52 protein-coding genes, 1 tRNA gene and 1 riboswitch (2 of these 54 running past the window's edge) are annotated in these 56439 nt (G+C 67.0%); of the genes, 27 read left to right on the forward strand and 26 right to left on the reverse strand.

Annotation, left to right across the window (positions count from 1 at the left end; all coding sequences use genetic code 11):
* A protein-coding gene (locus tag E5P2_RS11110) for a class II aldolase/adducin family protein (RefSeq protein WP_162567133.1) crosses the window boundary here: on the reverse strand, positions 1-169 show its 5' portion. The gene continues 599 nt to the left of window position 1, outside the view; the window shows 169 of its 768 coding nt (coding positions 1-169); it begins with the start codon at positions 167-169; its stop codon lies off the left edge, out of view.
* A 74-nt stretch (positions 170-243) separates the two neighbouring features.
* Positions 244-1404 carry an ABC transporter substrate-binding protein gene (locus tag E5P2_RS11115; RefSeq protein WP_162567134.1) on the reverse strand — a complete coding sequence of 387 codons (1161 nt, stop codon included), beginning with the start codon at positions 1402-1404 and terminating at the stop codon, positions 244-246.
* 195 nt (positions 1405-1599) lie between these two features.
* Between E5P2_RS11115 and E5P2_RS11120 the strand changes: the two genes are divergently transcribed.
* Positions 1600-2031 (forward strand): hypothetical protein, encoded by a 432-nt coding sequence (locus E5P2_RS11120; RefSeq protein WP_162567135.1) that lies wholly within the window; start codon positions 1600-1602, stop codon positions 2029-2031.
* A 9-nt stretch (positions 2032-2040) separates the two neighbouring features.
* Here the strand turns inward: E5P2_RS11120 and trmB are convergent, their stop codons facing one another.
* From trmB to E5P2_RS11140, 4 genes are all read right to left on the reverse strand, one after another.
* Entirely contained in the window at positions 2041-2808 is a 768-nt protein-coding gene (trmB, locus tag E5P2_RS11125) for a tRNA (guanosine(46)-N7)-methyltransferase TrmB (RefSeq protein WP_162567136.1), read from the reverse strand.
* Positions 2778-3692, reverse strand: coding sequence for a tRNA glutamyl-Q(34) synthetase GluQRS (gene gluQRS, locus E5P2_RS11130; RefSeq protein WP_162567137.1), 915 nt, complete (start codon positions 3690-3692; stop codon positions 2778-2780). Before gluQRS ends, trmB begins: the two co-directional genes overlap by 31 nt.
* Before the next feature lie 13 nt (positions 3693-3705).
* Positions 3706-4776 (reverse strand): NAD(P)/FAD-dependent oxidoreductase, encoded by a 1071-nt coding sequence (locus E5P2_RS11135; RefSeq protein ID WP_162567138.1) that lies wholly within the window; start codon positions 4774-4776, stop codon positions 3706-3708.
* A gap of 64 nt (positions 4777-4840) precedes the next feature.
* A complete protein-coding gene (locus tag E5P2_RS11140; protein WP_162567139.1) occupies positions 4841-5794 on the reverse strand; it encodes a LysR family transcriptional regulator in 954 nt (317 codons plus the stop codon).
* A gap of 145 nt (positions 5795-5939) precedes the next feature.
* Here E5P2_RS11140 and E5P2_RS11145 point away from each other — a divergent pair, with 145 nt between their 5' ends.
* The 4 genes from E5P2_RS11145 to E5P2_RS11160 are packed head-to-tail and all read left to right on the forward strand — an operon-like array spanning position 5940 to position 8640.
* A complete protein-coding gene (locus E5P2_RS11145) occupies positions 5940-6641 on the forward strand; it encodes a pirin family protein (RefSeq protein WP_162567140.1) in 702 nt (233 codons plus the stop codon).
* A 54-nt stretch (positions 6642-6695) separates the two neighbouring features.
* Complete coding sequence (locus E5P2_RS11150) at positions 6696-7136, forward strand: DoxX family protein (protein WP_162567141.1); 441 nt, start codon at positions 6696-6698, stop codon at positions 7134-7136.
* Between the two features lie 16 nt (positions 7137-7152).
* A complete protein-coding gene (locus E5P2_RS11155; protein ID WP_162567142.1) occupies positions 7153-7695 on the forward strand; it encodes a flavodoxin family protein in 543 nt (180 codons plus the stop codon).
* Positions 7696-7725: 30 nt separating this feature from the next.
* Positions 7726-8640 carry a pirin family protein gene (locus E5P2_RS11160; RefSeq protein WP_162567143.1) on the forward strand — a complete coding sequence of 305 codons (915 nt, stop codon included), beginning with the start codon at positions 7726-7728 and terminating at the stop codon, positions 8638-8640.
* Positions 8641-8655: 15 nt separating this feature from the next.
* Here E5P2_RS11160 and E5P2_RS11165 read toward each other — a convergent pair whose 3' ends face one another.
* Positions 8656-9441: a sulfurtransferase gene (locus tag E5P2_RS11165; RefSeq protein ID WP_162567144.1), complete on the reverse strand. Its 786-nt coding sequence runs from the start codon at positions 9439-9441 to the stop codon at positions 8656-8658.
* Positions 9442-9491: 50 nt separating this feature from the next.
* Here E5P2_RS11165 and dnaE point away from each other — a divergent pair, with 50 nt between their 5' ends.
* Positions 9492-12992 carry a DNA polymerase III subunit alpha gene (gene dnaE, locus E5P2_RS11170; protein ID WP_162567145.1) on the forward strand — a complete coding sequence of 1167 codons (3501 nt, stop codon included), beginning with the start codon at positions 9492-9494 and terminating at the stop codon, positions 12990-12992.
* A gap of 16 nt (positions 12993-13008) precedes the next feature.
* Here dnaE and tolA read toward each other — a convergent pair whose 3' ends face one another.
* The 10 genes from tolA to ribD form a co-directional block, all read right to left on the reverse strand.
* Entirely contained in the window at positions 13009-13992 is a 984-nt protein-coding gene (gene tolA, locus E5P2_RS11175; protein ID WP_162567146.1) for a cell envelope integrity protein TolA, read from the reverse strand.
* Positions 13993-13995: 3 nt separating this feature from the next.
* Positions 13996-14433 (reverse strand): biopolymer transporter ExbD, encoded by a 438-nt coding sequence (locus E5P2_RS11180; RefSeq protein ID WP_162567147.1) that lies wholly within the window; start codon positions 14431-14433, stop codon positions 13996-13998.
* 16 nt (positions 14434-14449) lie between these two features.
* Complete coding sequence (tolQ, locus tag E5P2_RS11185) at positions 14450-15163, reverse strand: protein TolQ (protein WP_162567148.1); 714 nt, start codon at positions 15161-15163, stop codon at positions 14450-14452.
* On the reverse strand, positions 15160-15624 hold the full coding sequence (locus E5P2_RS11190; protein ID WP_162567149.1) for a YbgC/FadM family acyl-CoA thioesterase: 465 nt from the start codon (positions 15622-15624) through the stop codon (positions 15160-15162). Before E5P2_RS11190 ends, tolQ begins: the two co-directional genes overlap by 4 nt.
* 73 nt (positions 15625-15697) lie before the next feature.
* Positions 15698-16897: a pyridoxal phosphate-dependent aminotransferase gene (locus E5P2_RS11195; protein ID WP_162567150.1), complete on the reverse strand. Its 1200-nt coding sequence runs from the start codon at positions 16895-16897 to the stop codon at positions 15698-15700.
* Complete coding sequence (nusB, locus tag E5P2_RS11200) at positions 16894-17430, reverse strand: transcription antitermination factor NusB (protein ID WP_162567151.1); 537 nt, start codon at positions 17428-17430, stop codon at positions 16894-16896. The genes E5P2_RS11195 and nusB overlap by 4 nt, the downstream gene beginning before the upstream one ends.
* Positions 17427-17891, reverse strand: a complete 465-nt coding sequence (gene ribH / locus E5P2_RS11205; RefSeq protein ID WP_162567152.1) for a 6,7-dimethyl-8-ribityllumazine synthase — start codon at positions 17889-17891, stop codon at positions 17427-17429. The genes nusB and ribH overlap by 4 nt, the downstream gene beginning before the upstream one ends.
* Positions 17892-17919: 28 nt before the next feature.
* Complete coding sequence (ribBA, locus tag E5P2_RS11210) at positions 17920-19080, reverse strand: bifunctional 3,4-dihydroxy-2-butanone-4-phosphate synthase/GTP cyclohydrolase II (RefSeq protein WP_162567153.1); 1161 nt, start codon at positions 19078-19080, stop codon at positions 17920-17922.
* Positions 19077-19730, reverse strand: coding sequence for a riboflavin synthase (locus E5P2_RS11215; RefSeq protein ID WP_162567154.1), 654 nt, complete (start codon positions 19728-19730; stop codon positions 19077-19079). Before E5P2_RS11215 ends, ribBA begins: the two co-directional genes overlap by 4 nt.
* Positions 19731-19773: 43 nt before the next feature.
* Entirely contained in the window at positions 19774-20892 is a 1119-nt protein-coding gene (gene ribD, locus E5P2_RS11220; protein WP_162567155.1) for a bifunctional diaminohydroxyphosphoribosylaminopyrimidine deaminase/5-amino-6-(5-phosphoribosylamino)uracil reductase RibD, read from the reverse strand.
* Between the two features lie 209 nt (positions 20893-21101).
* Here ribD and E5P2_RS11225 point away from each other — a divergent pair, with 209 nt between their 5' ends.
* From E5P2_RS11225 to E5P2_RS11250, 6 genes are all read left to right on the forward strand, one after another.
* Positions 21102-21689, forward strand: coding sequence for a GspH/FimT family pseudopilin (locus E5P2_RS11225; protein WP_269475705.1), 588 nt, complete (start codon positions 21102-21104; stop codon positions 21687-21689).
* On the forward strand, positions 21686-22270 hold the full coding sequence (gene pilV / locus E5P2_RS11230) for a type IV pilus modification protein PilV (protein ID WP_162567156.1): 585 nt from the start codon (positions 21686-21688) through the stop codon (positions 22268-22270). Before E5P2_RS11225 ends, pilV begins: the two co-directional genes overlap by 4 nt.
* 83 nt (positions 22271-22353) lie before the next feature.
* Entirely contained in the window at positions 22354-23244 is an 891-nt protein-coding gene (locus E5P2_RS11235; protein WP_162567157.1) for a PilW family protein, read from the forward strand.
* 29 nt (positions 23245-23273) lie between these two features.
* Positions 23274-23804, forward strand: a complete 531-nt coding sequence (locus E5P2_RS11240) for a pilus assembly PilX family protein (RefSeq protein ID WP_269475594.1) — start codon at positions 23274-23276, stop codon at positions 23802-23804.
* Between the two features lie 23 nt (positions 23805-23827).
* Complete coding sequence (locus E5P2_RS11245; protein WP_162567159.1) at positions 23828-27394, forward strand: pilus assembly protein; 3567 nt, start codon at positions 23828-23830, stop codon at positions 27392-27394.
* A 15-nt stretch (positions 27395-27409) separates the two neighbouring features.
* On the forward strand, positions 27410-27871 hold the full coding sequence (locus tag E5P2_RS11250; protein WP_162567160.1) for a type IV pilin protein: 462 nt from the start codon (positions 27410-27412) through the stop codon (positions 27869-27871).
* On the opposite strand, the gene nrdR is transcribed toward E5P2_RS11250, so the two are convergent.
* The 3 genes from nrdR to E5P2_RS11265 form a co-directional block, all read right to left on the reverse strand.
* Positions 27872-28315, reverse strand: a complete 444-nt coding sequence (gene nrdR, locus E5P2_RS11255) for a transcriptional regulator NrdR (protein ID WP_162567161.1) — start codon at positions 28313-28315, stop codon at positions 27872-27874.
* Positions 28316-28330: 15 nt separating this feature from the next.
* Complete coding sequence (gene glyA, locus E5P2_RS11260; protein ID WP_162567162.1) at positions 28331-29575, reverse strand: serine hydroxymethyltransferase; 1245 nt, start codon at positions 29573-29575, stop codon at positions 28331-28333.
* A 41-nt stretch (positions 29576-29616) separates the two neighbouring features.
* A riboswitch (ZMP/ZTP riboswitch) is annotated at positions 29617-29743 on the reverse strand.
* 38 nt (positions 29744-29781) lie between these two features.
* Positions 29782-30621 carry a lytic transglycosylase domain-containing protein gene (locus E5P2_RS11265; RefSeq protein ID WP_162567163.1) on the reverse strand — a complete coding sequence of 280 codons (840 nt, stop codon included), beginning with the start codon at positions 30619-30621 and terminating at the stop codon, positions 29782-29784.
* A 598-nt stretch (positions 30622-31219) separates the two neighbouring features.
* On the opposite strand from E5P2_RS11265, the gene E5P2_RS11270 reads away from it, so the two are divergent.
* Positions 31220-35038 (forward strand): DUF748 domain-containing protein, encoded by a 3819-nt coding sequence (locus tag E5P2_RS11270; protein WP_162567164.1) that lies wholly within the window; start codon positions 31220-31222, stop codon positions 35036-35038.
* Positions 35039-35129: 91 nt separating this feature from the next.
* Positions 35130-37970 (forward strand): DUF349 domain-containing protein, encoded by a 2841-nt coding sequence (locus E5P2_RS11275; protein WP_232080664.1) that lies wholly within the window; start codon positions 35130-35132, stop codon positions 37968-37970.
* A gap of 37 nt (positions 37971-38007) precedes the next feature.
* Here E5P2_RS11275 and E5P2_RS11280 read toward each other — a convergent pair whose 3' ends face one another.
* The 5 genes from E5P2_RS11280 to E5P2_RS11300 are packed head-to-tail and all read right to left on the reverse strand — an operon-like array spanning position 38008 to position 41320.
* On the reverse strand, positions 38008-38799 hold the full coding sequence (locus E5P2_RS11280) for a zinc-dependent peptidase (RefSeq protein ID WP_162567165.1): 792 nt from the start codon (positions 38797-38799) through the stop codon (positions 38008-38010).
* Positions 38799-39560 (reverse strand): UDP-2,3-diacylglucosamine diphosphatase, encoded by a 762-nt coding sequence (locus E5P2_RS11285; RefSeq protein ID WP_162567166.1) that lies wholly within the window; start codon positions 39558-39560, stop codon positions 38799-38801. The genes E5P2_RS11280 and E5P2_RS11285 overlap by 1 nt, the downstream gene beginning before the upstream one ends.
* A gap of 16 nt (positions 39561-39576) precedes the next feature.
* Positions 39577-40089 carry a peptidylprolyl isomerase gene (locus tag E5P2_RS11290; RefSeq protein WP_162567167.1) on the reverse strand — a complete coding sequence of 171 codons (513 nt, stop codon included), beginning with the start codon at positions 40087-40089 and terminating at the stop codon, positions 39577-39579.
* 18 nt (positions 40090-40107) lie between these two features.
* Positions 40108-40680 (reverse strand): peptidylprolyl isomerase, encoded by a 573-nt coding sequence (locus tag E5P2_RS11295; RefSeq protein ID WP_162570449.1) that lies wholly within the window; start codon positions 40678-40680, stop codon positions 40108-40110.
* A 55-nt stretch (positions 40681-40735) separates the two neighbouring features.
* Entirely contained in the window at positions 40736-41320 is a 585-nt protein-coding gene (locus E5P2_RS11300; RefSeq protein ID WP_162567168.1) for a tetratricopeptide repeat protein, read from the reverse strand.
* A 195-nt stretch (positions 41321-41515) separates the two neighbouring features.
* Here E5P2_RS11300 and cysS point away from each other — a divergent pair, with 195 nt between their 5' ends.
* The 7 genes from cysS to E5P2_RS11335 all read left to right on the forward strand — a co-directional run bounded on the left by cysS (position 41516) and on the right by E5P2_RS11335 (position 48317).
* Positions 41516-42892, forward strand: coding sequence for a cysteine--tRNA ligase (gene cysS, locus E5P2_RS11305; RefSeq protein ID WP_162567169.1), 1377 nt, complete (start codon positions 41516-41518; stop codon positions 42890-42892).
* Between the two features lie 14 nt (positions 42893-42906).
* Positions 42907-43557, forward strand: coding sequence for a DNA-3-methyladenine glycosylase family protein (locus tag E5P2_RS11310; protein ID WP_162567170.1), 651 nt, complete (start codon positions 42907-42909; stop codon positions 43555-43557).
* A gap of 15 nt (positions 43558-43572) precedes the next feature.
* A complete protein-coding gene (locus tag E5P2_RS11315) occupies positions 43573-44553 on the forward strand; it encodes an acetyl-CoA carboxylase carboxyltransferase subunit alpha (protein WP_162567171.1) in 981 nt (326 codons plus the stop codon).
* A gap of 46 nt (positions 44554-44599) precedes the next feature.
* On the forward strand, positions 44600-45550 hold the full coding sequence (gene tilS / locus E5P2_RS11320) for a tRNA lysidine(34) synthetase TilS (protein WP_162567172.1): 951 nt from the start codon (positions 44600-44602) through the stop codon (positions 45548-45550).
* A gap of 85 nt (positions 45551-45635) precedes the next feature.
* Positions 45636-46904 (forward strand): aspartate kinase, encoded by a 1269-nt coding sequence (locus E5P2_RS11325; RefSeq protein WP_162567173.1) that lies wholly within the window; start codon positions 45636-45638, stop codon positions 46902-46904.
* 22 nt (positions 46905-46926) lie between these two features.
* Positions 46927-47019 (forward strand) — tRNA-Ser (locus tag E5P2_RS11330).
* A 194-nt stretch (positions 47020-47213) separates the two neighbouring features.
* Entirely contained in the window at positions 47214-48317 is a 1104-nt protein-coding gene (locus E5P2_RS11335) for an acyltransferase family protein (RefSeq protein ID WP_162567174.1), read from the forward strand.
* Positions 48318-48357: 40 nt separating this feature from the next.
* On the opposite strand, the gene E5P2_RS11340 is transcribed toward E5P2_RS11335, so the two are convergent.
* Positions 48358-49368, reverse strand: a complete 1011-nt coding sequence (locus E5P2_RS11340; RefSeq protein ID WP_162567175.1) for a LacI family DNA-binding transcriptional regulator — start codon at positions 49366-49368, stop codon at positions 48358-48360.
* Between the two features lie 110 nt (positions 49369-49478).
* On the opposite strand from E5P2_RS11340, the gene E5P2_RS11345 reads away from it, so the two are divergent.
* From E5P2_RS11345 to E5P2_RS11370, 6 genes are all read left to right on the forward strand, one after another.
* Positions 49479-50597 carry an alcohol dehydrogenase catalytic domain-containing protein gene (locus E5P2_RS11345; protein ID WP_443083514.1) on the forward strand — a complete coding sequence of 373 codons (1119 nt, stop codon included), beginning with the start codon at positions 49479-49481 and terminating at the stop codon, positions 50595-50597.
* The gene (locus E5P2_RS11350) at positions 50594-52129 is read left to right on the forward strand and encodes an FGGY-family carbohydrate kinase (RefSeq protein WP_162567177.1); all 1536 of its coding nucleotides are present in this window, start codon (positions 50594-50596) and stop codon (positions 52127-52129) included. The genes E5P2_RS11345 and E5P2_RS11350 overlap by 4 nt, the downstream gene beginning before the upstream one ends.
* A 34-nt stretch (positions 52130-52163) precedes the next feature.
* Complete coding sequence (locus tag E5P2_RS11355) at positions 52164-54410, forward strand: arylsulfatase (protein WP_197908493.1); 2247 nt, start codon at positions 52164-52166, stop codon at positions 54408-54410.
* A 73-nt stretch (positions 54411-54483) separates the two neighbouring features.
* Positions 54484-55506: an ABC transporter substrate-binding protein gene (locus tag E5P2_RS11360; protein WP_162567178.1), complete on the forward strand. Its 1023-nt coding sequence runs from the start codon at positions 54484-54486 to the stop codon at positions 55504-55506.
* A 9-nt stretch (positions 55507-55515) separates the two neighbouring features.
* A complete protein-coding gene (locus E5P2_RS11365) occupies positions 55516-56310 on the forward strand; it encodes an ABC transporter ATP-binding protein (protein WP_232080665.1) in 795 nt (264 codons plus the stop codon).
* Positions 56310-56439, forward strand: partial view of an ABC transporter permease gene (locus E5P2_RS11370; protein WP_162567180.1) — the beginning only. The gene runs 680 nt beyond the window's last position; 130 of the gene's 810 nt are visible here — the first part of the coding sequence; it begins with the start codon at positions 56310-56312; its stop codon lies beyond the right edge, outside the window. The genes E5P2_RS11365 and E5P2_RS11370 overlap by 1 nt, the downstream gene beginning before the upstream one ends.

Consider the following 56439-nt stretch of genomic DNA (forward strand, 5'->3'; position numbering starts at 1 on the left):
TCAGGAAGTGATGCTCGGGGCCGGGCACGCGTGCGCTGATGTGGGTGAAGACGAGGTCGCTCCAGCCGTACAGCGCGACCAGCCGGTAGCAGGCGGCGAGGTCGGTGCGCAGCTGCCATTCTTCGGCGCTGACGCGTTGGCGGATTTCGCTGTCGGTGCTGGCGTTCATGGCGCTGGTCTCCGGTGGGTGATGCCCTACTGTAGACCCGCGCGCCGCGGCCCGCTGTCAGGAAGTTGACACGCTCAGCGCAGCACGCGGCCGTCGGCGCTGATGCTGATGAGGTCGATGGTGCGCGCCGGATCGTGCAGGCCGGGCCGCAGGTTCATGCGAAAGCCGCCGACGTCGTAGTCGGTCATGCCGGCCATCACGCGCTGCAGGGTCGCGGGCGTGAAGCCGCGGCCGGCTCGCCGCACGGCTTCGCCGACGGCCTTGGCGGCGATGAAGCCTTCGAGGCCTTCGTAGGAAGCCGTCTGGTCGGAGTTGTCGACGGCGCCGAGGTATTCCTTGACGATCGGGATCGCCGACGACCGCGGCGATGGAACCACCTGCGAGATCACGATGCCGCCGATGTCCTTGCCCAGCGCCGCGTAGAGCGGATCGATGCCGACGATCGAGAAGGCCGTGAAGTTGCCCGCGTAGCCGCTCTTGCGCAGCTTGCGGATCACGTTGGCCGTGGTGCCCGAGAGCGACACCAGGACGATGGCCTGGGGCGACTGCCGCTGCACCGCGGCGAGCGCCGTGTCCAGCTTGTCGCCGGCCGCGGGCACCAGCGCGGTGGCCACCAGCGGACCGAGCTTGAGTTCGGTCATGGCCTGTTCGACCGCGGCGAGGCCGGCGCGCCCCATGGCATCGTCGTCGCCGACCAGCGCGATGCGCGTCTGGCCGACGGTCGCGCACTGGCGCACGATCTTGAGGGCTTCGTCGGCCATGCTGGGACGCACGTGGAAGACGTTGGTGTGGGCCGGCCCGCGCAGGCCGTCCGACGCGGCGAAGGGCGCGAACAGCACGGTGCCCTGGTCCTGCGCGATGGCCGCACCGGCATCGCTGCTCGCGGTGCCGACGAAGCCGAACAGCAGGTCCGCCTTCTGGGCGCCGAGCAGGGTGCGCGCGTTGGCGGCGGCACGCGCGGCGTCGTAGCCGTCGTCGAGCTGCACGAGCTTGAGCTGGATGCCGGGCGCCGCGTTGCTTTCGTTGAACTGGGTCGTGCAGAGGCGGCAGCCGGCCGCGAAGGCCAGCCCGATCTCGCTGGCCGCGCCGGTGAGCGGAACCGATTGCCCGAGGACCACGGTGCGCGCTGCGCCCGCCGCGGCACGGGCCGTCTGCGCGTGGCTGGCGCCAAGGCCGCCGCCCCACAGAAGCGCCGCGCCTGCGGCGCCCAGCCAATGCCGGCGTGATTGATCCATGAAATCCCCTCGCTACATCGATCGAAAAATGTAGCGTCTTCGATGCCAAAGAAGAAGGCAGTAAGTCACGTTGAGCGATGGGGTACAGCCTCGGAACCACGAACTTTTGTATCTTGATTGTGCGATTTGCACGCGGCGAAACGATGCGCTGCTGTCAACATCCCAGCGGACTCCGGAGCCCTTTCCGCGAACGACATGAATTCACAGCCATCCGATACTGCGCTGCTCGAAAGCGCGCTGGCCGCCATCGAACGAGTGCTTGCCCGCGCCGACAGCGCGCTGCACGGCGACCCCTATGTCGGACCCACCCACAGCGTGCCGCTGGAGTTCGCCGGCAGCGCGCCGACGACCGAAGAACAGCGCTTTCGCGCCAGCGCCGCGCAGTCGGCAATCAACATCTGCCTCTGTTCGGCCGCGGCGCTGATCGATGCCAGCGAGGCCCTGATGAACCGCCGCACCGACCGCTCGCCGCAGGAGCTCGAGCGCGAATGGAAGACGCTGGTCAACCACACCAAGACGGCCAGCCGCTCGGCCTACCGGGCCGCGCTCATCATGGCCTCGCACCGGCACGTGCTGGCGGCGCAGGGTGCCGCGCCGGCCGAGCATGCGCGGCGCGTCGCGCACTGAGCGCGCCGGTCAGAGGCGCTCGAACACCACGTCCCACACGCCGTGGCCCAGCTTGAGGCCGCGGTTCTCGAACTTGGTCAGCGGCCGGTAGGCGGGTTTCGGCGCGAAGCCTCCGGCGGCCGTGTTGCGCAGCAGCGTTTCCTGTGAGAGCACTTCGAGCATCTGCTCGGCATAGGGCTGCCAGTCGGTCGCGCAGTGCAGGTAGCCGCCCGGCGCGAGCCGCTCGGCCAGCTTGCGAACGAAGGGCGGCTGGATCAGCCGGCGCTTGTTGTGCCGTTTCTTGTGCCACGGGTCCGGGAAGAACACGTGGATGCCGGCCAGCGTGCCGGGCATCAGCATGTGGTCGATGGCGTCGACCGCATCGTGGGCGCAGATGCGGATGTTCTGCAACTGCTGCTCGCCGATGCGCTTGAGCAGCGCGCCGACGCCGGGCTCGTGCACCTCGCAGCACAGAAAATTCCTCTCCGGCATCAGGGCCGCGATGTGCGCCGTGGCCTCGCCCATGCCGAAGCCGATCTCCAGCACGGTCGGCGCCTGACGGCCGAAGGCGGCATCGATGTCGAGCGGCGCAGGCTGATAGGGCAAGAGGAAGCGTGGCCCGAATTCGTCGTAGGCACGCGCCTGGCCGTCGGTGGTGCGGCCGCCGCGCTTGACGAAGCTCTTCAGGCGGCGGTGCAGCGGGTGCGTCTCGCCGCCGGCGGCATCGGCGGGCGGATCGCGGGGGAGGTCGTTGGCGGGGGGGATGATCACGGCCGCGGATTGTAGAGAGTGCGCCATTCGGGCACCCAACCGGCGAGCGCGTCGGCCGGCGATGAAGCGGCCGTGGGACCGAGTCCGAGCACCCGCGCCGCTGCATCGAGCGCAGCCAGCGCCGCGCCCGGCGAAGCAGTATCCACCGGCGATGCGCCGTTCTGCTTGGACAGCTTGTCGCCGTCGGCCCCGAGCACGAGCGGCGCATGCAGGTAGCTCGGCGTCGGCAAGGCGAGCGCGCGCTGAAGCAGGATCTGGCGCGCGGTGTTGTCGGCCAGGTCGGCGCCGCGCACGATGTCGGTCACGCCCTGGTCGGCATCGTCGACCACGACGGCCAACTGATAGGCCCAGGGTCCGTCGGCGCGCCGCAGCACGAAATCGCCGACCTCGTGCGCCACGTCCTGTTGCTGATCGCCGAGGCGGCGGTCGCGCCAGCGCAGTGCACCGGACGGCTGCGTCGCCTGGAACTTCGTGGCCGCGAAGCGCCAGGCCCGCGCCGGCTTGCCGTGCAGGCCATCGCGGCAGGTGCCGGGATAGACGCGCTCGCCATGCCGGCGGTGCGCCATGCCCTGGCGCACCAGGGCTTCGTCGATGTCCTTGCGTGAACAGCCGCAGGGATAGGCGAGCTGCGCGGCCGCGAGCCGTTCCAGGGCCTTGACGTAAAGGCCGATGCGCTGTGTCTGCCAGACCGGCGGCGCGTCCGGCAGCATGGCGCAGGCGGCCAGCTGGGCGAGGATCGCTTCCCCCATGCCGGGCAGGCAGCGTTCGGTGTCGGCGTCCTCGATGCGCACCAGCCAGCGCGCCTGCGGACCGCGGGCCCGAACGTCGAGCCAGCTGGCCAGCGCCGCGACCATCGAACCGGCATGCAGCGGGCCTGTCGGAGAGGGCGCGAAGCGGCCGGTCCGGATCATCGCCTCGCGAGGTTCAGGCCACCTCGAGCGCCAGCGTGAGGCCCGAGAGGAACGCATCCTCCACGCGATGCCCGATGCACCAGTCGCCGGCCACGCCGAGACGGCGCTTCGCATCCCACAGGTGCGGCGTGCCGACCGGCACCTGGGTTTGGGCCTCGGGCCAGCAGCGCGCCTGCACGTGCGAAGGCTCGGCGCGGATGCCGGTGATCTCGGCGAAGGCGCGCAGCAGCTTGGCGGCGACACGCGCCGCGTCGTCGCGCAGATGCTCCTGCGACCATGCCGCGCTGGCCTGCAGGGTCCAGCGCTCGATGCGGTCGCGGCCGGGCTTGGAGGATTCGCGGGCCAGCCACGCGACCCGATGGTGCGTGCTGCGGGCCGCATTCCATTGCGGGCCCAGATGCGACAGCGTCGGCTGGTTGGCCTGGGGGAAGGCGATCATCAGCGTCCAGCAGGGCGCAATGCGCACGGCTTCGATCTTTTCGCTGAGTGCGGCCGACAGCTTGCCGTCGCCGAGCAAGGCCCGCGCGCGGCCCGGCGGCACGGCCAGCAGCACGGCGTCGAAACCGGAGTACACATGCTGCGAATCGCCGGCACCCGAGGTGCGCAGCTGCCAGCGCCGCGCATCGAGCGTGTCGGCCTCGATGTGAGTGACGCGCGTGTCCGTCACGAGGCTGTCGCCCAGCGGCGCGGCCCATGCGGTGACCAGGGCGTCCATCCCCGGCTGCGCGACCCAGTGGGGCTCGAGCGCAGGCAGTGCCGCCTCGGCCACGCGGCCGTGCGGGTCGAGCACGCGCACCAGGTTCGCGCTCCAGGGCTTGCACAGCTGCGGCGCGAGTTCGAGCGCGCGGGCGAAGCGCGGATCGCGCACGGTGAAGTACTGCGCGCCGCTGTCGAACTTGCCGAAGGCCGTGGATTCGCTCGCCATCCGGCCGCCGGCCGTGGCCTCGCGCTCGAACACGGTGACCCGATGGCCCGCCTGCACCAGCGTGCGCGCGCACGCCACGCCCGCGATGCCGGCGCCGACGACGGCGTAGTGGCGCGATGAAGTGGATCGGTGGCGATCGGCAGCGGGGCGAGTGGTCATGGTGGTCTCTGTATGTCGATGTATCGGTAGGGCGGTTCAGGCGACTCTAACCCCGTTGCATGGGTCATCGGCCGCGATGGCGTTCGAGCAGCGCGCGGCGCGTGCCCTCGTGCTCGAACTGGGCGAGCCACCATTGCAGCGCGCGGCCCGGCTTGCCGGCGGTGCGGGCGCGCCAGGCGCAATGCATGGTGGCGATCGGCGGCTTGCGCTCGGTCAGGCGTTCGACCAGATGGCCGGCCTCGATGTAGGGCCGCGCCATCGGCTCGGGCAGGAAGCCGCCGCCGAGGCCATGCAGCTGGGCCGCGAGCTTGGCCTGCATGGTCGGCACCGTGAGCACGTCCTGGCCGCCGACGAGATTGACCGTCATGCTCGGCCCCGAGCGTGAGGAGTCCGCTGCGGCGACGGCGCGGTGCTGGCGCAGCACGGCGTCGCTGAGCGGCGCATCGAGCCGGGCGAGCGGATGGTGCGGCGCCACCGCATAGACGAAAGCCAGCTCGCCGATCGGCCGGCTGCGGATGCCGGTGGCGGTGAAGGCCAGGCTGGCCGCATCGAGCACCGCGCCCACCGCGAGATCGGCCTCGCCGGTGGTCAGCGCCTCGATGGTGCCGAGCAGCGTCTCGTCGCGCAGCTTGAGCCGCGTCGGCGGCTCGAGCGCATAGAACGCGGTGGCCAGGTCGAGCAGCGGATCGCGCGCGATCACGCTGTCGACCGCGATGGTGAGCATCGATTCCCAGCCCGTCGCGATGCGCTTGACACGGTTGGCCACGGCATCGATCTCGCCCAGCAGGCGCGCGGCTTCGCGCAGCAATTCCTGGCCCGCCTCGGTCACGCGCGCCTGGCGCGCGCTGCGGTCGAACAGCAGCACGTCGAGCGCATCCTCGATCTGCCGCACGCGGTAGCTCAGCGCGCTGGGCACGAGATCGAGCGCACGGGCGGCGGCGGCGAAGCTGCCGGTGCTGGCCACGGTCTGCAGCATCGACAAGGCGTCGGGCGTCAGGACGTCGCGGGCGGTGGGCATGGGAGCCTATCGTTCAAAAGATTTGCATGATGCCATCAAAAGTGAAGGCTCCTTCGCACCGGCACGCACCCTAAAGTCACAGACATCCGCTGCGCACAGGGCGCGGCATTCGAAAGCCCTCGACGAAGAGGGCAGGAGAAAGACGATGTTGCAAGTCCGTAAATCCCAGGAACGCGGTTATGCCGATCACGGCTGGCTGCGCTCCTTCCACAGCTTTTCCTTTGCCGGCTACTACGATCCCGCGCACATGGGTTTCGGCAACCTGCGCGTGATCAACGAAGACCGCGTGGCCGCCGGTGCCGGCTTCGGCACCCACGGCCACAAGGACATGGAGATCATCAGCTACGTGCTCTCGGGCGAACTCGCGCACAAGGACAGCATGGGCAATGTCGAATCGATCCCGCCGGGCGATGTGCAGCGCATGAGCGCGGGCCGCGGCGTGATGCACAGCGAGTTCAACCACAAGGCCGACCAGACCACGCATTTCCTGCAGATCTGGATCGAGCCGAACGTGCGCGGCATCGCGCCCGGCTATGAACAGAAGAACTTCACCGAGGCCGAGAAGCGCGGCCGGCTGCGGCTGGTCGCCTCGCCCGACGGCGCCGACGGCTCGGTGCTGCTGCATGCCGATGCGCACCTGTACGCGGGCCTGCTCGACGGCGACGAGAAGGCGCAACTGGCGCTCGATCCGAAGCGCAAGAGCTACGTGCATCTGGTGCGCGGCGAGCTCGAAGTCAATGGCCAGAAGCTCGGCGGCGGCGATGCCGCGATGCTCGAAGGCGAATCGCAACTCACGCTCGGCGGCGGCAAGGACGCCGAGGTGCTGGTGTTCGACCTCGCGGCCTGAGGCCGCATTTTTTTCTTTCCTTCCTCTCTCTCATCAACTCAGGAGTTATTTCTCATGGCAACCACCACCGCATCGAACTATGCTGCCCCCGCGACGGCCACATCGCCGCAGGACACGCTGGCATTGATCGGCCGCATCCTGATCGCCTACCTGTTCATCCCGGCCGGCATCAACAAGCTGCTGGGCTTTGCCGGCACGGTCGGCTACATCGCGTCGGTGGGCCTGCCGCTGCCGCAGCTCGGTGCCGTGATCGCGATCATTGTCGAACTCGGCTTCGGCATCGCCTTGCTGCTGGGCTACAAGACGCGCTGGACGGCCTTCGTCATGGCGCTGTTCGTGCTGGCCACTGCGCTGTTCTTCCACAATTTCTGGGGCATGCCGGAAGCGAAGTACGCGATGATGAAGCTCAACTTCGACAAGAACATGGCGATCGCCGGCGGTCTGCTGGCCTTCTCCGTGCTGGGCGCCGGCCGCTTCAGCATCGACAAGCGCTGAGCGCAGGCAGCACCGCATGAGCGACATCGTCGTCGTCTTTCATTCCGGCTACGGCCACACCCAGCGCGTGGCGCAGGCCGTGGCCGAGGGTGCCGAGGCGCAGCTGCTCGCGATCGATGCCGACGGCAACCTGCCGGCCGAAGGCTGGGACCTCCTGGCCGCGGCCGACGCGATCATCATGGGCTCGCCCACCTACATGGGCGGCGTGAGCTGGCAGTTCAAGAAGTTCGCGGACGCCTCGTCCAAGGTCTGGTACACGCAGGGCTGGCGCAACAAGCTGTTCGCCGGCTTCACCAACAGCGCCACCATGAACGGCGACAAGGTCGCGACCGTGACCTACCTCTGGCACCTGGCCATGCAGCACGGCGGCCTGTGGGCCGGGCTCGGCATCCTGCCGAGCAACGACAAGGCGGCAACGCGCGACGCGATCAACTACGTCGGCGGCTATGGCGGCCTGCTGACCACCTCGCCTTCCGATGCGAGTCCGGCCGAGATGTCGCGCGGCGATCTGGAAACCGCACGCGTATTTGGCAAACGGGTGGCCGAACTGGTCAAATGACTCGCCCAACGCCGACCATGGAGAGACGATATGACGACCGGACCCCTGCTGCTGCAACCCCATGACAAGGACCTCGGCGGGGGCTTCAAGGTCCGGCGTCTGCTGCCGTCGGCGCAGCGACGCTCGGTTGGCCCTTTCGTATTCTTCGACCATTTCGGACCGGCCAGCGAGCAGCCGGGCATGCAGCACGACGTGCGGCCGCATCCGCACATCGGCCTCGCCACCGTGACCTACCTGTTCGAGGGTGCGATGAAGCATCGCGACAGCCTGGGCTCGGTGCAGGAGGTCCTGCCCGGCGCGATCAACTGGATGACCGCGGGCCGCGGCATCGTGCATTCGGAGCGCAAGCCCGAGCGGTTGCGCGATGCGAGCTACGTGAACCACGGCCTGCAGCTCTGGGCCGCGCTGCCGCTGGCGCACGAGGAGGACGAGCCGGCCTTCTCGCACACGGCGGCGACCGACATCCCTGCGCTCGACGTGCAGGGCGTCGCTGTGCGCGTGCTGGTCGGCGAGGCCTTCGGTGCGCGCTCGCCGGTGGCGACCCTGTCGCACACGGTCTACCTCGACCTCGCGCTGCCGGCCGGCGCGCGCTTCGAGCTGCCGGCGCTGGCGAAGGAGCTGGCCATCTATGCCGTCGACGGCGACGTGTCGCTGGACGGCACGCCCGTGGCCCAGCACGCCATGGCGATGCTGCCCGAAGGCGAGGGCGGGGTGCTGACCGCGCAGGCCGCCGTTCGCGTCGTGGTGATCGGCGGCGAGCCGCTCGACGGGCCGCGCTACATCACCTGGAATTTCGTTTCGAGCCGGCGCGAACGCATCCTCGAGGCCGGCGCCGACTGGGCCGCGCAGCGCATGGGGCAAGTGCCCGGCGAGACCGAATTCATTCCGCTGCCCGGCCATCCGTTCGGCGTGCAAGAGCCCGATACGAAAAGCACGCCGGTCTGAGGCGCGGCCTTCTTCTCAGCGCTTGCGCGCGAGGTCCGGGTCCTCGGACGCGCGGGCGCTCGCATGCTTCGATCGCGCGCTCAGATCGGGCGCCAGCGTCTCGCGGCCATCGAAGACGAAGCACTCGCCGTGGTAATGCGCGCCGCCGACCTGCTCGAAGTACTTGAGGATGCCGCCTTCGAGCTGCAGCACGTCCGCCACGCCTTCTTCGCGCATCAGGATGGCGGCCTTCTCGCAGCGGATGCCGCCGGTGCAGAAGCTCACCACCGTCTTGCCCGCGAGCGCCTCGCGATGCGCGCGCAGCGCCTTGGGAAACTCGGTGAACTTGCCGATGCGCCAGTCGATGGCGCCGTCGAAGCTGCCGTGGTCGACCTCGAAGGCGTTGCGCGTGTCGAGCAGCGCGATCGGCTTGCCGGCGTCGTCATGGCCCTGGTCGAGCCAGCGCTTGAGCGTCGGCGCATCGATGCCGGGCGCGCGGCCGGCCGCGGGCTGGATCGCGGGATGGTCCATGCGGATGATCTCGCGTTTCAGCTTGACCAGCATGCGGCGGAAGGGCTGGGCTTCGGACCAGCTCCGCTTGGCCTCCAAGTCGGCGAAGCGCGCGTCGGCGCGCAGGCCATCGAGAAATGCGTCCACGGCATCGGCCGCGCCGGCCACGAACAGGTTGATGCCCTCGGGCGCGAGCAGCACGGTGCCCTTGAGGCCGAGTGCATGGGTGCTTGCGCGCAGCGTCTCGCGCACTGCCGCGCCGTCGTCGATCGGCACGAACTTGTAGGCGGCGATATTCAAAATCTCTTGCACGGGGCGCGATTCTAGGTCGCCGCCGGGCCGCGGCTTTCTACAATGGACCCATGTTCGTTCACCTGCGCCTGCACACCGAGTTCTCCGTCGTCGACGGCACCAACCGCATCGACGAAGTCGTCAAGGCCGCCGCGGCCGACGGCCAGCCTGCACTGGCCATCACCGACCTCAACAACCTCTTCGGCGCGGTCAAGTTCTACAAGGAGGCGCGCGGCAAGGGCGTGAAGCCCGTGCTGGGTGTCGAGGTCTTCCTCGAAGGGCTGGGCAGCGACATCGCGTCGTTGACGCGCATCGTGCTGCTGGTGCAGAACAACGAGGGCTATCTGCACCTGTCGGAACTGCTCGCACGGGCCTGGACGCAGAACGTCGGCCGGGGTCAAGCCCAGGCGGTGGTCAAGCTGGCCTGGCTCGAAGAACTGCAGGGGGGGCTGATCGCCCTGTCGGGCGCGCAGGCCGGACCGCTGGGCGCGGCATTGCTGCAAGGCCAGGCCGAACGCGCGGCGGAGATCGCGCTGCAACTCGCGGGTCTGTTCCCGCATCGCTTCTACATCGAGCTGCAGCGCGCCGGCCGCCCCGAGGACGAGCCGCATGTGGTCGCGGCCGTGCAGCTGGCCGCGCGGCTCGGCCTGCCGGTGGTCGCCACGCACCCGGTGCAGTTCGCCACCGCCGAGGACTACGAGGCGCACGAGGCGCGCGTCTGCATCTCCGAAGGCGAGATCCTCGGCAACCCGCGCCGCGTGCGCAAGTTCACGCGCGAGCAGTACTTCAAGTCGTCGGCCGAGATGACGCAGCTCTTCGCCGACGTGCCGAGCGCGCTCGCCAACACGGTCGAGATCGCGCGCCGCTGCAACCTCACGCTGACGCTCGGCAAGCCGCAGCTGCCGAACTTTCCGACGCCCGACGGCATGCCGATCGAGGCCTACTTCCGCGTCGCTTCGTTCGAGGGGCTGGAAGAGCGGCTCGCGCATCTCTATCCCGATGCCGCCAAGCGCGATGCCGAGCGGCCTCGCTACGTCGAACGGCTCGAGTTCGAGATCAACACCATCCTCAAGATGGGCTTCCCGGGCTACTTCCTGATCGTCGGCGACTTCATCAACTGGGCCAAGAAGAACCGCTGCCCGGTCGGCCCGGGCCGCGGCTCGGGTGCGGGCTCGCTGGTGGCCTATGCGCTCAAGATCACCGATCTCGATCCGCTCGAATACAAGCTGCTGTTCGAACGCTTCCTGAATCCCGAGCGCGTCTCGATGCCCGACTTCGACATCGACTTCTGCCAGGGCAACCGCGACCGCGTGATCGACTACGTCAAGGACAAGTACGGCCGCGACGCCGTGAGCCAGATCGCGACCTTCGGCACCATGGCCGCGCGCGCCGCGATCCGCGACGTCGGCCGCGTGCTCGACATGAGCTACATGTTCTGTGACGGCATCAGCAAGCTCATTCCGAACAAGCCCGGCCAGCCGGTCACGATCCAGTATCCGCCGTCGCCCAAGCCCGAAGGCGACAAGAACAACTACGCGATCGAGATGGAGCCGCAACTCGCGGCCCGCATCGAGAAGGAAGAGGAAGTGCGCATGCTGGTCGAGCTGGCGCAGAAGCTCGAAGGCATGACGCGCAACATCGGCATGCATGCGGGCGGCGTGCTGATCGCGCCGGGCAAGCTCACCGACTTCTGTCCGCTCTACCAGCAGCCCGGCAGCGACTCGGCCGTGAGCCAGTACGACAAGGACGATGTCGAGGCGGTCGGGCTCGTCAAGTTCGACTTTCTGGGCCTGGCGACGCTGACCATCCTCGAGATCGCGAAGGACTTCATCGTCGCGCGCCACAAGGGCCAGGAGAACTTCGCCTACGAGAACATCCGGCTGGACGATTCGCCCACCTACAAGCTGTTCGCCGAAGGCAAGACCGAGGCGGTGTTCCAGTTCGAATCGCGCGGCATGCAGGGCATGCTCAAGGATGCGCGGCCGACGCGGCTGGAAGACCTGATCGCGCTCAACGCGCTGTACCGCCCGGGCCCGATGGACCTGATCCCGAGCTTCGTCGCGCGCAAGCACGGGCGCGAGCCGGTCGAGTATCCGCATCCGCTGGTGGAGGAGATGCTGTCGGAAACCTACGGCATCATGGTCTACCAGGAACAGGTGATGCAGACGGCGCAGATCCTGGGCGGCTACTCGCTCGGCGGCGCCGACCTGCTGCGCCGCGCGATGGGCAAGAAGAAGGCCGAGGAGATGGCCGAGCACCGCGAGATCTTCCGCGCCGGTGCGGCCAAGAACCACATCGACCAGCCCAAGGCCGACGAGATCTTCGACCTGATGGAGAAGTTCGCGGGCTACGGCTTCAACAAGTCGCACGCGGCCGCTTATTCGCTCCTGGCCTATCACACGGGCTGGCTCAAGGTCCACTACACGGCCGAGTTCTACTGCGCCAACATGACGGTGGAAATGGACGACACCGACAAGCTAAAGGTGTTGTTCGAGGACGCGCAGAAGAATTTCGGCATGACCTTCGAGCCGCCGGATGTCAATCGCGGCCACCATCGCTTCGAGCCGGTCACCGACAAGGTGATCCGCTACGGCCTCGGCGCGGTCAAGGGCACGGGCCAGCTCGCGGTCGAGGCGATCGTCAAGGCGCGGGAAGAGGGCGGTCCGTTCCAGAGCCTGTTCGATTTCTGCGTGCGCGTGGACCGCCAGCGCATCAACAAGCGAACGGTCGAGGCGCTGATCAAGGCCGGCGCCTTCGATTCGCTGCAGCAGAACCGCGCCGCGCTGGTCGCCTCGCTCGACCGCGCTTTCGAGTTCGCCAGCGCGACCGAAGCCAATGCGGCACAGGTCGACATCTTCGGCGACAGCGAGCACGGCAGCGCGACGGCCGAGCCCGACCTGATCGATGCCACGCCCTGGGGCGTGAAGGAACGCCTGACCTACGAGAAGACGGCGATCGGCTTCTACCTGTCGGGGCACCTGTTCGACGAGGTCGCGCACGAGGTGCGGCGCTTCTGCAAGCGCGAGATCGACGAGCTCATGGACAGCCGCGAGCAGCAGGTCATCGCGGGCATCGTGAGCGACTTCCGTGTCATCAACGGCCAGCGCGGCCGGCTCGCGATCTTCAAGCTCGACGACAAGTCGGGCGCGATCGATGCGACGGCCGACGAGGCGCTCTTCAACGCCAACCGCAACGTGCTGAAGGACGACGAACTGGTGATCGTGAGCGGCCGGCTGCAGCCCGGCCGCGGCGGCTTCGAGGCGCGCTTCCAGGTTCAGCAGGTGTGGGACCTGGCGACGGCGCGCTGCCGCTTCGGCAAGTTCCTGCGTGTCGCGGTCAACGGCAAGGCGCCGGACATCGCGCGGCTGGTGAAGGAGTTTCCGCCGCGCAGCGAGCAGAGCGAGCATGGCGAGCTGCTGCAAGGGCTCGGCGTGCGGCTGTCGATGGCGCGTGGCGGCGCGCAGGTCGAACTGCAGCTGGGCGAGCGCGCGAAGTTCTTTCCGACCGATGCGGCGCTGGCGAGCTGGATGGCGCAGGCCGATGCGGGGCGTGCGGCGGTGGTCTACGAGTAGCGGCTGAAGCGCTTCTTCAGCGTTTGGGTCGCAGCGTGACGATCAGCCGTGGCGGCACGGTGCCGTCGATGTCGCGCGGCAGCTTCTCCGTCTTCTCCAGGGCACGCAGCGCGGCTTCGTCCCAGGTGGGCAGGCCACTGGACTTGGTCAGCGTGGGCGTGCCGACGATGGTGCCATCGGGCGCCAGGCGCACATCGAACTCCGCGCCCGGATTGCCGCTCACCAGATCGGCATCGGGGAACACCACGTTGGGCCGCACGGCCGCCGCGACCCGGCCGCCATAGCTGCCCGACGGGCCCGAGGACTTCAGCGCCGTTCCCTTCGAGTTGTCGTCGCCGCTCGCGCCCGCGAGACCCTGCATGCGCTTGAGCGTGGCTGCGCGGTCCGCCGCGAGTTGTGCCGCCTGCTTGGCGTCGGCCTCTTTCTTCTTCGCCGCTTCGGCCTGCTTGGCCGCGGCGTCCTGCTGCTTCTTCAGCTCGGCCTGCTTCTGCTGCTCTTCCTTCTTGCGCTCGGCCTCGTCCTCGGCGCGCTGCCTGGCTTCGGCGTCCTTCTTGTCCTGCGCGGCCTTCTTGGCGGCGTCGAGCTTCTTCTGCTGTTGCGCCTGCTGCTCGAGCTCGCGCTCCTTCTGCTCTTTCTGTTCCTTTTGCTTCTTCTCGCGTTCGAGGGCGATGTCGGGCGCGCGCGGCGCCGGCGTGGGCTCGGGCGGCTTCACGGCCTGCGGTGGAGGTGGGGGCGGTGGAGGCGGCGGTGGCGCGGGCCTCGGGGCCGGCGTGGGCGGCACGGGCGTCGGTGGCGCCGACAGCCGTGGCGCGGCCTGCTGCACGGTCGAAGACCACAGCTCGGCCTCGACCGCCTCGTCCTCTGCCTCGCGCTTCCAGTTCACGCCCCAGGTCAGCGCCGCGATCAGCAGCGCGTGCGCGATCAGCGCAAGCACCACGGCGCGCGGCGTGCCGCGCTGCGGCGGCGGCGCGAACTCGGGGCGGTCGGCGGCGAGCGACATGCCTTACTTGGCGCCCGTGGTCGTGACCGACAGGCCGACGCGCTCGATGCCGCTCTTCTTGAGCGAGTTCATCGCCTTGACCACCGTGTCGTACTTGACCGTCTTGTCGGCGCTGATGACCACCGGGCGCTGGTCATCGCCGCCCTGCGCGGCCTTGGCGGCAGCGCCGATCTGCGTCATCGGGATCGAGCTGCCGCCGCTGCCCATCGACGGATCCTTCTTGATCTGCACTTCGTCGTCGCTCTTGATGACGATCTCGATCGGCTTGTCGGGCTGCTTGTTGGCGCGGTCGACCGTGGGCAGGTTGATCACGCTCGGCGTGATCAGCGGCGCCGTGACCATGAAGATGATCAGCAGCACCAGCATCACGTCGATGAACGGGACCATGTTGATCTCGTTGATCGTGCGGCGGCCTCGGCCGCGGGAGGACATGGCGGGCATGGTGCGGTACTCCGCCTCAGCGCCCGGTGGCCGGCGTGACCGAGGCCGGATTGACGTGCGCCGTCAGGTTGCGCTGCAGGATGTTCGAGAACTCTTCGATGAAGGTCTCGAGCGCGATCGCGATCTTGTCGATCTCGCGTGCGAAGCGGTTGTAGGCCACCACGGCCGGAATGGCCGCGAACAGGCCGATGGCGGTCGCGACCAGGGCCTCGGCGATGCCGGGCGCCACGGTCGAGAGCGTGACCTGCGCGAGCGCCGCCAGGCCGGTGAAGGCATGCATGATCCCCCACACGGTGCCGAACAGGCCCACATAGGGTGAGACCGAGCCGACGGTGGCCAGGAAGGAGAGGTTCTGCTCGATCGCGTCGAGTTCGCGCTGGAAGCTTGCCCGCATCGCGCGGCGCGCGCCGTCGAGCAGGGTGCCGGCATCGCTGACGTGGCGTTCGCGCAGCTTCTGGTATTCGCGCATGCCGGAAGCGAAGATGCGCTCCATCGGGCCGGCGAACTTGGCGTTCTGCGCGGCGGACGCGAAGAGTTCGTTCAGGCTGGTGCCGGACCAGAACTCGCGCTCGAAGTCGTCGTTGAGCGCGCGCGTGCGCTTGAGCGAGAAGAACTTGCGGAAGATGGCAGCCCAGCTGGCAACCGACACGATGAGCAGCAGCGCCACCACAAACTGCACCGGAAGACTGGCATGGACCAGGAGATTGAGGATCGACAGTTCTTGATTCATGGCTGATGAGGTTGAGACATGGAGCCCGCATAGCGCTCGAGGGTTCCCGAAACTTGCCGCGGCATACGCGAAGGTCGGAGCGTGGCGGCATCGACCCAGCCGATCCGGATCGTGCCCTCGCACAGCAGCAAGGGCTCGGGCGAAACGCCTTCGGTCCGGTCTTGCTCTGATTTTGATAGCACGCGTTGACCGATTATCAGGGACGCGGAGCCGATCTCGCGCAGATCGGCTGTAACCAGCAGTTCGTCGTCGAGCCGCGCCGGGCGATGGTACTTGAGCTGCGTCTCGCTGACCACGAAGATGCCACCGCTTTCCTCGCGCAGCCGGCCCTGGGCGATGCCGAGCGAACGAAGCCATTCGGTGCGCGCGCGCTCCATGAATTTCAGGTAGTTGGCATAGAACACGATGCCGCCGGCATCGGTGTCTTCCCAGTAGACGCGGATGGGAAAGACAAAAGTCATCGCTGCACCCTTGACGCTTCGCGCCTTCCCGCCAAGCGGGAGCGAGCTTGCCTGGGGCGGCCCGGCGCTGCGCTCATGCGGCGATGGCCGCACTGGCCCATGCGCGCAGCCGCGCGACCGATTCCTCGAGGTGTGCCATCGAGCTGGCAGTCGAGAAGCGAACGAAGCGGCCGGTCTGGTCGGTGCCGAAGTCGCGGCCGGGCGTGATGGCGACATGCGCCTGCTTCATGGCCTCGAAGGCGAAATCCCAGCTGCCGGAAATGCCGAGCCTCTCGCCGAAGGCCGAGCAATCGGCCCAGGCATAGAAGGCGCCGTCGGGCACCACCGGCACATTGAGGCCCAGCGCATCGAGCTGCGGAATGAACCAGTCGCGCCGGGCCTTGAACTCGGCGCGGCGGCGTTCGTATTCGGTGATGCTGTCGGCCTCGAAGCAGGCCAGTGCCGCATGCTGCGAGACGGTGCTGGCGCAGATGAAGAGGTTCTGCGCCAGCCGCTCGATCGCCGGCACGAGAACGTCGGGCACCACCAGCCAGCCGAGGCGCCAGCCGGTCATGTTGAAGTACTTGCTGAAGCTGTTGATGCTGATGACCTGGTCGTCGATGGCGAGCGCGGTCTGGCCATAGGTGGCGTCGTACGACAGGCCGAGGTAGATCTCGTCGATCAGCGTGATGCCGCCGCGCCGCGTGACGACGTCGTGGATGCGGCGCAGTTCGTCGGGCGCGATCGAGGTGCCGGTCGGGTTGGACGGCGAGGCCAGCAGCACGCCGCGCGTGTGCGGGGTCCAGGCGGCTTCGACTTTCGCGGCGCTGAGCTGGAAGCGTTCGGCCGCGGTGGTCGGGATGAGCACGGCGCGGCCGTCGGCCGCGGTGACGAAATGGCGGTTGCAGGGATAGCTCGGATCGGGCAGCAGCACTTCGTCGCCGGCCTCGATCAGCGCGAGGCAGGCCAGCTGCAGCGCGGCCGATGCGCCGGCCGTGATGACGATGCGACGCGCCGGCACGTCGACGCCGAAGCGCTCGGCATACCAGCCGCTGATGCGCTCTCGCAGGCGGTCGAGTCCCGTGGCCTGTGTGTACTGCGTCGCGCCGGCGCGCACGGCCCGCGCGGCGGCTTCCTGCACCAGCGGCGGCGCGGTGAAATCGGGCTCGCCGATGTTGAGGAAGATCATCGGCCGCTCGGTGTGCGCCACCTCGCGTGCCAGCGTGGCGGCGGCCTTGGCGACCTCCATCACATAGAAAGGCTCGATGCGCTCGGCACGCTTCGAAATCCTCACGGCCGGGCCTTTCCGCTGGCGCGGTCGGCTTCGACCTCGGCCGGCCGCAGCTGCGGCGCGAGCCCGTTGAGCACCGCATTCACGTACTTGTGGCCGTCGGTGCCGCCGAATTCCTTCGCGAGTTCGATGCACTCGTTGAGCACCACGCGCCACGGCACGTCGAGGCAGTGCTGGAATTCGTAGACGCCGATCCACATCACCGCGTGCTCGATCGGCGAGATCTCCTCGAGCTTGCGGTCCAGCAGCGGCACGATGAGCGCGTCGAGCTGATCAGCGCCTTCGATCGATCCGTGCAGCAGCGCGTCATAGTGCGCCGCATCGGCCTTGTGGAAGCCTGCGAGGTCGCGCGTGAACTCGTCGATCGCCGCGGCGTCGTTGCGTCCGACCAGGTGCTGGTAGAGCGCCTGCAGCGCGAACTCGCGCGCGCGGCTGCGGTTCGACTTGGCGGAGGCCTTGCGCGCGCCGGTGCTGGTGAGGCCGGTGCGCGACTGGCGCGGCTTGCCGTTGTTCTCGGCCTTGGTGGATTCGGTCATGAAAAGGTGGCGAGCAGTTGCGCCATCTCGACAGCGACGCGTGCCGCGTCGCGGCCCTTGTCGGTCTGCCGGGCGATCGCCTGTTCGAGGTTCTCGGTGGTGAGGATCGCGTTGGCGATCGGGATGCGATGGTCGAGCGCGACGCGGCTCACGCTGGCGCCCGATTCGTTGGCCACCAGTTCGAAGTGATAGGTTTCTCCGCGGATGATGCAACCCAGCGCGATCAGCGCGTGATAGTGCCCGCGCCGGGCCAGCGCCTGCAAGGTGACCGGCACTTCGAGTGCGCCGGGCACGCTGAAGTGGTCGATGTCGTCATCGGCCACGCCCAGCGCGGCGAGTTCGCTGCGGCAGGCCTTCGCCAGCGCATCGGTGATGTCTTCATTGAAGCGCGCCTGCACGATGCCGATGCGCAGGCCCTTGCCGTCGAGCGGCGCACCGGTGCCCTTGTTCGCGTGTTGCATCAGCGGATCCGCCTTGCGAGTCGCGTCTTCATTTTTCTTCCTTGGTGATATAGCCGGCGATCTCCATGCCGTAGCCGGCCGCCATGCTGGGCATGCGGCGCGGCGTGCCGAGCAGGTTCATGGTGTGGACGCCGCATTCGCGCAGGATCTGCGCGCCGATGCCGTAGCTGCGCAGGTCCATGCGGCCGCGCTCCGGCGCCTGGGCGGGGCGTGCGGTGCCGTCGAATTGCGACAGCAGTTCGGCACCCGTTTCGCCGCAGTTGAGCAGCACGGCGACGCCCTTGCCCTGGGCTGCGATGTGGGCCAGGCTGGCATCGAGGCTCCACGAGTGCAGCGAGCGGTTGACTTCGAGCACGTCGAGCACGGAGAGCGGTTCGTGCACCCGCACGTCCACCGTGTCGCCCACATCCCATTGGCCGCGCACCAGCGCCAGGTGCACGCCCTTGCTCGGCTTGTCGCGGAAGGCATGGGCGGTGAAGTTGCCCCAGGCCGTGTGGATCTCGCGGCAGCCGACCTTCTCGATCAGCGATTCGTTGCGGCTGCGGTGCTCGATGAGCGCGGCGATGGTGCCGACCTTGAGGCCATGCTCGGCCGCGAACACCTGCAGGTCGGGCAGCCGGGCCATGGTGCCGTCCTCGTTCATCACCTCGCAGATCACCGCAGCGGGCGAGCAGCCGGCCATCGAGGCGAGGTCGCAGCCGGCCTCGGTATGGCCCGCGCGCATCAGCACGCCGCCGTCGACCGCCTGCAACGGAAAGATGTGGCCGGGCTGGACCAGATCGGCCGCGACGGCGTCGCGCGCGACCGCGGCCTGCACGGTGCGGGCGCGGTCGGCCGCCGAGATGCCGGTGGTCACGCCCTCGGCGGCTTCGATCGAGACGGTGAACGCGGTGGCGTGCTTGGCGCCGTTGCGCGCCACCATCGGCGGCAGCTGCAGCCGTTCGCACATCTCGCGCGAGAGCGTCAGGCAGATCAGGCCGCGCGCATGGCGGGCCATGAAGTTGATCGCTTCGGGCGTCACGTGGTCCGCGGCGATGACGATGTCGCCTTCGTTCTCGCGGTCTTCCTCGTCGACCAGGATCACCATGCGGCCGGCGCGCATCTCGGCCACGATCTCTTCGACCGGGGAGATCGGCGCGGGCGCCGGGCCGCTGCGGGAGGCCGCGATCGGCGTGACGGATGCGTTCATGGGCTGCTGTCTTTCTGTGCGGAGGGAAGGGCGCCGGCCTGGAGCATGCGCTCCACGTAGCGGGCGACGGTGTCGATCTCGAGGTTGACGCGGCTGCCGGCCGTGAGGCTGCCGAGCGCCGTGTGGTCGACCGTGTGCGGGATCAGGTTGATGCTGATCTCGCTGCCGTCGGCGCGGTCGTTCACGGTATTGACGGTGAGGCTCACGCCATTGATGGTGATGGAGCCCTTGTACGCCAGGAAGCGGGCGAGCTCGGGCGGCGCCAGCACGCGCAATTCCCAGCTCTCGCCCACCGGGGCGAAATGGCTGACGGTGCCGATGCCGTCCACATGGCCGGACACGATGTGGCCGCCGAGCCGGTCGCTGGCGCGCAGCGCCTTTTCGAGGTTGACGCGTGTCGCCTCTTCGGCCAGGCCGGCGGTCTTGGCCAGCGATTCGGCCGAGATGTCGATGGTGAACAGCTGCTGCGCGGGATCGAGCGTGGTGACGGTCATGCAGGCGCCGTTGAGCGCAATGCTGTCGCCGAGGCCGACATCGTCGAGGTAGCCGACAGGCGTCGCGATGCTGAGCCGCTTGCCGTGGGACGAAGAGCTGCCGAGGTCGTGGACGGCGGCGATGCGCCCCACGCCGGTGATGATTCCGGTGAACATCGCCGCATTTTCGCAGAGAAGCGGCAGGGGGTCGGGGCCAACCCTAAAACAGGTCGCGGCCGGCCACGCGGGCGACGATGCGCAGGTCGGGGCCGAGCCTGTCGACCGACCTGAAATCGAGCGGCATGGCCGCCGAGAGTGCGGTCAGCGGGCCCGCCGCATAGGGGTCGCTGGCCATGTCGAGGCCGCTGCCGATCAGCTTCGGTGCCAGATAGACCAGCAATTCGTCGACCAGCCCTTCGCGCAGCAGCGATCCGTTGAGCTTGTGGCCTGCCTCGACGTGCAACTCGTTGACTTCGCGGGCCGCCAGTTCTTTCAGCATGGCGGCGAGGTCCACCTTGCCCCGCGCATCGGGCAGGTAGCGCAGGGTCGCGCCGCGCGCTTCCAGGGCCGCTGCCCTGGCATCGTCTCGCACGGCGGCGTAGATCCAGACCGCGCGGCCCGCCATGAAGATGCGCGCCTCGGGCGGCGTTTGCAGCCGGCTGTCGACGACCACGAGGTGCGGCTGCCGCGGCGTCTCGACCAGGCGGACATCGAGGCGCGGGTCGTCCTCGATCACCGTGCCGACGCCCGTCAGCACCGCGCTGGCGCGCGCGCGCCATGCGTGGCCGTCGGCGCGCGCCGTGTCGGAGGTGATCCATTGGCTCACACCGTTGTGAAGCCCGGTCTTGCCGTCCAGCGAAGCCGCGACCTTGAGCCGCACCCAGGGTGTCTTGCGGACCATGCGGCTGAAGAAGCCGAGATTGAGTTCGCGGGCTTCCTCTGTGCCCGCGTCCAGTTCGACCTCGACGCCTGCGGCACGCAGGCGCTCGAAGCCCTGGCCAGCGACGAGAGGATTCGGATCGGGCATCGACGCGACGACCTTGCGAATGCCGGCGCGGATCAGCGCGTCGCAGCAAGGGCCGGTCCGGCCGTGGTGGGAACAAGGCTCCAGAGTCACGTAGGCCGTGGCTTGCGTTACGTCGCTGCCGCGGCTCGCGGCATCTCGCAGCGCCATGACTTCGGCATGCGGACCGCCCACCGGCTGCGTGCAGCCTTCGCCCAGGATCGCGCCCTTGGGGTCGACCAGCACGCAACCGACGCGCGGATTCGGATCGGTGTCCGCGCCTGCTTGTCGAGCAAGCGCCAATGCACGCGCCATGGGCAGGAAATTTCTATTCATATCTACGCGAATTGAATGACGAATTGGATTGCCGGTATGAGTCTGCAATTTGCGACATTTCGCGATATTTGAACGCCATCTGCCGTTAGTCCGGCAATTTGGCCCGTTGGTCGATTTGCCGATCGCTGCGAGACGTTATCCATAGAATTCGCCGAATTAAATCAGGGAGACAACTCCGCACGCGCTTTGCCGCATGCGGGTCATGCGACATGGAACGACCATTCTGCTCGGCTTTGGCCGGGGCGCGCCGAGGCATCGGGAGATGCCAGGGCTTCACGCTGATCGAAATGCTGGTGGTGTTCGCCATCTCCGCCATTTTGTTGACGCTGGCGGTGCCTTCGATGCGCAGTCTGATCGATCGCAACGGCGTCGCCAACAGCGTGAATGCGCTGATGTCGACGCTGAGTTTCGCGCGCGCCGAAGCCATGAAACGCGGGATGGTGGTCAGCGTATGCCGTAGCGCCGACGTCGATACGGCGGCCATGCCGTCGTGCAGCGCAGGCTCGGACTGGGCATCGGGATGGATCGTGTTCGCCGACCTGAACGCAGACGGCGCGTTCGACGCGAACGGCGGCGACATGCTCCTGCGTTCCCAGGGGACGCTCGCGCGCAGCGGATCCATCACGCAGAACATGAACGTGGACCTCCAGTTTCTGCCGACAGGGCTCATGCGAACCGGCGCTTCCAATTTCCTGTTCCGTCCGGGCACTGGCGGTTCCACTTTCATGCGCCTGATCTGCCTCGGCATCGTCGGCCGCGCGCGCTTGGTCAACGACACCGCCTCCTGCTCGACATGACCGCATTCGCCCCCCGCCGCCCGGTGCGGTCCGCCGCACAGGGCGGCTCGACGCTGCTGGAAGTGCTGATCGCGATGCTCGTCCTGTCGTTCGGGCTCCTGGGCCTGGCCGGACTGACCGCGGCTTCACTGCGCTACGTGAAGATGGCGCAGTTCCAATCGATCGGTGTGCAGCTTGCGGCCGAGTTGGGTGAGCGCATGCGCGGCAATGTCGACGGCTTCGAGGCCGGGAGCTATATCAAGACGGACGCCTATTCGACCGCCGCGGTGACGATTCCGGCCTGCGCCTCCTCGCCGTGCAGCGCGGCCGATCTCGCGGCCATCGACCTTGCACAGTGGGCGCAGGAATTGCGCCGGCGTCTGCCCGGCGGCGACGGGTTCGTGCAGCGCGATGCCGTCAACCCGTTGGCGACCGACATCTGGATCCTGTGGAGCGATCCCGACGCGACGGTGGGCGCGGCCGACGACGCCAAGGCCAGCCTTTCCGTGGCCGGCGCGAACGACTGTCCCGCGGTCGCCGTCGCCGGCCTTGCGGCCGGCACGGTAAAGCCGCGCTGCATGTACTACCGGATCACGTTGTGAATACTGTGCCTCCTGTGCCTCCTGTGCCTCCTGTGCCTCGTCGGCGGCTTCAGCGCCAGGGCGGGCGAACCCTGCTCGAATTGATGATCAGCATCGCCCTTGGGCTCGTCGTGCTCGGCGCGCTGTTCGCGATCTACATCTCGACCCAAGTCAGCAGCCGCCAGGCCACGTCGGTGGCACGGATGGACGAGGACGCGGCGGTCGCGCTCTCGGTTATCGGTTTGCAGTTGCGCATGGCTGGTTTCAGTATTCCGAGGGTCTTCGCCGCACCGGGCGCGGCGACGGTCAATGGTGCTTCGGTGCCGACGCCGGACCGCAACTTCTCCGGCGCCGGCGTGCGCGCGTGCGACCGCGGCTTCGTCGATCCGACGGTGGATTTCGATCTGCTCGCCTGCGCGCCGGGAAGCACCGGCGCCGCGGCCCTCGCCATCCGCTTCGAGGGCGCCGACCCCGATGACATTCCCAGCGTTCAGGCCCTGCTTCCGCCTGCCAGGGACTGCCTGAACCAGGCCGTCGGGGCGAACGCGACGGGAGCGCTCGGCGTCCCCTACACGCTCATCGAATCGAGATACCAGGTGCGCATCGGCGCCAGGACTGGAACGCCCGAGCTGTATTGCGGCGGGAACGGCAGCAAGATTGCCTATCAGTCCCAGGCCATCCTTCAGTACGTGGAGGACATGACGGTCGGCTTCGGCATCGCCGACGACGGGCAAAGCAAGGCGGTCGAGCGATATGTCGACGACGCGGCGAGCGTCGAGGCCCTGCCGGGCTCGGTCGACCAGCGATGGTCGCGCGTCGTGTCGGTCAAGCTGTGCATCGTGCTGCGCAGCGGCGATCCGAGCCCAGACGCCGCGGGCAGCTACCTGGATTGCCGCGGCAAGGTCGCGCCTTCTTCGGACCACCTGATTCGGCGTGCCTACAGCAGCGTGTTCACGCTGCGGAACCGGGGCGGCTTTGCCGCGACGGCGCCATGACCCGCGCAACGACCGACCGAGGCTCGCGCATGCAGCGCGGAGTGGTTCTGATCATGTCCCTGGTCCTGCTCATCATCATCTCGCTGGTCGCCGTGCTGGCGGTCCAGCGTGCCACGTCCGAAGAACAGGTCTCGAAGGCGTTGAGAACCAACACTGTCGCCTTCCAGGCGGCCGAGGCCGCATTGCGCTATTGCGAAGACCAGATGCTCAAGTCCGGCGGCGTGCAGAGTGGCACGACGATCGTGCCGCCCAACCCCGACCCGCTCGATGGCACGAAGCCTTCGCTCTGGGCCGATCGGGCAAATTGGGAGCCGTCGGCCAACAAGGCGATACAGGTCGATGCAGCTCAAATCAATTCCAGCGACGCCGCGGCACGGGCCTTGCCGATGTTGCCCAGATGCATGGTCGAAAGCACCTCGCTGCAAGGGGAGTCGGCCAGACGCCCGGCCTTTCTCATCACGGCCGTCGGCTTCAGCGCGGATTTCCACACGACGGCCGGAAAGCCCGACGCGGGGGGTGAAGTCTGGCTGCAGTCCCTGGTGACGCCGGGCGACAAGTGAGAGCGAAAGGAAGGGAGGAGTGCATGAAGAAAAAACGCATCGCATGGACCGTGGCGGCCGTCCTGGTGACAGTCCGTGCGGAGGCTGCGATCTCGCAACTGCCCTTGGTGACGACGAACGTCACGGTGCCACCGAATCTGATGTTCACGCTGGACGATTCCGGATCGATGGACTTCGAATGCTTTCCGGATTCGATGTGCACCACGCCGGACGGCGTCGTGTACGCAGGCGTCGTTCCATGGGGCTTCGGCATTTTCAAGAACGCGGTCATCACCTATGACGGCAGCAGCCTGCTGGCGCGGCAAGCCCGGTCGACCAGGAACCCGCTCTACTACAACCCGGCCGTGACGTACCGGCCATGGCTCAAGTCCGACGGCACGCGCTTTCCCACTTATCCCGCCAATGCCGCACCCGTGGACCCTCGGGCGCCCGCCACGACGGTCGACCTCACCGGGCTTCCGAAGCTGATGACTGCGCGATGGTGCTCCGACCTGGCGAACTGTGTCGACAGCGAGCGTTCCGCTCCCATCGCGCAGTACTACACCCTCAAGGCCGGCGCAAGCGGCGACCTGCTCAGCGACTACCGCCAGAACTTGATCACCAACCTTCCGGGGTGGCCACAAACCTTTCCCAAGAACCCGAATCGTGTGGATTGCGTGTCCCCGACGTTGTGCACCTACGCCGAGGAAATTCAGAACTTCACGAACTGGTTCGTCTATGCGCGTTCGCGCCTGCGGGTGGCCATCGGCGGGACGTCCGAAGCATTCGCCCTGGTGCCTCCGAGCTACCGTGTCGGCTACGGAACGATCAATGAAGTCCCCACGCTTGTCGATGGCGTCAACAACAACGCCGTTCGCATGGGAGTGCGCCCGTTCATCGGCACGCCCAAGGACAACTTCTATGCGCAGCTCCAGAGCGCGGGCACGCAACCGAACGGCACGCCGCTTCGCCGTGCGATGGACGACGTCGGGCAGTACTTTTCGCGAACCGATGCCCAGTCGCCCTGGGCGAGCGATCCATCCGTCGGAGAAAGCCCCGCGAACCATCTGAGTTGCCGGCGCGCCTACCACGTGTTGATGACCGACGGCTTGTGGAACAGCACCGCCGCCCAGACTGCCGGCGCCAACGCCGATGCGGACAACACGGTGGGCCCGCTGATCACGAGTGCCGACGGCAAGACGAGCTACCAATACCATCCGGCGCCGCCTTACGCGGGTCCCGGCGAGTCTTCGCTTGCCGACGTGGCGATGTATTACTGGAATCACGATCTGCGCCCTGACCTGCCGAACGACATGCCGGTGACCGGAAGCGACCCGGCTTTCTGGCAGCACATGGTCAACTACACCATTGCCTTCGGTGTGAACGGCAAGCTGCGCAATCCCGAGGACTTGCCGGCCCTCCAGGCCGGGACCGCGAGCTGGGGCACCGTCGGCGACGACAGTTCGAAGGTGGACGATCTCTGGCACGCCGCCATCAACAGCCGGGGGATTGCCAGGAGCGCGTCCAGCATCACCGACTACACCGCGGCGCTGACTTCGATCATCCAGGACATCCAGACCCGTGACAGCAGCGAGGCCGGCGTGGCCGTATCGAGTCGAAGCTATTCCAGCTCGACGCTTGAATACGTTCCGAGCTACCGTGCGACCGACTGGAACGGCGACGTCCAGGCAGTGAAACTCACCGATGGCAGCAACGTCTGGCTGGCGTCGCAGCAGCTTCCCGCAGCGTCCGCCCGCAATATCTTCACCTTCACGAACACGGCGACCAAGGGCGTGCCCTTCACGCTCTCCGCGCTCGATGCGGCTGGCATGACCTCGCAGCTCGATGCGAGCAATGCGTCGGCGCTGATTCCCTACCTGCGCGGAGATCGCACGGGGGAGGGCACCACGTTCAGAAAGCGCACGGGCGCGATCGGGGACATCGTGAATTCCTCGCCGGCCCTGGTGAAGGATCTCTTCGACGGCCAGTACGACTTCCTTGCCACTTCGACGCCGGGGCAGTCCAGCTATCAGCGCTTTATCAACGCCAAGAAGTTCCGCGAGGCCCAACTGTTCGTCGGCGCCAACGACGGCATGCTCCATGCGTTCGATGCAACCGATGGCATCGAATCCTTCGCGTTCATGCCGCGTGCCGTGCTCGGCACCGTCAAGCAGCTGGCCGATCCTGCCTACGCGCATCGCTTTTTCGTCGATGGGCCGCTGACCGAGACCGACGTCTACGATGGTTCGGCCTCCAAGTGGCGCAACCTCGTTCTCGGCGAAGGGGGAGCCGGCGCCAAGAACCTGTTCGCGATCAACGTGCCGGTTGCGGCCTCTCCCGCGAAAGGCGACCCGGTGCCGTTGACGCGCGCCCAATCCACACCCGGCGGCAGCGACATTCTGTGGGAGATCGATGCCACGAACCCGTCTTTTTCCGAACTCGGCTACGTGTTGCAAGCGCCGGCCACCGGCATCCTGAAGGATGGCCGCTGGGCCGTCGTGACCGGCAATGGCTATGAAAGCGCGAGCGGCCGCGCGCAGCTGTACCTGATCGATGCCATCACCGGATCGCGCCTGGCGGTCCTGGACACGGGCGTCGGCTCGCTCGCGGCGCCCAACGGGCTGGGCGGCGTGACCCTCATTCGCGACGGCACGCAGCGCGTCGTCGCCGCCTATGCCGGCGATCTGGCGGGCAACCTGTGGAAGTTCGACCTGTCATCTCCCACGCCTTCCGAGTGGCGGGTGGCGTTCGGCGGGCTGCCGCTCTTCCAGGCGGCGAACCGCCAGGGCCAGCCCGAGCCGATCACCGCTGCGCCGGCCTTCACGCGCCATCCGCTGGGCGGGGCCATGCTTTTCGTGGGTACTGGCAAACTGCAGGATGCGGGTGACCAGAACATTCTGGCCGAGCGCAGCATCTACGGCGTATGGGACAAGGTCGCCATCGGAATGCCTTCGAGCAACAGCGGCGACAGAATCATTGACAACGCGAGTCTGGTGACTCAGACCCTCTCCAACCTGGCGGTCGGCGGCGCGACGGGGCGCTACTTCGCGATCAGCAATAACCCGGTCGACTATGGCTCCGGCGCCAATGCGCAGAAACGCGGTTGGCAAGTCCATTTGACGATCGCCGCGGGACTGCGGTCGATCTATGCGCCGCAAGTCGATGGCGGCCGCCTGATCATCGACACCATGGTCCCGGGTGCTATGGGGAACGGATGCGCGCCGGCATCTTTCGCGTCCTACACCTTCGTCGTGGATCCGTTCAGCGGGGCTCCGGGCCTCCCTGGACCGACCTTCGACACCAGCGGCGACGGCAAGATCGACGGCGCGGACGACGCGACAGCCGCCGTGACGCTTTTCTCCAGCACCGGCAAGCGAACGATCCTCCACTATTCAGGCTCGCTGATCGGCCTCGAAGGCGCGGGTACGGTTCGCTCCGAGGGCAATGGCTCGAGCAACGCAGGATCTGGCCGCAGCGGCTCGAGCAGCGCCGGGTCTGGCGGCGACGGCTCGAACACGGCCGGTCGCAAGATCGAGGAGCAGAAGACCCAATTGCTCAAATCGCCCACCGGGCGGCAATGGCGACAGATCATCACGCCGCCGTCGTATTGAAGACGAGGCCGCACGATGAAAACGTCTTTCGCGTCCCGGTGCCGCGTGCTCGGTTTCACCCTGATCGAAGTCATGATCGTGGTCGCCATCGTGGCCATCCTCGCATCGATCGCATTGCCGAGCTACCTCGAGTCCGTACGCAAATCGAGGCGTGCGGAAGCTCGGGCGCAGTTGATGGAAGCCGTGCAATACATGCAGCGCTTCTACAGTCAGAACGATAGTTTCAAGAGGGCCGTCGGCACGGGAGCCGACATGGTGCTGCCTGATGCCCTGATGGTCGTCCCCAGGCAAGGCGCGCAGACTTACACGATCGACTTCGTGACAGGCACTTTGCAGCCCGGTTCGTTCACCCTTGCGGCCATTCCCGCCGGCGCGATGAAGGGCGACCGCTGCGGCACCTTGCAAATCGACAGCGCCGGGCGCCGGACCATCGTCGATGCAAGGCCTGGCGTGACGGCCGACGATTGCTGGCGCTGATCAGATATCCCTGAGCAGCTGCCGGAACTCGTCCACGTCCTCGAAGCTGCGATACACGGATGCGAAGCGCACGTAGGCCACCTTGTCCATGCGCTTGAGTTCGCGCATGACCAGTTCGCCGACCTTGGTGGACTCGATTTCGCGCAGGCCGCTCGCCAGCAGCTTCTGTTCGATCCGCAGCAGCGCGATGTCGATCTGCTCGATGGTCACCGGTCGCTTGCGCAGCGCCAGCATCATCGATGCGCGCACCTTGCCCGTGTCGAAATCGGCACGGCTGCCGTCCTTCTTGACCACGACGGGGAAGTTCACGTCGGGCCGCTCATAGGTGGTGAAGCGCTTGTCGCAGGCACCGCACTGCCGCCGGCGCCGCACGAAGTCGCCATCTTCCGAGACGCGGGTCTCGACGACCTGCGTTTCGAGGTGACCGCAAAAAGGACATTTCATGCGGCCGTCGCCAAATCAGAAGTAGACGGGGAAGCGGCTCGTCAATGCGTGGACCTTGTCGCGCACGGCGGCGATGTTGGCTGCATCGCGCGGGTTCTCCAGCACATCGGCGATCAGGTTCGCGGTGGCGCGCGCCTCTTCGTCCTTGAAGCCGCGGGTCGTCATCGCCGGAGTGCCGATGCGCACGCCGCTGGTGACCATCGGCTTCTCAGGATCGTTCGGGATCGCGTTCTTGTTGATCGTCATGTGGGCGCTGCCCAGCACGGCTTCGGCCTCCTTGCCGGTGATGCCCTTGGCGCGCAGGTCGACCAGCATGACGTGGCTCTCGGTGCGGCCACTCACGATGCGCAGGCCGCGTTCGGTGAGCGTCTCGGCGACGATCCGGGCGTTCTTGACCACTTGCTGCTGGTAGGCCTTGAATTCCGGCGAGAGCGCTTCCTTGAAGGCCACAGCCTTGGCCGCGATCACGTGCATCAGAGGGCCGCCTTGCAGGCCGGGGAAGATGGCGCTGTTGATCGCCTTCTCGTGTTGCGACTTCATCAGAATGATGCCCCCGCGCGGACCGCGCAGGCTCTTGTGGGTGGTCGAGGTCACCACGTCCGCATGCGGCACCGGATTGGGATATTCGCCCGCTGCGACCAGGCCCGCGTAGTGCGCGATGTCGACCATGAAGATCGCGCCGACGTCCCGGGCCACCTTGGCGAAGCGTTCGAAATCGATGCGCAGCGAATAGGCCGAGGCGCCCGCGATGATGAGCTTGGGCATGGCGTCACGGGCCTTGCGCTCCATCGCGTCGTAGTCGATCTCTTCCTTGGCGTCGAGGCCATAGCTCACGACGTTGAACCATTTGCCGCTCATGTTGAGCGGCATGCCGTGCGTCAGGTGACCGCCTTCGGCCAGGCTCATGCCCATGATGGTGTCGCCGGGCTTCAGGAAGGCCAGCATCACGGCCTCGTTGGCCGAGGCGCCGCAATGCGCCTGGACGTTGGCGGCCTCGGCACCGAACAGCTGCTTGACGCGGTCGATGGCCAGCTGTTCGGCCACGTCGACGTGCTCGCAGCCGCCGTAGTAGCGCTTGCCCGGATAGCCCTCGGCGTATTTGTTGGTGAGCTGGGAGCCTTGTGCAGCCATCACCGCCGGCGATGCGTAGTTTTCGCTCGCAATCAGCTCGATGTGGTGTTCCTGCCTGGCGTTTTCGGCCTGGATGGCAGCCCAGATTTCGGGGTCGGTCTGTTCGACCAGGATGTTGCGGTTGTACATGGCAGTCCTTTGAGACGATGGTCCTTGTTCTTCAACCAAACAAGGGCTGCCCAGGCGAACGGCGGAACGCCTGCTCGGGATCGCGGGCGGCACGCTTCCCAGTGGTAGTCCACGTCAGCGCAATGCACCTGAAGAGGGTTGCGCCTATCGCCAGTCGCGTGCCGGCCGAGTGTAGCTGACGACAGTGGCCGCCGTCCCGAAAAGGCCTACAGATTCGACAGCAGCGCCACGTTCTGGGTGTTGTTCGTCTCCGGCTTGGCGGGTGCCACCACCGGGAGCGGCTGCGTGCGCATGGCCGGCGGTGTCGGCACCGTCGAAGGCGCGCGGCCGTTGACGACCTGGCGCAGGCGCTCCTGCTCGGCGAGCACTTTGCCCGCATAGCCGCCGTCGTCCGTGAGGTTGGCGGCGCCGACGTAATACTTGAGACCCCCCTCGAGAGAGCCGGCGCGCGCGATGCATTCCTGCAGCACCTTGACACCGACGCGCATGTTGGTGACGGGATCGAAGGCGGTGAGCGTGCCGCCGGCACTTTCGTACTTGTCGCCGTGCACGCGGGTCATGACCTGCATCAGGCCCTGGGCCCCGACCTGGCTCTGTGCGAACGGATTGAAGCTGGATTCGACTGCCATGATGGCGAGGATCACCGTCGGATCGAGCTTCGTGCGCTTGCCGAGATCGAACGCCTCGGCCACCAGCACGCTCAGCGGTTCCACGGCCACCCGGTATTTCTTGCTCAGCCAATAGGCGACTGCTGCTTGCTGCCGTGGCAGGTCCAGCGGGCTGGCTGCCGTGGTCCGTTCGATGGCGGTGGGTTCGAGTTCGAGGGCGCTCGCCTCGGGTGCCGGCTTGCGAGACTGGAGCCAGCCCATCAATTGATCCTCACTCGATTGACGCAGGTCGGGCCGCGCGACGAGCGCCAGGGCAGCGAACACGATCGCCAGGCCGACCAGGGCAAACCCGTTGTGGGTGATTTCAAAAAAGCCGTCAGCCACATCGGACGCAAAGGTCCGGAGCCCGCGGGCCATGGCTGCAAACGCCTGTTTCATCGCTCTTCCTTTCTGTGCGGCACCCAGTCACAAGGCCCGACGGGCGATGCTCAGAGGCGGCGGCGCTTGGATTGGTACGAATCAGGCCCCGCGCGGAAAGAAGGAGGAGATTTGGCGCGGCCGCCTGATCAAGCCGGTGGAATTCGGCAGCGGATTCGGTGAGGCCCGGCTGCGTCGGCAGCTGGGGCAAGGGGCATTCTAGAAGTGGCCAAATACCCGGTCAAGAATAACAAATAGACTTTTTATTCTATTTATGGGTAAGAAAATGTGAGTAATCTCCGCGTGAATCGACCATCGAGGTTTCATTGAAAACGTCATTTGCAATTCGGTCCGTGTCCGCCTACCCTCAAAAGGCCTGAGCTTCAGGCGTTAACCAAGGTCCGGCAGCCCGAGGAGAAATCCAAGGGTTCAGCGGCCGAGGCCCCATGGTGGCAATCTCTTGCTGCCAGCATGGCCGGAACGATTGAACTTCCGGTCGAGCGAAAAGATGGCATGGGCGTTTCACCCGCCATCGAGCCCGGAGACTGGACTTCGCGTCGAGACTCCGGGCTTTCTTGTTTGTGGGAAGCCGGCAGAGTTTGGGGCACACTCGGCGTTGATGAACGTTGCTTCGCTGACAAAGAACAAATGGGTGCGCCGCGGGGTCTTCGCGCTGCTGATACTGCTGGCCTTCTGGGTCCTCGCGTGGCTGGCGGTGCCGCCGATTGCCAAGAGCCAGATCCAGAAGATCGCCAGCGAGAAGCTGGGCCGCCAGGTCACGGTCGGCAAGATCGATTTCAAACCCTGGACGCTCGAGCTGACCCTGAACGACCTGCGTATCGCCAAGGCCGATGCGAGCGGGCCGCAAGTCGCGATCTCGCGCATCTACGTCGACGCCGAGTTGCAATCGATCCTGCGGTTGGCGCCTGTCATCGATGCGGTCACGGTCCAGTCGCCAGCCATCCTGCTGACGCACCTGGCGGACGGCAAATACGACATCGACGACATCCTGGCCAAGCTCTCCTCGACGCCGGATGCGCCCAAGAGCAGCGAACCCGCGCGCTTCGCGATCTACAACATCACCATTGCCGGCGGGTCGGTCGATTTCGACGACCAGACCGTCAAGCGCAAGCATGAATTGCGCGATTTCGTTCTCAATGTGCCGTTCCTCAGCAACCTGCCATCGAAACGCGATATCAAGACCGAGCCCAAGCTCGCCTTCGTTCTCAACGGCAGCAAGTTCGACTCGGCCGCGCTCACGACACCTTTCGCCGACAACCGCAAGACCGATGCCCAGCTGAACTTCAAGGGCCTCGACCTGGTGCCCTACCTCGGTTACATCCCGGGCAGTCTGCCGGTGGCGCTGCAGGCCGGCACGCTGGACGCAGATCTCAAGATCGATTTCGAGCGCGCCGCAACAGGCGGCCTGCGGATCACCGGCATGGTCGAGGCGCACGGCATCAAGCTGGCGGATTCCAGGAAGCGCGATCTGCTCGACTTCGAGTCGCTCAAGATCACGCTGGCCGACGTGCGGCCCCTGGACGGCGTCGTTCACCTGGGTGAGGTGGCGCTGGCTGCGCCGCACCTGGTGGTGGCGCGCGATGCGCAGGGGCAAATGAACCTGCTCGCCACCGATCCGGCCACGGGCGCGACGCAGAAGGTGGCCATGCCCGCGACGCCGGCCAGCGCAGCGGCACCCAAGACGATTCCACAGCCGGGCCTGCACGTGCAGGTCGACAAGGTGGTCTTGAGCCGCGGCGAAATCGGCTGGCGCGATCAAACCACCCAGCCGGCCGCGGCCATCGATGTCAAGCAACTCGATGTCGAAGCCAGCGCGGTGACCTGGCCGATGACCAAGCCCGCGCCATTCAGCGGTTCGACCTCCGTCGGCGGCGCGGCGGTCAAGTTCAGCGGCGAGGCGACCGACAAGGTGGCCAACGTCCAGACAGAGGTCGATGCGTTGCCGTTGTCGCTTGCCGCGCCGTATCTCGCTCAAAGCCTCGAGCCGACCCTCGACGGCAAGCTCAGCGGACAGATCGACATCGCATGGGCCCAGCCCGAGCTCAAGTTCAAGGCGCGCCGCGTCACGGCCGACGGACTGGCGTTGACGCAGGCCAAGACCGCACTGGCGAGCGTCGGGCGATTCGAACTTGTCGATGCCGAAGTCGACATGACCCGGCACACGCTGGCCATCGCATCCTTCACGGCCACCAATCCCAAGGTCCGCGTCGAGCGGGACAACCAGAAGCGCTGGATGTTCGAACGCTGGCTGAAGGCGCCACCCGGCGGCAGCCAGAGTGGCACGGCCGATGCCAAGGTGGCAGTGCCGAAGAATGCCAAGGCGGCCGAAGCTGCAGCGGCCTCGGGCGCCAACACCAAGCCCTGGGCGCTCTCGATCGGCACCGTGGCGGTCGACAACGGCGCGCTCTCCTATTCGGACCAGGCCAGCGCCACGCCGGTGGCCTTCGAGATCAGCGCGCTGAAGCTCCAGGCGCAGAAGATCGCACCCGACAGCAGCGCCGCATCTCCGCTGCAGCTGTCGGGACGCATCGCCGCCGGCCGCGCGGAAGCGGGGCGTTTCGACTACAAGGGCACGGTCGCGCTCAAGCCGATCTCGGCCGAAGGCCGCCTCGAAGCGGTCTCCATTCCGGCCCATGTCTTCAAGGCCTACTACGCGGATGCGCTGAACATCGACGTCCGCCGTGCGTTCGCGAGCTACCGCGGGACCGTGAAGTACGCGGCGGTGCCTGCAGGCATGAACCTGAAGCTGGCGGGTGACACTTCCCTGGAGGATTTCCGCGCCAACAGCGCGACGCTCACCCAGTCGCCCGGTGCCACGCGCAACAACCAGTTGCTGAGCTGGAAGACGCTGAATCTGCGCGGCCTGCAGGTGAGCATGGTGCCGAGCGCCCCATTGAACGTGGACGTGCGCGAAACCACATTGACCGACTTCTTCGCGCGCGTCATCGTCGATCCCACCGGCCGTCTCAATCTGCAGGACTTGACCAAGAAGCCGGGCCAGCCGGCCCTCGCGGCCGCCAGCCCCGCGGCAGGCGAGGCCACCACGCGGCGCAGCCTCGGCGGCACCCGCACGACGGCCGTGGCGCGAGCCGCCCCCAAGACCGGCGGTGCGCCGGTGCCGGCCGAATTGATGGTGGGAGGCGCACCCGAGCCCGCTCCACCAGCTTCGCCGCCCGTGGCCACCGCCGCAGTCACCGACAGCGCGAGCGGCCCCGCGCCGGTCATCCATTTCGGTCCGATGAACCTGGTCAACGGGCGGATCGACTTCACCGACCTGTTCGTCAAGCCCAACTATTCGGCCGATCTCACCGAACTGACCGGCAAGCTGAGTGCGTTTTCGTCCAAGCCGCAGGGCGACAAGCCCGCGCTGGCCGATCTCGAATTGCGGGGCAAGGCGCAGCAGACCGCATCGCTCGAAATCACCGGCAAGCTCAATCCGCTCGCGAAACCGCTGGAACTCGACATCACGGCCAAGATGCGGGACCTCGACCTGCCGCCGCTGTCGCCGTACTCGGTGCGCTATGCGGGCCACGGCATCGAGCGCGGCAAGCTCAGCATGGACGTCAGCTACAAGATCGCACCCGACGGGCAGCTCAGCGCCACCAACAAGCTGGTGCTGAACCAGTTGCAGTTCGGTGACCAGGTCGAGGGCGCGCCGGCCAGCCTGCCCGTGCGGCTCGCAGTGGCGCTGCTGGCCGACCGCAACGGCGTGATCGACGTCGACCTTCCCATCAGCGGCTCGCTCAATGACCCCCAGTTCAGCATCGGGCCGCTGATCTTCAAGGCGATCGTGAATCTGATCGTCAAGGCCGTGACGGCGCCGTTCAGCTTGTTGACGGGAGGCCTCGGCGGCGGTGGGGGCGGCGACTCGAGCATGATCGCCTTCGCCCCCGGCAGTGCCGAACTGTCGCCGGCAGCCAGGGAAAGCCTCGACAAGGTTGCCAAGGCCCTCACCGACCGTCCCGCCCTGCAGATGACGGTGGTCGGAACCGCGAGCCTCGACCAGGAGCGCGAGGCCTATCAGCGGCAGCGCCTGCGCCAGATGGCGCTGGCCGAGAAACGCCGCGCTGCGGTGCGCAACAACAAGGATGCCGCCGAGGTCGCACCGTTGACCGATGCCGAGTACCCCGAATTCCTGGCCGCGGTCTACAAGCGATCCGAAGTCAAGAAGCCGCGCAACATGATCGGGCTGGCCAAGGATCTGCCGACCAAGGAGATGGAAGATCTGCTGCTGCCCACCGTTCCGGTCGACGAAGAAGCCATTCGCCAACTGGCCGTGGAGCGGGGCGCCGCGGTGCGCGACTACCTGCTGGCCCAGAAGCTGCCCAGCGAGCGCTTGTTCCTCGGCGCGGTGCGCACGAAGGCCGGCGATGCCAACTGGAAACCCGGCGCAGAACTGAATCTGGCGACCCGTTGAGCCGGTCGGCCGCAACTCGGTGAAAATGTCGGAGTGCGCCGGCAAATGCCGGCGCCTTCGCTTTTCCTCTTCAGATAACGACCTTCGCGCAGTGACTTCAACTTCCACCAAGCCCCACGACCTCCAGTCCCTCGACACGATGACCGGCGGCGCCTTCACTGCGCCCACCTCGGGCGAGCGCGCGCAGCGCATCCGCGAATGGCTCGCGGGCAATCCGGCGCCCGAGCAGATGCAGGAGGTGTTCAAGGAACTGAGCGGCCGCGACAAGGGTGCCGCGCGGCTGTTGCGCGAAAAGCTCGACGAACTCAAGCGTGCCAAGGGCCAGGAGGCCATCGCCGCCGAGTGGGCGCAGAAGGCCGAGGCACTGCTCGCGCAGCCCAAGCTCAACATCGCCGATGCGCTCGCCTGGCAGCGCGACGCGGCCAAGGCCGGGGCGCCGCTGTCGCGCGAACCGCTGGCTGGCTTCAAGGCCACGCTGGCCGAACGTGTGAAGGGCATCGAGGATCTGCAGCACCGCGCACAGGTTCATCGCGAGGCGGCCGTGTTGCTGGCCCAGCGCTTCGAGGTGCTTTCCACCAAGGGCTGGCGCGATGCGCAGGCGGCCGAGGAAGCGCTGCGCGCCGACGTCGCGCACTGGCAGCAGCAGGCCGCGGACATCACCGCGGATGGCAACTGGAACAGCCTGGATGCCAAGTTCGCGCCGCAGCTCGAATCGTCCAAGGCCCAACTGCTGGTGGTGTCCGATGCTTTCCATGCCGCGCTGGCGCAGACGCTGGCAGCCGCCGCGGATCCGGCCGCACCGCTGCCGCCCGTGCCGGTGTGGGCCGACGAAATTCGCGTGGCGCGCGGCGGTGCGGCCGAGGCAACGCCTGCCGCTGCGCCCAAGCCCGCGGCGCCGAAGGTCGATCCGGAAAAGCGTGCCGCCGCGCAGGACGCGGTGCAAGCCGCTCTGACCAGGCTCGAACAGGAAACCGCCCAAGGTCACGGCAAGGCGAGTGCCGGTGCCGCCGCCGCATTGCGCGCGGTCCTCAAGGAACACGGCAAACTGGTCGAGCCACCGCTCGAGGCTCGTGTGCATGCGGCCCTGGTCGCCGCCGGCGAGCTCGAAGGCTGGCAGCGCTGGAGCGCCGACAAGGTGCGCGAAGACCTCGTCGCCAAGGCCGAAGGCCTGCTCAAGCGTCCCGAGGGCCAGGCACTCGGCGGGCGCAAGATGCAGGAAACGCTGCGCGCCCTGCGTGACCAGTGGAAACAGGTCGACCAGGGCGGCGCGCCGAACCATGCGCTGTGGAAGCGCTTCGACGAAGCCTGCAACGAAGCCCACAAGGTGGTCGAGGCCTGGCTCGAGAAGGTGCGCGCCGACGCGGCCGAGCACCGTGCCCAGCGCCTGGCGCTGATCGAGGAAGTGAAGGCATGGGCCGCCGAGCACGCGGACGCGTCCGACCTGAAGGCGCACAACCGCGCGCTGCATCAGTTCGCCGATCGCTGGCGCGACGCCGGCCATGTCGGCGAAAAGGTATTCGCCGAGTTGCAGCCGCACTGGAACGAGGCCTTCGGCGCCGCGCGCGCGCCATTCGAAGCGGCCCAGAAGGCCAGCGTCGAGCGGCGCCAGGCGATGATCGCCGAGGCGGCCGATCTCGGCGCCGCGCCGATGTTGCGCATCGATGCCGTCAAGGCGCTTCAGCAGCGCTGGCAGGCCGAAGCGCAGACCGTGCCGCTCGATCGTCGGCATGAGCAGAAACTGTGGGACGCCTTCCGCGCGCCCATCGACGAAGCTTTCAACCGCAAGACCGCCGAACGCGAGAAGGTCTCGGCCGCCATGAGCGAGCACGATCGCAACGTGCTCAATGCGTCGAAGGCGCTCGAGGCTGCCAACGGCACCGGCGACGCGCAGAAGATTCGTGCAGCCGTGGCCCAGCTCGAAGCCGCACTGCGCGGCGAGGCGCCGCCGCCCGGCCCGGCTCCCGTGCCGAAGGCGACGACGCCGGCAGCTTCCGATGGGCCTTCCGAAGGTGCGACCGAAGCCGTGGCCCCGGGCCAGGCCGCAGCCGAGTTCAGCGAGAGTGCTGGGCATGCACCCGCGCCGGAAGATGCCGAGGCCTTGCCGGCGGGCGCGCATGCGGATTCACAAGCGGCCCCTGCAGATGGCTTGGTCGCGCCCGCAGACGGTGCCGATCCATCGGCCCGTTCCGATGCCGAAGCGCCCGAGGCGACCGCGCCTGCGGCTGCGCCCAAACCCGCGCCAAAACCTGTGATCGCCGTGCGCGGCGACGACCGTCCGGGCAACAGAAAAGCCGAAGTCGCGCCGCAGGGGCGCGGCGGCAAGTTCGGCGACCGCGATCGACGCGACAGCCGTGGCGCATCCGGTGCCCCGGGCGGTCGGCCCAATGACCGTTCGCCGCGCAGCGGCGACCGCGCCGTGCCGGGTGGCGGCCGCTTCGGCGATCGCCCACCGCGTTTCGAAGACCGCGGGCCGCGTCTGGGCGATGTCGCGTTCCGCGCGCAGCGCGAAGCGCTCGAGCGCGCCGAACTCTCGCTGCGCAAGCTCGCGGCGCAGGCCCATGGCGAAGCGCTGACGCAGCTGCTGGCCGCATGGGAGAAGCGCGATGCGGCGGCGTTGCCGAGCGTCCAGGAACTCGGGCGGGCCGTCTCGCCGGCGGTGCGCAGCAGTTGGTCCCAGTCGCTGGGTGCGTCGCCGCAAGCGGGCGATGTGGCCGAGGCATTGCTGCGGCTCGAGATGGCCGCCGAAGTGCCGACGCCGGCCGAGCAGCTCGATGCACGCCGTGCGCTGCAGCTCAAGCTGCTGACGCGGCGCGGCGATCCCGCGCCCGCACAGACCTGGGGGCAGGATGCGGGCAAGGTGCTGGCTGCGGCGCACGATGCCGCTTCGGCACGCCGACTGCAGAACGCGCTCAAGGCGCTGCTGCGCAAGTAGCCGCCGACCGCCCGCGGGCGCGTGGGCGCCGCAGGGCTCAGCGCCCGTCGGGCCTGAAGAACGCGTCGAACATCGCGACCAGTGCGGCGAAGTCGTTCGCCAGCTGCGCGCGGTTGACGAAGTAGGCTTCGCACGCCACTGCGAAGAATTCGCTCACCGACTGCGCGCCGTACGGGTCGAGCCAGGGCGCTTCGGCGCCGAAGCGCTCGGCCAGGATGGTCTTCTCGCGGAAGGTGTCGAACGCCGGCTGCAGCACGGCAAACCATGCGGCGCGCGCATCGCGCGGCGTCGCCGTCCCCGCGAAGCGCGGCGGCAGGGGCGGGCAGCCGTCGGCCGCGCCGCTGTGCATGTCGATCTTGTGAGCGAACTCGTGGATGACGACGTTGTAGCCGGCATCGTGCGTGACGCTGCTGGCCAGCACGTCCTGCCAGCTCAGCATGACCGGTCCGCGGTCCATCGCCTCGCCGGCCACCACCTCGTCGTACTCATGGACCACGCCGGCGTAGTCGGTGGTGGTGCGGTGTGCCACCGCCTCCGAAGGATGCACCACGATGCCGACGAAATCGGCGTACCAGTTCAGGCCGCCCTTCAGGTGCAGCACGGGCAGCACCGCCTGCGCGGCGATCGAGAGTGCGACCTCGTCGGTGATCACGAAGCCATGTGCGCCATGGAATTCCTTGTCGCGCAGGAACTCGGCGGCGAGGCTTCGCAAGCGCTCCACATCGGCGCCGGAGCGTTCGGCGAGAAAGGGATAGCGCGCCAGTGTGGCCTGCCAGGCGGCATCCGGGATCGGACGCACAGCACGCAGGTTGCGCAACCAGCGGAACATCAGCGCAGATCGACGCGCTGCGCGCCGGCGCTCGACAAGCACAGCAATTGCACGCGCGGCGGATGGGCACTCGCATCCCAGTCGCTCAGCACGATGCGTTCGAGCCCTTCGCCGAGCGCGTGCGTTGCCGGCTTGTGCGTGTGGCCGTGAATCAACGTGGGCGCGTCGGCCTGCCGCAGCCACGTGCGTGCAGCCTCGGCATCGACATCGGCCCAGACTCGGCCAGGGCTGCGCTTGCGGTCTTCGCTCTGGGCGCGGATCGAGCGCGCGAGCGCACGGCGTTCGTCCAGCGGGCGCGCGAGAAACGCATCCTGCCAGGCGGCCGTGCGCACCTGGGCACGGAAGCCGAGGTACTCGGTGTCCTCGAGACACAGGATATCGCCATGGCTCAACAGCCAGCGCCTGCCGTGCAGGACCAGCACGGTCGGATCGTCCAGCAGCGTCAGTCCGCTCTGCGCGGCGAAGGCGGCACCGACCAGGAAGTCGCGGTTGCCGTGCATGAAGAAGATGGGCTGGCGCTCGGCCGCAAGGCGCAGCATCCCGGCGCACTGCGCCTCGAAGCCGGGCAGGGCGGCCGCGTCGTCGCCGACCCAGACCTCGAACAGGTCGCCGAGGATGAAGATCGCGTCGGCCGGCGTGGTCTGCAGGTAGCCCTGCCAGGCCTCGACGGTGGCCGGTTCCGCGGCTTGCAGATGGAGATCGGAAACGAGATCGACCGTGCGCCACGCCGCCGGTGCCACGAGCTCGGCGAAAGCCGTCATGCGCCGGCCTTCGCTTTCACTCCGTCTTGACGACGGCCTTTTCGATCACCAGGTCCACGAGCGGCACGTCGTCGTGGAAGCCCTTGCGGCCGGTCTTCACGGCCTTGAGCTTGTCGACCACTTCCTTGCCGCCGATGACCTTGCCGAACACGGCATAGCCCCAGCCCTGGGCCGACGGCGCCGTGTGGTTCAGGAAGCCGTTGTCGGCCACGTTGATGAAGAACTGCGCGGTGGCCGAATGCGGTGCGCTGGTGCGCGCCATCGCCACTGTGTAGTTGTCGTTCTTGAGGCCGTTGTTGGCTTCGTTCTGGATCTCGGCGCCGGTCGGCTTCTGGGTCATGCCCGGTTCGAAGCCGCCGCCTTGCACCATGAAGCCGGAGATCACGCGGTGGAACACCGTGTTGTCGTAGTGGCCCTTGGTCACGTAGGCGAGAAAATTCTCGACCGTCTTCGGTGCCTTGTCCTGATCGAGTTCGAGCGTGATGACGCCCTGGTCCTTGATGTGCAGTTCGACTTGGGGGTTGCTCATGAGGGTTCCTTTGCTGCTTTACTTCGCCACGGTGGCGGACTGGATGGTGACGGGTTCGAGCGGCACGTCCTGCATGCCGCCCTTGTTGCCGGTGCGCACGGCGCGAATCTTGTCGACGACGTCGGTGCCCGCAACCACCTTGCCGAACACGGTGTAACCGTAGCCGTCGGGATTGGGCGCGTTGAGCATCGCGTTGTCCTTCACGTTGATGAAGAACTGCGAGGTGGCGGAATTCGGATTGCCGGTGCGCGCCATCGCGATCGTGTACTTGTCGTTCTTCAGCCCATTGCCGGCCTCGAGCGGGATCGGCGCGCGCGTGGGCTTTTGCTGCAGGTCGGCCGTGAAGCCGCCGCCCTGGATCATGAAGCCGTCGATGACGCGGTGGAACACCGTGCCGTCGTAGTGCTTGTCCTTGACGTACTGAAGAAAGTTCTCGACGGTCTTGGGCGCCTTGTCGGGCGCGAGTTCGACCACGAAGTCGCCGGCCGAGGTCACGAACCGGACCCGCGGCGCGGCCTGCGCCCAGGCCAGACTCGAAACGGCCGGCGCAGCGGCCAGGACGAGGGCCGAGCGGCGTGGGAAGGCATGCATGCTCAATGAAACTCCCTTCTGGAAACGATAGGGCGAACGCCGGTGTGCGTGCGGGCTACTTGCCGCGCACGGGCTTGCGAATGACGGCGGGCGCCGGCGGCAGTGTGCCGCTGGCCGGCGCATCGAACATCTGGCGGATCAGCACCAGCTTCGGCGGCACCGTGGTATTGCCGGGCTCCAGCTGCTGTGCGCGGCTGTACGACTGCGCCGCCAGCCGGACATAGACATCGCCCAGGTTCTCGTGCGCGGTCGCGTAGCTGGGGTTGAGCTTGATCGCCATCTCGAGCGCGGCACGTGCCTTGTCGAACTCGCTCTGCGCGGCGTACAGCGCGGCGAGGTTGTTGTAGGGCTCGGGCAGTTCGGGGAAGTCCTGCGTGAGCTGGGTGAAGGCCGCGATCGCGTCGGCCTGCTTCTTCTGTTCGGTCAGGATCACGCCGCGCAGGAAGCGCATCTGCGGATCGCGCGGCTTGCCGGCGATGTAGGCATCGGCCTTGGTCAACGCTTCGTCGGACTTGCCCTGGCGCAGGAGGCCGTTGACGTCCGAGTAATCGTCGGCATGCGCGGCTGCCATCGTGAGCGCCAACAGGACGGCCGGGACGACGCGGAGCAAAAAGGACAGGGGACGAGCGGCGTGCTTCATGAAGCCTCGAGAAAAGGAGGGTGGCGCGGGCCTCGAAAACACCTGGGAAATACCCGGCGGCGGCCGTTTATACTGCGGGCGATTGTAGCCGAGGGGGCATGTTCACTCCCTCGCCGCTGCAACGCCTCCACCCCTGAAAAAACCGTTGTCTTTCGCCCGTATCACGCGAGCGCGAACTGGCGCTTTCCGAGCCTCATGAGTCTTCGCATCTACAACACGCTCACGCGTGAACTGGAGGATTTTTCTCCGCTGCAGCCGGGCCGGGTGCGCATGTATGTGTGCGGCATGACGGTGTACGACTACTGCCACCTCGGCCATGCGCGATCGATGATCGCCTTCGATGTGGTGCAGCGCTGGCTCAGGACATCGGGCCTCGCGGTCGACTACGTGCGCAACATCACCGACATCGACGACAAGATCATCCGCCGCGCGGTGGAGAACGGCGAGAGCATCCGAACGCTCACTGACCGCATGATCGATGCATTGCACCAGGATGCCGACGCGCTCGGGGTCGAACGGCCTACACACGAGCCGCGCGCCACGGCGTTCATTCCACAGATGCTGTCGATGATCGCCACGCTGGAGCGCAAGGGTCTGGCCTACCGCTCGCCCAACGGCGACGTCAACTACGCGGTGCGCAAGTTCCCCGGCTACGGCAAGCTGAGCGGCAAGACGCTCGATGAACTGCACGCCGGTGAACGCGTCGCCGTGCTCGATGGCAAGGACGACCCGCTCGATCCCGTGCTCTGGAAGAGCGCCAAGCCCACCGAGCCCGAGGAGGTCAAATGGGCCAGCGAGTTCGGCCCCGGCCGTCCCGGCTGGCACATCGAATGCTCGGCGATGGCCTGCGACCTGCTCGGCGAGACCTTCGACATCCACGGCGGCGGCGCGGACCTCCAGTTCCCGCACCACGAGAACGAGATCGCGCAGAGCGAAGGCGCGACCGGCAAGCCCTTCGCGCGCACCTGGATGCACAACGGCTTCATCAACATCGACGACGAGAAGATGTCCAAGAGCCTGGGCAACTTCTTTCTCATTCGCGATGTGCTGAAGAAGTTCGACGCCGAGACCATCCGTTTCTTCGTCGTGCGGGCCCACTATCGCAGCCCGCTCGGCTACAGCGACGTGCACCTGAACGACGCCCGCGCCTCGCTCAAGCGGCTCTACAACGCGCTGCATCTGGTCGCGCCCGCGCAGGTCGCGATCGACTGGCACGACCCCTACGCGGCCCGCTTCAAGGCCGCGATGGACGAGGACTTCGGCACGCCAGAAGCGGTGGCCGTGCTGTTCGAACTCGCCGGCGAGGTCAATCGCACGCAGTCGGGCGCGATGGCCGGCTTGCTGAAGGCGCTGGGCGGCTGCCTCGGCCTGCTGCAGGACGATCCCGAGCGCTTCCTGCAGGCCGGCACCACGCTCGACGAAGCCTCGATCCAGGCTTTGATCCAGCAGCGCGCCGAGGCCAAGGCGGCCAAGAATTTCGCCGAAGCCGATCGCATCCGCCGCGACCTGCTCGCCCAGGGCATCGAACTCAAGGACTCGCCGACGGGCACCACCTGGGCCGCAGCGAAGTGAACGAACAATAAGAAATGCCAGTCGCCAAGACACCGACCATCGAGGTCTTCACGCCCGACTATTGGGAAGAGGCCTGCAAGCATCTGGCCCGGAAGGACCGCGTGATGAAGCGGCTGATTCCGCGCTTCGGCGACGCCTGCCTCGAATCGCGCGGCGACGCCTTCACCACGCTTGCGCGCAGCATCGTCGGCCAGCAGATCTCGGTGAAGGCGGCGCAATCCGTCTGGGACCGCTTCGCCCAGCTGCCGCGCCGCATGGCGCCGGCCAACGTGCTCAAGCTCAAGGTCGACGACATGCGCGCGGCCGGCCTGTCGGCGCGCAAGATCGAATACCTGGTCGACCTCGCGCTCCATTTCGATTCGGGCGCAGTGCACGTCAACGCCTGGGAAGCCATGGCCGACGAGATGATCATTGCCGAGCTGGTCGCCATCCGCGGCATCGGCCGCTGGACGGCGGAGATGTTCCTCATCTTCCACCTGATGCGGCCCAACGTGCTGCCGCTGGACGACCTCGGCCTGATCAACGGCATCAGCCACAACTATTTCTCGGGCGATCCGGTGAGCCGCAGCGACGCCCGCGAGGTTGCCGTGGCCTGGGCGCCTTACTGCAGTGTGGCGACTTGGTATATTTGGCGATCGCTCGACCCGCTACCGGTCGCATATTGAAAACAGGAGAAGACGTTGGCGAAACGAACCTTCCTCGACTTCGAGCAGCCCGTCGCTGAACTCGAAAGCAAGATCGAAGAACTGCGCTATGTCCAGTCCGAATCGGCGGTCGACATCTCGGAAGAAATCGATCAGCTGGGCAAGAAGAGCCTGCAGCTCACCAAGGACATCTACAGCGACCTGACCCCCTGGCAGATCACCAAGATCGCGCGCCATCCCGAGCGGCCCTACACGCTCGACTACGTGAACGAGATCTTCACCGACTTCGTCGAACTGCACGGCGACCGCCACTTTTCCGACGACCTCTCGATCGTGGGCGGCCTGGCTCGCTTCAACGGAACGCCGTGCATGGTGCTCGGCCACCAGAAGGGCCGCGACACCAAGGAGCGCACCGCGCGCAACTTCGGCATGAGCAAGCCCGAGGGCTACCGCAAGGCGCTCAGGCTCATGAAGACGGCCGAGAAGTTCAAGCTGCCGGTCTTCACCTTCGTCGACACGCCCGGCGCCTATCCGGGCATCGATGCCGAGGAGCGCGGCCAATCGGAAGCCATCGGCCGCAACATCTTCGAGATGGCGCAGCTCGAGGTGCCGATCATCGTCACCATCATCGGCGAGGGCGGCTCCGGCGGCGCGCTGGCGATCTCGGTGGGCGACCAGTTGCTCATGCTGCAGTACTCCATCTATTCCGTGATCAGCCCCGAAGGCTGCGCATCGATCCTCTGGAAGACCAGCGACAAGGCGCAGGAAGCCGCCGATGCGCTCGGCATCACCGCACACCGGCTGAAGGCGCTCGGCCTGGTCGACAAGGTCGTCAACGAGCCCGTCGGCGGCGCGCATCGCGACCACCGGCAGATGGCCGCGTTCCTGAAGCGCGCGCTCAACGACGCCTTCCGGCAGGTCAGCGACCTGCGGCCGAAGGAGCTGCTGGACCGCCGCTACGAGCGCCTGCAGAGCTACGGCCGCTACGCCGACACCAAGGCCGACAGCGGCAAGTAGACGCCCCGCATCACCTGGCGCGGGCCGTTGCAGTCCGCCGCATCCGATGGAGAATCCCGCCGCCCCAGCGCTCGCGTCCTGGGCGGCGCCGTTGCCGCTGGCGATCGCGTACAGCGGTGGCGCCGATTCCACCGCCTTGCTCCATGCTGCGGCGCAGCGTTGGCCGGGGCAGGTCCAGGCCCTGCATGTGCATCACGGTCTGCAGCGTGCGGCCGATGATTTCGAAGCGCATTGCACGGCCACCTGCCGCGCGCTGAACGTGCCGCTGCATGCGGGCCGCATCGATGCCCGCCATGCGCCCGGCGAAAGTCCCGAGGACGCCGCGCGCCGCGCGCGCTACACGACGCTGGCCACGCTGGCCAAGGAACATGGCCTGCAGCATGTGGCGCTGGCCCAGCACGCCGACGACCAGGTCGAGACGATGCTGATCGCGCTCAGCCGCGGCGCGGGACTCGACGGCCTGGCCGGCATGCCGCGGCAGATCGAGCGGCACGGCGTGCACTTTCATCGGCCGCTGCTCGGCGTGCATGCGAGCGTGCTGCGCGAATGGATCGTCGCCAGCGGCACCCCGTCCATCGACGACCCCAGCAACGCCGATCTGCGCTATACGCGCAATCGTATTCGCCAACTGGTGCTGCCTGCGCTCGCCAACGCTTTGCCCCAGTTCCGCGAGACCTTCGCGCGCTCGGCACGCAATGCGGCCAAGGCCTCTGTGCTGCTGGCGGAAACCGCGGCCGCCGACCTGGCCGGTGCCGGCGCGCCGCCGACGCTGGCCGCGCTGCGCGCGCTGCCGCGTGAGCGCCTGGCAAATGCATTGCGCCACTGGCTCAAACGCGATCACGGCGCGGTGCCGAGCGAGGCGCAGCTGGAGCAACTGCTCGGCCAGATCGAGGCCTGCAGCACGCGCGGCCATCGCATCCGGCTCAAGATCGCGGGCGGCCGCGTCGAGCGCGAGGGCGACGTGCTGCATTGGTACAATGCTTCGCCCTTGCCGTAGCCTGCAGCCCTCGCGCTGAGAACGGGATCTGGCCGGGCGCCTGGAGGCCGGCATGCGGCCCGAATCCTTCTCTTTGACTTCACCCATGGCATTGATCGTTCACAAATACGGCGGCACGTCGATGGGCTCGACCGAGCGCATCCGGAATGTCGCCAAGCGCGTTGCCAAGTGGGCACGTGCCGGCCATCAGATGGTCGTCGTCCCGAGCGCGATGAGCGGCGAGACCAACCGCCTGCTCGGCCTCGCCAAGGAACTCGCGCCCAGCCGTCCCGACGACACCCACGGCCGCGAACTCGACATGCTGGCCGCCACCGGCGAGCAGGCGTCGTCGGCCCTGCTGGCGATCGCGCTGCAGGCCGAGGGGCTGCAGGCGGTCAGCTATGCGGGCTGGCAAGTCCAGGTCAAGACCGACAGCGCCTTCACCAAGGCGCGCATCGAAAGCATCGACGACGAGCGCGTGCGCGCCGACCTCGATGCCGGCCGTGTGGTCGTCATCACCGGCTTCCAGGGTGTGGACGACGCGGGCAATATCACCACGTTGGGACGCGGCGGCAGCGACACCTCCGCCGTCGCGATTGCGGCGGCGATGAAGGCCGGCGAATGCCTCATCTACACCGACGTCGACGGCGTCTACACCACCGATCCGCGCGTCGAGCCCGAGGCGCGCCGCCTGGCCACGGTGAGCTTCGAGGAAATGCTCGAGATGGCGAGCCTCGGCTCCAAGGTGCTGCAGATCCGCTCGGTCGAATTCGCTGGCAAGTACAAGGTGCCGCTGCGCGTGCTGTCCAGCTTCACGCCGTGGGACATCGACATCGATGAAGAAGCCGGGTCCGGCACGCTGATCACATTCGAGGAAGACGAAAAAATGGAACAAGCCGTCGTATCCGGCATCGCATTCAACCGCGACGAGGCCAAGATCTCCGTGCTCGGCGTGCCCGACAAGCCGGGCATCGCGTACCACATCCTGGGCGCCATCGCCGACGCCAACATCGAGGTCGACGTCATCATCCAGAATCTGAGCAAGGACGGAAAGACCGACTTCAGCTTCACCGTCCACCGCAACGACTACGCCAAGGCCGTCGATCTGCTCAAGGCCAAGGTGCTGCCCACGCTCGGCGCGGCAGAGATCGTGGGCGACACCAAGATCTGCAAGGTCAGCATCGTCGGCATCGGCATGCGCAGCCACGTCGGCGTCGCCAGCAAGATGTTCCGCGTGCTGAGCGAGGAGGGCATCAACATCCAGATGATTTCCACCAGCGAGATCAAGACCTCGGTGGTGATCGACGAGAAGTACATGGAACTCTCCGTGCGCGCCCTGCACAAGGCCTTCGATCTCGATCAACCGGTCGCGTGAAGCTGGCATAATCCAAGGTTCAGGAACTGTGACCGAGTGGCCGAAGGTGCTCCCCTGCTAAGGGAGTATGGGGTGTAGAGCCTCATCGAGGGTTCGAATCCCTCCGGTTCCGCCAATATTCATATCGTTGAATCTCCCAAAGCCCCGCGCAGCATCTGCGACGGGGCTTTTTCATTATTCGATCGACTGCCGGTAAAACTTGGCAGCCGCTGCCGGTGGGATGGCGCATGCGCCCTAACGATGTGCGACCTTCGTGCTACTCTTTCGCGCTCAACGCAGAGCCGCGACCGCAAGGTCCGAAGAAGGAATATGAAGGCACGGATAGCTGAACTCACCGGTCTACGCTGCCTCGCGGTCATGATGGTTGTTTTCGCGCACGCGTCTGCCACGGTTGCCGGGGGGTACACCGGTTGGCTTCAGCCTTTGAATTTCTTCACCAATGGCGGCCTTGGCGTCCAGATATTCTTCGTGCTGAGCGGGTTCCTGATTACCAACATCCTCAACTCGGAATGGAAGGCAACCCAAAAGATCGATCTGGTTCGGTTCTACCTCCGCCGTACATTGCGGATCTGGCCGGCCTTCTACGTCTTCCTGGTGGTCCTTGCGTTCCTGACGTACCGTCAGGTGATCGACATCGCGTACGAGCAGTTCGCATTCGCCGCGCTGCATGTATGGAACTACTCGGAGGCTCTTGGCCTCGGCCCGATCAATGCGGCCCATGGCGACGGAACGTGGTATCTGGGGCATTTCTGGACGCTTGCACTCGAGGAGCAGTTCTATTGGTTCTGGCCACCTCTACTGATTTTCCTGCTGCGAAGGCGCAGTGAACGACTTCTGGTCTTGCTGATTCTGTCCATCCCCTTGATCAGAATCGCTTCCTATTTCCTGGTCCCGTCCCTGCGTGGACAGTTGCTGATGATGCTCCACACCGGTGTGGATTCCATACTGATCGGTTGCTACACGGCGTTGAATCAGGAGCGCATCAAGACCTTTCTCGAATCGAAAAAATACAGTTCTGCTCTCGTGACGGCAAGTTTCATTGCGCTGATATTTCTCATACCCGAACTGGGGGCAAGGCTCGGCGGCGCATGGTCGGTGACCTATGGTGCGACGGTCACGGCGTCGATCGTCGCTTTGATCATCATGGCCGTGACAACGATGAAACAGTTCTGGCTCTCGAGAATTCTGAGAACGCGCGTCTTCGTTTTCGTCGGGACCATCTCTTACAGTCTCTATCTCTGGCAGCAGCTTTTTCTTTTCAAGCAGTCACCATTGGCGTTCGCTTTTCCGTTCAACATCGTGCAGGCCTTCGCGGCCGCAACGTTGAGCTATTGGCTGATCGAAACGCCGCTTCTGAAAATCAAGGACGGCTTGAAAAAGCGGAATCCCCCGCTTGCGCGGCCCACTGAGTGAGGCCTGTGCGAGTCCGGAGGGGATCGCTCGCCCGAATCCGCTACAAGGACAGCAACTGCGGCCTGATCTCGATGATCTTCCGGTCCGCGAATGAGCCGGCGTCGATGATGCCGAAGGCCTCCTGCAGCAATCCCTCGACGTTCTGCCGGACCATCAGCAAGGGAAAGCTCAACACGCTCGCAAAAGGATCCCAGTCGTAGCAGCCAAAGCTGCATTGGGTCAGTTCATCGTGGGGCAACGTCTTGAGAAAGCGCACCACGCCTTCGAGCGCGATCGTCGAGTTGACGAACAGCGCGCGCGGCAGGCCGCCCAGGCGCCGGTAGAGCGCGGCGGTGGCAGCCTCGGCCAGATCGGATTCGTAGCCGCAGGCATCGATCTGCGCGGGCTCGATGCTGCCGAAGCGTTCGCGCACCACGTCGCTGAAGCCTTCGATGCGCCGCCGCGTCGCGTAGTCGCTGGCCAATCCGCCCAGGAAGAAGGCCTTGTTGCGCTTGCTCGATCGCAGCGCGCGTGACCGATCGATGAGGCCGAGCGCGAGCTGCTGCGCGCCCCAGTAGTTGTCGCTGATCACCGAGGTCGCCTGCGTGCCGGGGAGGTCGACATTGACATGCGCGACGCCGTGGTTGCGGCACACGCGGCTGACGGAGTCGGGGTCGGTCGCGCCGACGACAAGCAGGTATTCGACCCGGTAGGAGATGAGCGTGCTCACGGTTTCGAGTTCGAGCGCCGGGTCGCGCAGCGTGCTGACGACAATCGGGTACCAGTGGCGCTCGCGCGCCAGCTTCTCGAAGGTCTGTGCCATGCCGCTGAAGAAGCGGTTGTCGTGCAGCGGGATGATCATCCCGATCAGGCCCGAACGGCTCTTGCGCAACCCGCTGGCCTGCCGGTTCACGTTGAACTTGTGCTGCTCGGCGATCTGCTGCACGCGCAGGGCCGTGGCTTCGGCGATGCGCCGCTCGCGCCAGTTGCCGGCGAGCACGGCGCTGACGGTGGAGGCCGAGACATCCGCCAGCTTGGCGAGGTCGTAGATGGTGGATTTCTTGAGGCTCATCGGCGAGTCGGCTTGTCCCGTTGCGCACGCATTGTGCTCTGCGGGTAAATGCGGATCGACCGTCATGGCGTTGAATGCAGAATAGCACAATCGATTGTGCAAATCATGCAATGACCAGCCAAGACACCGAAATGACAGCGAAATCCCAGCAAGGCATGCAGGCCGTCGTCTGCCATGGCCCCGAGGACTACCGGCTCGAAAGACCGGCGCGGCCGCAAGCCGGCGCCCGCGAGCTGGTCATCGAGATCAGCGCCTGCGGCATCTGCGCCAGCGACTGCAAGTGCTACTCGGGTGCCGCAATGTTCTGGGGTGGTGGCGGCCAACCCGCATGGGTCAAGGCACCGGTGATTCCCGGCCATGAATTCTTCGGGCGCGTGGTGCAGGCGGGCGCCGGCGCGGCGCAGCACTTCGGCGTCGACGTGGGCGACCGCGTCATCGCCGAACAGATCGTGCCCTGCAACAAGTGCCGCTACTGCACCAGCGGCCAGTACTGGATGTGCGAGGTCCACAACATCTTCGGCTTCCAGCGCGAGGTCGCGGATGGCGGCATGGCCGACTACATGCGCATTCCGCCGACGGCGCGTGTGCACAAGGTGCCCGAGAGCCTGTCGCTCGAGGACGCGGCGATGATCGAGCCGATGTCCTGCGCGATCCACGCGGTCAACCGCGGCGACATCCAGCTCGACGACGTGGTGGTCATCGCCGGCGCCGGGCCGCTGGGGCTCTCGATGGTGCAGGTCGCGAAGCTCAAGACGCCGAAGAAGCTGGTCGTGATCGACCTCGTGCCGCAGCGGCGCGCGCTGGCGCAGGCCTTCGGTGCCGATGTCGTCATCGATCCGGAGCGCGAGGATGCCAAGGCGATCGTCCATGCGCTCACGGGCGGCTATGGCTGCGACGTGTACATCGAAACCACCGGCGCGCCGGTCGGCGTGCGCCAGGGGCTGGAACTGGTGCGCAAGCTCGGGCGCTTCGTCGAGTTCAGCGTGTTCGGCAAAGAGACCAGCGTCGACTGGTCGATCATCGGCGACCGCAAGGAGCTCGACGTGCGCGGTGCGCATCTCGGTCCCTATTGCTATCCGGTGGCCATCGATCTGTTCGAGCGCGGTCTGGTCACCTCGCGCGGCATCGTCACGCATGGCTTCGCGCTGGCGGAATGGGAGGAAGCTTTTCGCCTGGCCAACTCGCTCGACTCCATCAAGGTGCTGCTCAAACCGGGCGCGCCAGCATGAGCCGCGTGACGCGCCACGTCATCGGCGTGGACATCGGCACGCAGAGCACCAAGGCGCTGCTGGTCGACGAGGCCGGCCGCATCCTCGCGCAGGCCTCCGAGGCCTACCAGGTCGACACGCCCGAACCGCTGTGGGCCGAGCAATGGCCGGAGGTCTGGATGACAGCCGTCGTGCGCTGCATCGCGCGCGTGGTGCGCGAGGCGGCGATCGACGCGGCCTCGGTGAAGGCGTTGTGCGTGAGTTCGCTCTACGGCGGCTCGGGGATTCCGGTCGATGCCGAGGGACAGCCCACGCACCCCTGCCTGATCTGGATGGACCGGCGTGCACAGGACGAGGTCGAATGGGTGCGCGGCCACGTCGACCTGGAACGCCTGTACGACATCACCGGCAACGGCGTCGACAGCTACCACGGCTTCACCAAGATGCTCTGGCTGCGCGAGAAGCGGCCGGATGCGTGGCAGCGCACGCGCGCGTTCCTGCCGCCGAACAGCTTCGTCAATGCGCAGCTCACGGGCGAGGTCGCGGTGGACCACAGCTCGGCCGGCAACATCGGAGGCGTCTACGACATGAAGGCGCGGCGCTGGTCGGCGGAAATGCTGGACGCGCTGGGCATTCCGGCGTCGATGATGCCGGCGCGGCTGGTCGAGTCGAGCGAGACGGTCGGCGGGCTCACGGCGCACTGGGCGCAGACGCTCGGGCTGCCCATCGGCCTGCCGGTGATCGCCGGCGGCGTGGATGCTGCCGTCGCGACGCTCGCGGCCGGCGCCAACCGGCCCGGCAGCCACGTGGCGATGATCGGCACCAGCATGTGCTGGGGCACCATCCGCCAGCACGCGGATGCGCGCGACGGCCTGGTCAGCATGCCGCACGTGGTCGGCGGCCTGCGCGATCTCTATGTCTTCGGCGGCGCGATCACCGCCGGGGCCAGCGTGACCTGGTTCCTCGATCTCATGCAGCCGCAACAGGGCAGGGCAACACACACGGCCGATGCGCACGCGCAGCTCGAACAGGCCGCGCGCGAGCTCCCGCCCGGCGCGCAGGGCCTGCTCTTCCTGCCCTACCTGATGGGCGAGCGCAGTCCGATCTGGGATCCCAGGGCCAGTGGCGCTTTCATCGGCCTCGGCCTGCATCACCGGCGCGAGCATCTCTACCGCGCGGTGCTCGAAGGCGTCGCCTGCGCGCTGCGCCACAACATCGAGGCCGGCAGCCGCGAAGGCCAGCCGCTGGACGATGCGCTCGTGGTGGTCGGCGGCGCAAGCCGGTCCGACCTCTGGATGCAGATCATTGCCGACGTCACCGGCCGACCGGTGCGCACGATCCACGAAGAGGTCGAGGCCAGTCTCGGTGCCGCGATGCTGGCCGCGCTCGGCGCCGGCCTGACCGCGGCCGAGACCGTGGGCCAGGGTTGGGTGCATCTGGTGGATCGTGCGCAGCCGTACCCCGACGCCGTCGCGCGCTACGAGGCGCTCTACCGCAACTACCTTGCCGGCTATCCCGCGTTGCGGCCGGTCATGCACGCGCTGCGCGGCTGAGGCCCCGCTTGTCGATGGACACGGAGAGATTCGAATGCAGAAACAGCAAGACGACCCACGCGCTGCCATGACGGGACGCACGGTCCACGAAGCAGCGCCGCATTGGCCGCGCCGGCCGCGCCCCAAGGCCGATGCGCCCAACATCGTCTGGGTCGTGCTCGACGACTGCGGCTTCGCGCAGCTCGGCTGCTACGGCGCATCGACCGAGACCCCGGCGATCGACGCCCTGGCCAGCCGCGGGTTGCGCTACACCAATTTCCACGTCACCGCGATGTGCTCGCCGACGCGCACCTGCCTGCTCACGGGCCGCAACCATCACGCGGCCGGCATGGGCTACCTGGCCGACTTCGACACCGGCTTCGACAATGCACGCGGCGCGATCTCGCCGCGCGCGGCGACGCTCGCCGAGATGCTGCGCGAGGCTGGCTACGGCACCTACGCGCTGGGCAAGTGGCACCTGGTGCCGCCCGCCGAATGCAGCCCGGTCGGCCCGTTCGACAACTGGCCCACGCAGCGCGGCTTCAACCGCTACTACGGCTTCCTGGGCGGCGAGGACGACCAGTGGGCGCCCGAGCTCTGGTACGACCAGCACCATGTGCCGCCACCGCAGCGCGAGGGCTACCACCTGAGCGAAGACCTGGTCGATCGGGCGCAGGAATTCCTGTCGGACCATCTGTCGGCCACGCCGGACAACCCCTTCTTCCTCTACCTCGCGTTCGGTGCCTGCCACGCGCCGCACCAGGCGCCGCAGTCCTTTCTCGACAAGTACCGCGGCCGCTTCGATGCGGGCTGGGATGCGGAGCGCGACAAGGTGCTGGCGCGCCAGAAGCAGATGGGCATCGTGCCGCCGGACACCGCACTCGCGCCGCGCAATCCGGGCGTTCGCGCATGGGACACGCTGAGTGCCGACGAGCGCCGGCTGGTCGCGCGCATGCAGGAGGTCTTTGCCGGCTTCACCGAGCACACCGATGCGCAGATCGGCCGCCTGGTCGAGTTCCTGCAAAAGCGCGACAAGCTGCGCGACACGCTGTTCGTCGTGCTGTCGGACAACGGCGCGAGCGGCGAGGGCGGCGAGTTCGGTTCGGTCAACGAGTACCGCTACTTTCTTGGCCTGCCCGATTCGCTCGAGGAGAACCTGGCCGAGATCGACAAGCTCGGCGGCCCCTGGACCCACAACCACTATCCGGCCGCATGGGCGCAGGCCGGCAACACGCCGCTCAAGTTCTACAAGAAGTACACCTTCGGCGGCGGCGTGCGTGCGCCGCTGATCGTGCACTGGCCGGCAGCGCTCGGCGAAGCGGGACTGCGCACTCAGTTCCACCATGCGATCGACCTTGTGCCCACCATGCTCGATCTGGCCGGCGTGCCGGCGCCTGCGGTCTATCGCGGCGTCGAACAGTTGCCGGTGCACGGGACCTCGATCGCCTATTCGTTCACCGACCCGGAGGCCGCGTCGACCCGCGAGACCCAGTACTTCGAGATGGGCGGCCAGCGCGGCATCTACCACCGCGGCTGGAAGGCCGTCACCCACCATCGCTCCGGCGACGACTACGACGCCGACCGCTGGGAGCTCTACGATCTGCAGAGCGACTACTCGGAGACCGTCGACCGCGCGGCCGACGAGCCCGAACGGCTGCGCGAGATGATCGCGCTCTGGTGGCGCGAAGCGGAGGCCTTCCATGTCATGCCGCTGGACGATCGCGCCCAGGCGCGTGCCTTCGCGCGCGATCCGGCCACCAATGGCCGGCTGCATTTCAGGCTCTATCCCGGCACGCGCCTGCTGACGCCGGTCACGGGTCCGAACTTCGCGCTGCGGCCGTTCCGCATCCGCGCCCGCATCGACCGTGCAGCGACCAGCGAAGAGGGCGTGCTGCTGGCCTATGGTCGCCGCGCCGCCGGCTTCTCGCTGTTCATCCAGCACAACCGGCTGTGCTTCGACTACAACCTCGCGGGCCGGCACACGGTCGTGTCCGCGGATGGGGCACTGCCGACCGGTGCGCACGTGCTCGGCTGCGAGGTGACGATCGAGAAGGACGGCGCTCGCGCAGTGCTGACGCTGGACGACCAGCCGCTCGCATCCGCCGTGTTGCCGATGGCTTTTCCCGCGGGCTTCGGCCTGCTGAGCACGCAGTGCGGCCTCAACAGTCCCTCGCCGGTGTCCGATCGCTACGAAGCGCCTTTCCGTTTCGAAGGCACGCTGGACCGGGTCGACATCGAACTTGGCCAGGCGAACGGCGAGGCGATCGCCGGCCTGTGGGAAGCGGCGGTGCGCAGCCAATGAATGAGTTCAGACGGCCGGCGGCTGCCCTGCAAGGCGAAGCCCGGCTTCACGTTCAGTCAACAAGGAGATAGAAATGAAGATGCCTGCCCTCGGTCTGCGTGCCTTGCGATGCGTCGCCGGCGCTCTGATTGCCACTCTCGCGCTGGGCGAAGCGGCGTTCGCCCAGAACCTGACGACACTGCGCATCGGCGCGGCGTCCAATGTGCTGTTCGGGCCGGTGTTCGTGCTGGCCGACAGCAGCAACGGCATCGCGGCCAGGCACGGCCTCAAGATCGAGTCGCGCATCTTCAACTCCGGCATCGCCACGATGGAGGCCGCGCTGGCCGGCGATCTCGACGTCGCATTCCCGAACACCCGCATCCTGTTGCCGCTGCTCAAGAGCGGCAAGGCCTGCTTCAAGGGCGGCATCGCCTTCGTCGACGTCAACACGGTCAACATGGTCACCAAGGCCGACATCACCCAGCCCAGACAACTCGAAGGGCGAAAGATCGGCACGCGCAAGGGCGGCATCGGCGAGGTCGCGCTGCACATGTGGCTCGCCAAGCAGGGCATCGACCGGGCCAAGGTGCAGACCGTCAACATCGCCGAGGAAGATCTGCCGATCGCACTGGCCAAGGGCAGTGTCGACGGCATCATCTGGCCCGAGCCGACGCCGTCGCTGGCGCTCGAGGTGGGCGGCTCGGCGGTACATCGCTTCGGCGACATCGGTTCCGCGTTCCGGGACGTGTCGGTCGTCAACGTGACCTGCGACTGGGTCAGGAAGAACGGCGACGACGGCATGAAGAAGCTGGTGGCCGCGTGGATCGACGCCGTCGATCTGCTGAAGTCGAATCCCGATGCCGGCGCCAGGATCACCGCCAAGGCGCTGCAGCTCACGCCGGACGACGTCAAGAAGATCTGGAAGGACGGCGGCTGGCCCGGCGGCTGGCCGGCGAATCTCACGGACGGCCAGATCGACATGTACTACACCTACGGCGACTACCTGAAGGCGAACAAGGAACTCGACGGCATGCCCGACATGGGCGCCTGGATCAGCAGCAAATGGCTGAAGGAAGTGGCGCCGGGCCGCGTGCTGTTGTCCAAGTACAAGTACTAGGCCGAGATGATGCCCAGTGCCATTCGCATGCGCGACGTGGAGATGAATTTCTCCGGCGGTCGCGACGGAAGCGCCTACCTGGCGTTGCGCGGCGTGCAGCTCGACGTGCGCGACGGCGAGTTCTTCTGCCTGCTCGGCCCGTCCGGCTGCGGCAAGACCTCACTGCTCAACCTGATCGCGGGCTTCGTCACGCCCACGGCGGGCCGGGTGGACATCCGGGGCCACGCCGTGACGAAGCCGGACAAGGACCGCGGCGTGGTGTTCCAGTCCGACCGCGCCCTGTTCGATTGGCTGACCGTGGAAGAGAACGTTTCCTTCGGCCCGCGCATGCGCGGCCTGGCGGGCACGAACTGGCGCGGCGTCGTGGACGACATGCTCCGGCTGGTCGGCCTGTGGGATCATCGTTCCAAGTTGCCGCGCGAACTGTCGGGCGGCATGAAGCAGCGCGTGCAGATCGCGCGGGTGCTGGCCAACAGTCCCGACATCCTGCTGATGGACGAGCCCTTCGCGGCGCTCGATGCCTACACGCGCGGCGTCATGCAAAAGGAAGTCACGCGAATCTGGGATGCTTCGCGGCGCACCGTGGTCTTCGTGACCCACGACATCGCCGAGGCCATCTGGCTGGCCGACCGGATCGGCATCATGACGCGCGGACCCGGCTCGCGCATCCGCGAGATCTTCGAGGTCGATCTGCCGCGGCCGCGCGAACGCATGACCGCCGGCTTCATCGATCTCTTCAATCGCCTGAGCGAGGCCATCGACGCCGAAGCCGGGCACGCGCAGCACCAGGAGGCCACGCAGTGATGGATGCGATCGAACAGGTTCCCGCGACCGTGGAACTTCCCAAGGCACCACGCGGATGGCGCGTGGGCCGGTACGGCATCACGCTGCTGGCGCTGCTGATGGCACTGGCGCTCTGGACGCTCGTGTCCG

Source organism: Variovorax sp. SRS16, assembly GCF_901827165.1.
GTDB lineage: Bacteria > Pseudomonadota > Gammaproteobacteria > Burkholderiales > Burkholderiaceae_C > Variovorax.

Coding starts and splice junctions, on each gene's coding strand:
- E5P2_RS11285 (WP_162567166.1), bottom strand. CDS start 39,560: ATGACGGCTTTCGCCGAGCTCGTGGCACCGGCGGCGTGGCGCACGGTC.
- E5P2_RS11140 (WP_162567139.1), bottom strand. CDS start 5,794: ATGCCCACCGCCCGCGACGTCCTGACGCCCGACGCCTTGTCGATGCTG.
- E5P2_RS11155 (WP_162567142.1), top strand. CDS start 7,153: ATGAGCGACATCGTCGTCGTCTTTCATTCCGGCTACGGCCACACCCAG.
- E5P2_RS11265 (WP_162567163.1), bottom strand. CDS start 30,621: ATGAAACAGGCGTTTGCAGCCATGGCCCGCGGGCTCCGGACCTTTGCG.
- E5P2_RS11245 (WP_162567159.1), top strand. CDS start 23,828: ATGAAGAAAAAACGCATCGCATGGACCGTGGCGGCCGTCCTGGTGACA.
- ribH (WP_162567152.1), bottom strand. CDS start 17,891: ATGCAACACGCGAACAAGGGCACCGGTGCGCCGCTCGACGGCAAGGGC.
- E5P2_RS11280 (WP_162567165.1), bottom strand. CDS start 38,799: ATGTTCCGCTGGTTGCGCAACCTGCGTGCTGTGCGTCCGATCCCGGAT.
- E5P2_RS11235 (WP_162567157.1), top strand. CDS start 22,354: ATGATCAGCATCGCCCTTGGGCTCGTCGTGCTCGGCGCGCTGTTCGCG.
- E5P2_RS11340 (WP_162567175.1), bottom strand. CDS start 49,368: ATGAGCCTCAAGAAATCCACCATCTACGACCTCGCCAAGCTGGCGGAT.
- E5P2_RS11135 (WP_162567138.1), bottom strand. CDS start 4,776: ATGACCACTCGCCCCGCTGCCGATCGCCACCGATCCACTTCATCGCGC.
- pilV (WP_162567156.1), top strand. CDS start 21,686: ATGACCGCATTCGCCCCCCGCCGCCCGGTGCGGTCCGCCGCACAGGGC.
- tolQ (WP_162567148.1), bottom strand. CDS start 15,163: ATGAATCAAGAACTGTCGATCCTCAATCTCCTGGTCCATGCCAGTCTT.
- E5P2_RS11310 (WP_162567170.1), top strand. CDS start 42,907: ATGCCAGTCGCCAAGACACCGACCATCGAGGTCTTCACGCCCGACTAT.
- E5P2_RS11145 (WP_162567140.1), top strand. CDS start 5,940: ATGTTGCAAGTCCGTAAATCCCAGGAACGCGGTTATGCCGATCACGGC.
- tolA (WP_162567146.1), bottom strand. CDS start 13,992: ATGTCGCTCGCCGCCGACCGCCCCGAGTTCGCGCCGCCGCCGCAGCGC.
- E5P2_RS11325 (WP_162567173.1), top strand. CDS start 45,636: ATGGCATTGATCGTTCACAAATACGGCGGCACGTCGATGGGCTCGACC.
- E5P2_RS11225 (WP_269475705.1), top strand. CDS start 21,102: ATGGAACGACCATTCTGCTCGGCTTTGGCCGGGGCGCGCCGAGGCATC.
- E5P2_RS11365 (WP_232080665.1), top strand. CDS start 55,516: ATGCCCAGTGCCATTCGCATGCGCGACGTGGAGATGAATTTCTCCGGC.
- nrdR (WP_162567161.1), bottom strand. CDS start 28,315: ATGAAATGTCCTTTTTGCGGTCACCTCGAAACGCAGGTCGTCGAGACC.
- E5P2_RS11215 (WP_162567154.1), bottom strand. CDS start 19,730: ATGTTCACCGGAATCATCACCGGCGTGGGGCGCATCGCCGCCGTCCAC.
- E5P2_RS11160 (WP_162567143.1), top strand. CDS start 7,726: ATGACGACCGGACCCCTGCTGCTGCAACCCCATGACAAGGACCTCGGC.
- E5P2_RS11250 (WP_162567160.1), top strand. CDS start 27,410: ATGAAAACGTCTTTCGCGTCCCGGTGCCGCGTGCTCGGTTTCACCCTG.
- E5P2_RS11345 (WP_443083514.1), top strand. CDS start 49,479: ATGACCAGCCAAGACACCGAAATGACAGCGAAATCCCAGCAAGGCATG.
- dnaE (WP_162567145.1), top strand. CDS start 9,492: ATGTTCGTTCACCTGCGCCTGCACACCGAGTTCTCCGTCGTCGACGGC.
- E5P2_RS11150 (WP_162567141.1), top strand. CDS start 6,696: ATGGCAACCACCACCGCATCGAACTATGCTGCCCCCGCGACGGCCACA.
- E5P2_RS11270 (WP_162567164.1), top strand. CDS start 31,220: ATGAACGTTGCTTCGCTGACAAAGAACAAATGGGTGCGCCGCGGGGTC.
- glyA (WP_162567162.1), bottom strand. CDS start 29,575: ATGTACAACCGCAACATCCTGGTCGAACAGACCGACCCCGAAATCTGG.
- E5P2_RS11120 (WP_162567135.1), top strand. CDS start 1,600: ATGAATTCACAGCCATCCGATACTGCGCTGCTCGAAAGCGCGCTGGCC.
- E5P2_RS11190 (WP_162567149.1), bottom strand. CDS start 15,624: ATGACTTTTGTCTTTCCCATCCGCGTCTACTGGGAAGACACCGATGCC.
- ribBA (WP_162567153.1), bottom strand. CDS start 19,080: ATGAACGCATCCGTCACGCCGATCGCGGCCTCCCGCAGCGGCCCGGCG.
- E5P2_RS11355 (WP_197908493.1), top strand. CDS start 52,164: ATGCAGAAACAGCAAGACGACCCACGCGCTGCCATGACGGGACGCACG.
- E5P2_RS11240 (WP_269475594.1), top strand. CDS start 23,274: ATGCAGCGCGGAGTGGTTCTGATCATGTCCCTGGTCCTGCTCATCATC.
- nusB (WP_162567151.1), bottom strand. CDS start 17,430: ATGACCGAATCCACCAAGGCCGAGAACAACGGCAAGCCGCGCCAGTCG.
- E5P2_RS11300 (WP_162567168.1), bottom strand. CDS start 41,320: ATGAAGCACGCCGCTCGTCCCCTGTCCTTTTTGCTCCGCGTCGTCCCG.
- E5P2_RS11350 (WP_162567177.1), top strand. CDS start 50,594: ATGAGCCGCGTGACGCGCCACGTCATCGGCGTGGACATCGGCACGCAG.
- E5P2_RS11115 (WP_162567134.1), bottom strand. CDS start 1,404: ATGGATCAATCACGCCGGCATTGGCTGGGCGCCGCAGGCGCGGCGCTT.
- cysS (WP_162567169.1), top strand. CDS start 41,516: ATGAGTCTTCGCATCTACAACACGCTCACGCGTGAACTGGAGGATTTT.
- E5P2_RS11295 (WP_162570449.1), bottom strand. CDS start 40,680: ATGCATGCCTTCCCACGCCGCTCGGCCCTCGTCCTGGCCGCTGCGCCG.
- E5P2_RS11360 (WP_162567178.1), top strand. CDS start 54,484: ATGAAGATGCCTGCCCTCGGTCTGCGTGCCTTGCGATGCGTCGCCGGC.
- gluQRS (WP_162567137.1), bottom strand. CDS start 3,692: ATGATCCGGACCGGCCGCTTCGCGCCCTCTCCGACAGGCCCGCTGCAT.
- E5P2_RS11335 (WP_162567174.1), top strand. CDS start 47,214: ATGAAGGCACGGATAGCTGAACTCACCGGTCTACGCTGCCTCGCGGTC.
- tilS (WP_162567172.1), top strand. CDS start 44,600: ATGGAGAATCCCGCCGCCCCAGCGCTCGCGTCCTGGGCGGCGCCGTTG.
- trmB (WP_162567136.1), bottom strand. CDS start 2,808: ATGGCGCACTCTCTACAATCCGCGGCCGTGATCATCCCCCCCGCCAAC.
- ribD (WP_162567155.1), bottom strand. CDS start 20,892: ATGAATAGAAATTTCCTGCCCATGGCGCGTGCATTGGCGCTTGCTCGA.
- E5P2_RS11180 (WP_162567147.1), bottom strand. CDS start 14,433: ATGCCCGCCATGTCCTCCCGCGGCCGAGGCCGCCGCACGATCAACGAG.
- E5P2_RS11290 (WP_162567167.1), bottom strand. CDS start 40,089: ATGAGCAACCCCCAAGTCGAACTGCACATCAAGGACCAGGGCGTCATC.